The organism is Nonomuraea rubra, assembly GCF_014207985.1.
Classification (GTDB): Bacteria; Actinomycetota; Actinomycetes; order Streptosporangiales; family Streptosporangiaceae; genus Nonomuraea; species Nonomuraea rubra.
In genome coordinates this window covers 7225288-7281829 of record NZ_JACHMI010000001.1, presented here as the reverse complement: position 1 = coordinate 7281829, position 56542 = coordinate 7225288, and the positions used below count along the sequence as shown (strand labels likewise).

The 56542-nt window shown below is 70.9% G+C and carries 53 protein-coding genes (2 of these 53 running past the window's edge); 26 read left to right on the top strand and 27 right to left on the bottom strand.

What is annotated here, in order from left to right; translation table 11 throughout:
- A protein-coding gene (locus tag HD593_RS33180) for a sensor histidine kinase (RefSeq protein ID WP_185105896.1) crosses the window boundary here: on the bottom strand, positions 1–739 show its 5' portion. 782 nt of this gene lie to the left of the window's left edge; the window shows 739 of its 1521 coding nt (coding positions 1–739); the start codon lies at positions 737–739; the stop codon falls past the left edge of the window.
- Between the two features lie 143 nt (positions 740–882).
- Here HD593_RS33180 and HD593_RS33175 point away from each other — a divergent pair, with 143 nt between their 5' ends.
- A complete protein-coding gene (locus HD593_RS33175) occupies positions 883–1446 on the top strand; it encodes a ClpP family protease (protein ID WP_185105895.1) in 564 nt (187 codons plus the stop codon).
- Between the two features lies 1 nt (position 1447).
- Positions 1448–2065, top strand: coding sequence for an ATP-dependent Clp protease proteolytic subunit (locus HD593_RS33170; protein WP_185105894.1), 618 nt, complete (start codon positions 1448–1450; stop codon positions 2063–2065).
- A gap of 350 nt (positions 2066–2415) precedes the next feature.
- Here HD593_RS33170 and HD593_RS33165 read toward each other — a convergent pair whose 3' ends face one another.
- Positions 2416–3987: a pectate lyase family protein gene (locus tag HD593_RS33165; RefSeq protein ID WP_185105893.1), complete on the bottom strand. Its 1572-nt coding sequence runs from the start codon at positions 3985–3987 to the stop codon at positions 2416–2418.
- Positions 3988–4423: 436 nt separating this feature from the next.
- Between HD593_RS33165 and HD593_RS33160 the strand changes: the two genes are divergently transcribed.
- The gene (locus HD593_RS33160) at positions 4424–4900 is read left to right on the top strand and encodes a hypothetical protein (RefSeq protein ID WP_185105892.1); all 477 of its coding nucleotides are present in this window, start codon (positions 4424–4426) and stop codon (positions 4898–4900) included.
- A gap of 89 nt (positions 4901–4989) precedes the next feature.
- Here the strand turns inward: HD593_RS33160 and HD593_RS33155 are convergent, their stop codons facing one another.
- The gene (locus tag HD593_RS33155) at positions 4990–5871 is read right to left on the bottom strand and encodes an MFS transporter (protein WP_185105891.1); all 882 of its coding nucleotides are present in this window, start codon (positions 5869–5871) and stop codon (positions 4990–4992) included.
- On the opposite strand from HD593_RS33155, the gene HD593_RS33150 reads away from it, so the two are divergent.
- Positions 5857–6516, top strand: coding sequence for a M56 family metallopeptidase (locus HD593_RS33150; protein ID WP_185105890.1), 660 nt, complete (start codon positions 5857–5859; stop codon positions 6514–6516). The genes HD593_RS33155 and HD593_RS33150 overlap by 15 nt on opposite strands.
- 45 nt (positions 6517–6561) lie before the next feature.
- Here the strand turns inward: HD593_RS33150 and HD593_RS33145 are convergent, their stop codons facing one another.
- From HD593_RS33145 to HD593_RS33135, 3 genes are all read right to left on the bottom strand, one after another.
- On the bottom strand, positions 6562–7326 hold the full coding sequence (locus HD593_RS33145) for an SDR family oxidoreductase (RefSeq protein ID WP_185105889.1): 765 nt from the start codon (positions 7324–7326) through the stop codon (positions 6562–6564).
- 272 nt (positions 7327–7598) lie between these two features.
- Positions 7599–8054, bottom strand: a complete 456-nt coding sequence (locus tag HD593_RS33140; protein WP_185105888.1) for a hypothetical protein — start codon at positions 8052–8054, stop codon at positions 7599–7601.
- Between the two features lie 4 nt (positions 8055–8058).
- The gene (locus HD593_RS33135; protein ID WP_185105887.1) at positions 8059–8838 is read right to left on the bottom strand and encodes a hypothetical protein; all 780 of its coding nucleotides are present in this window, start codon (positions 8836–8838) and stop codon (positions 8059–8061) included.
- Positions 8839–9292: 454 nt separating this feature from the next.
- On the opposite strand from HD593_RS33135, the gene HD593_RS33130 reads away from it, so the two are divergent.
- Positions 9293–9523, top strand: coding sequence for a hypothetical protein (locus HD593_RS33130; RefSeq protein WP_221525119.1), 231 nt, complete (start codon positions 9293–9295; stop codon positions 9521–9523).
- Positions 9524–9789: 266 nt separating this feature from the next.
- Here the strand turns inward: HD593_RS33130 and HD593_RS33125 are convergent, their stop codons facing one another.
- The gene (locus HD593_RS33125; protein WP_246546832.1) at positions 9790–12963 is read right to left on the bottom strand and encodes an AfsR/SARP family transcriptional regulator; all 3174 of its coding nucleotides are present in this window, start codon (positions 12961–12963) and stop codon (positions 9790–9792) included.
- Positions 12964–13820: 857 nt separating this feature from the next.
- Positions 13821–14732, bottom strand: coding sequence for an FG-GAP repeat domain-containing protein (locus HD593_RS33120; RefSeq protein WP_185105885.1), 912 nt, complete (start codon positions 14730–14732; stop codon positions 13821–13823).
- Between the two features lie 769 nt (positions 14733–15501).
- Here HD593_RS33120 and HD593_RS33115 point away from each other — a divergent pair.
- Complete coding sequence (locus HD593_RS33115) at positions 15502–15750, top strand: hypothetical protein (protein WP_185105884.1); 249 nt, start codon at positions 15502–15504, stop codon at positions 15748–15750.
- 141 nt (positions 15751–15891) lie between these two features.
- Positions 15892–16329, top strand: a complete 438-nt coding sequence (locus HD593_RS33110) for a hypothetical protein (RefSeq protein WP_185105883.1) — start codon at positions 15892–15894, stop codon at positions 16327–16329.
- Between the two features lie 200 nt (positions 16330–16529).
- On the opposite strand, the gene HD593_RS33105 is transcribed toward HD593_RS33110, so the two are convergent.
- From HD593_RS33105 to metX, 3 genes are read right to left on the bottom strand one after another with little or no spacing between them, the layout of a single operon-like run.
- A complete protein-coding gene (locus tag HD593_RS33105; RefSeq protein WP_185105882.1) occupies positions 16530–17012 on the bottom strand; it encodes a CoA-binding protein in 483 nt (160 codons plus the stop codon).
- Positions 17009–18331, bottom strand: a complete 1323-nt coding sequence (locus HD593_RS33100; protein WP_185105881.1) for an O-acetylhomoserine aminocarboxypropyltransferase/cysteine synthase family protein — start codon at positions 18329–18331, stop codon at positions 17009–17011. Before HD593_RS33100 ends, HD593_RS33105 begins: the two co-directional genes overlap by 4 nt.
- A 9-nt stretch (positions 18332–18340) precedes the next feature.
- The gene (metX, locus tag HD593_RS33095; RefSeq protein ID WP_185105880.1) at positions 18341–19537 is read right to left on the bottom strand and encodes a homoserine O-acetyltransferase MetX; all 1197 of its coding nucleotides are present in this window, start codon (positions 19535–19537) and stop codon (positions 18341–18343) included.
- A 111-nt stretch (positions 19538–19648) separates the two neighbouring features.
- On the opposite strand from metX, the gene HD593_RS62125 reads away from it, so the two are divergent.
- Both HD593_RS62125 and HD593_RS33085 read left to right on the top strand, forming a co-directional pair.
- Positions 19649–19960: a hypothetical protein gene (locus HD593_RS62125; RefSeq protein ID WP_246546829.1), complete on the top strand. Its 312-nt coding sequence runs from the start codon at positions 19649–19651 to the stop codon at positions 19958–19960.
- Positions 19961–20183: 223 nt separating this feature from the next.
- Positions 20184–21125: an alpha/beta hydrolase gene (locus tag HD593_RS33085; protein ID WP_185105879.1), complete on the top strand. Its 942-nt coding sequence runs from the start codon at positions 20184–20186 to the stop codon at positions 21123–21125.
- A gap of 602 nt (positions 21126–21727) precedes the next feature.
- On the opposite strand, the gene HD593_RS33080 is transcribed toward HD593_RS33085, so the two are convergent.
- Complete coding sequence (locus HD593_RS33080; protein WP_185105878.1) at positions 21728–21958, bottom strand: MarR family winged helix-turn-helix transcriptional regulator; 231 nt, start codon at positions 21956–21958, stop codon at positions 21728–21730.
- A 366-nt stretch (positions 21959–22324) separates the two neighbouring features.
- Positions 22325–23407 carry an aldo/keto reductase gene (locus HD593_RS33075; protein ID WP_185105877.1) on the bottom strand — a complete coding sequence of 361 codons (1083 nt, stop codon included), beginning with the start codon at positions 23405–23407 and terminating at the stop codon, positions 22325–22327.
- 152 nt (positions 23408–23559) lie between these two features.
- Here HD593_RS33075 and HD593_RS33070 point away from each other — a divergent pair, with 152 nt between their 5' ends.
- The gene (locus tag HD593_RS33070; RefSeq protein ID WP_312903871.1) at positions 23560–24477 is read left to right on the top strand and encodes an AraC family transcriptional regulator; all 918 of its coding nucleotides are present in this window, start codon (positions 23560–23562) and stop codon (positions 24475–24477) included.
- A gap of 80 nt (positions 24478–24557) precedes the next feature.
- Here the strand turns inward: HD593_RS33070 and HD593_RS33065 are convergent, their stop codons facing one another.
- Positions 24558–25154: a TetR/AcrR family transcriptional regulator gene (locus HD593_RS33065; RefSeq protein ID WP_185105875.1), complete on the bottom strand. Its 597-nt coding sequence runs from the start codon at positions 25152–25154 to the stop codon at positions 24558–24560.
- 87 nt (positions 25155–25241) lie between these two features.
- Here HD593_RS33065 and HD593_RS33060 point away from each other — a divergent pair, with 87 nt between their 5' ends.
- From HD593_RS33060 to HD593_RS33045, 4 genes are all read left to right on the top strand, one after another.
- Complete coding sequence (locus HD593_RS33060) at positions 25242–25955, top strand: SDR family oxidoreductase (protein ID WP_185105874.1); 714 nt, start codon at positions 25242–25244, stop codon at positions 25953–25955.
- Between the two features lie 254 nt (positions 25956–26209).
- Positions 26210–27640, top strand: a complete 1431-nt coding sequence (locus HD593_RS33055; RefSeq protein ID WP_185105873.1) for an FAD-dependent monooxygenase — start codon at positions 26210–26212, stop codon at positions 27638–27640.
- Complete coding sequence (locus HD593_RS33050; protein WP_185105872.1) at positions 27627–28196, top strand: TetR/AcrR family transcriptional regulator; 570 nt, start codon at positions 27627–27629, stop codon at positions 28194–28196. Before HD593_RS33055 ends, HD593_RS33050 begins: the two co-directional genes overlap by 14 nt.
- A gap of 95 nt (positions 28197–28291) precedes the next feature.
- Positions 28292–29599, top strand: a complete 1308-nt coding sequence (locus tag HD593_RS33045) for a M50 family metallopeptidase (RefSeq protein WP_185105871.1) — start codon at positions 28292–28294, stop codon at positions 29597–29599.
- Positions 29600–29635: 36 nt separating this feature from the next.
- On the opposite strand, the gene HD593_RS33040 is transcribed toward HD593_RS33045, so the two are convergent.
- On the bottom strand, positions 29636–30070 hold the full coding sequence (locus HD593_RS33040; RefSeq protein WP_185105870.1) for a hypothetical protein: 435 nt from the start codon (positions 30068–30070) through the stop codon (positions 29636–29638).
- A 182-nt stretch (positions 30071–30252) separates the two neighbouring features.
- Between HD593_RS33040 and HD593_RS33035 the strand changes: the two genes are divergently transcribed.
- The 3 genes from HD593_RS33035 (at position 30253) to HD593_RS33025 (ending at position 36428) form a co-directional block, all read left to right on the top strand.
- Complete coding sequence (locus HD593_RS33035) at positions 30253–30585, top strand: CU044_2847 family protein (RefSeq protein WP_185105869.1); 333 nt, start codon at positions 30253–30255, stop codon at positions 30583–30585.
- 31 nt (positions 30586–30616) lie between these two features.
- Positions 30617–34735: an nSTAND1 domain-containing NTPase gene (locus HD593_RS33030; protein WP_185105868.1), complete on the top strand. Its 4119-nt coding sequence runs from the start codon at positions 30617–30619 to the stop codon at positions 34733–34735.
- A 229-nt stretch (positions 34736–34964) separates the two neighbouring features.
- Positions 34965–36428, top strand: a complete 1464-nt coding sequence (locus HD593_RS33025; RefSeq protein WP_185105867.1) for an RICIN domain-containing protein — start codon at positions 34965–34967, stop codon at positions 36426–36428.
- Positions 36429–36522: 94 nt separating this feature from the next.
- On the opposite strand, the gene HD593_RS33020 is transcribed toward HD593_RS33025, so the two are convergent.
- Positions 36523–36843 (bottom strand): SH3 domain-containing protein, encoded by a 321-nt coding sequence (locus tag HD593_RS33020; protein ID WP_185105866.1) that lies wholly within the window; start codon positions 36841–36843, stop codon positions 36523–36525.
- A 75-nt stretch (positions 36844–36918) separates the two neighbouring features.
- Positions 36919–37281: a hypothetical protein gene (locus HD593_RS33015; protein ID WP_185105865.1), complete on the bottom strand. Its 363-nt coding sequence runs from the start codon at positions 37279–37281 to the stop codon at positions 36919–36921.
- 593 nt (positions 37282–37874) lie between these two features.
- Here HD593_RS33015 and HD593_RS63695 point away from each other — a divergent pair.
- Together HD593_RS63695 and HD593_RS33010 are read left to right on the top strand one after the other, a co-directional pair.
- Positions 37875–38000: a hypothetical protein gene (locus HD593_RS63695; RefSeq protein WP_281402487.1), complete on the top strand. Its 126-nt coding sequence runs from the start codon at positions 37875–37877 to the stop codon at positions 37998–38000.
- 74 nt (positions 38001–38074) lie between these two features.
- Entirely contained in the window at positions 38075–38473 is a 399-nt protein-coding gene (locus HD593_RS33010) for a MerR family DNA-binding protein (RefSeq protein ID WP_185105864.1), read from the top strand.
- A 273-nt stretch (positions 38474–38746) separates the two neighbouring features.
- Here HD593_RS33010 and HD593_RS33005 read toward each other — a convergent pair whose 3' ends face one another.
- The 3 genes from HD593_RS33005 to HD593_RS32995 all read right to left on the bottom strand — a co-directional run bounded on the left by HD593_RS33005 (position 38747) and on the right by HD593_RS32995 (position 42108).
- Entirely contained in the window at positions 38747–39493 is a 747-nt protein-coding gene (locus HD593_RS33005; RefSeq protein ID WP_185105863.1) for a methyltransferase domain-containing protein, read from the bottom strand.
- 17 nt (positions 39494–39510) lie between these two features.
- Positions 39511–40620, bottom strand: coding sequence for a ribosome small subunit-dependent GTPase A (gene rsgA, locus HD593_RS33000; protein WP_185105862.1), 1110 nt, complete (start codon positions 40618–40620; stop codon positions 39511–39513).
- Between the two features lie 594 nt (positions 40621–41214).
- Positions 41215–42108: an SDR family oxidoreductase gene (locus HD593_RS32995; protein ID WP_185105861.1), complete on the bottom strand. Its 894-nt coding sequence runs from the start codon at positions 42106–42108 to the stop codon at positions 41215–41217.
- Between the two features lie 131 nt (positions 42109–42239).
- On the opposite strand from HD593_RS32995, the gene HD593_RS32990 reads away from it, so the two are divergent.
- Both HD593_RS32990 and HD593_RS32985 read left to right on the top strand, forming a co-directional pair.
- On the top strand, positions 42240–42815 hold the full coding sequence (locus HD593_RS32990) for a TetR family transcriptional regulator (protein ID WP_185105860.1): 576 nt from the start codon (positions 42240–42242) through the stop codon (positions 42813–42815).
- Entirely contained in the window at positions 42725–44389 is a 1665-nt protein-coding gene (locus tag HD593_RS32985; protein WP_341850706.1) for an MATE family efflux transporter, read from the top strand. Before HD593_RS32990 ends, HD593_RS32985 begins: the two co-directional genes overlap by 91 nt.
- A gap of 92 nt (positions 44390–44481) precedes the next feature.
- Here the strand turns inward: HD593_RS32985 and HD593_RS32980 are convergent, their stop codons facing one another.
- The 6 genes from HD593_RS32980 to HD593_RS32955 all read right to left on the bottom strand — a co-directional run bounded on the left by HD593_RS32980 (position 44482) and on the right by HD593_RS32955 (position 50426).
- Complete coding sequence (locus HD593_RS32980; protein ID WP_185105858.1) at positions 44482–44883, bottom strand: hypothetical protein; 402 nt, start codon at positions 44881–44883, stop codon at positions 44482–44484.
- Positions 44884–44964: 81 nt separating this feature from the next.
- Positions 44965–45381 (bottom strand): NUDIX domain-containing protein, encoded by a 417-nt coding sequence (locus tag HD593_RS32975; protein WP_185105857.1) that lies wholly within the window; start codon positions 45379–45381, stop codon positions 44965–44967.
- A gap of 112 nt (positions 45382–45493) precedes the next feature.
- Complete coding sequence (locus HD593_RS32970) at positions 45494–46438, bottom strand: NADP-dependent oxidoreductase (RefSeq protein WP_185105856.1); 945 nt, start codon at positions 46436–46438, stop codon at positions 45494–45496.
- Between the two features lie 91 nt (positions 46439–46529).
- Positions 46530–47129: a TetR/AcrR family transcriptional regulator gene (locus HD593_RS32965; protein ID WP_185105855.1), complete on the bottom strand. Its 600-nt coding sequence runs from the start codon at positions 47127–47129 to the stop codon at positions 46530–46532.
- Positions 47129–47467 carry a hypothetical protein gene (locus HD593_RS32960; RefSeq protein WP_185105854.1) on the bottom strand — a complete coding sequence of 113 codons (339 nt, stop codon included), beginning with the start codon at positions 47465–47467 and terminating at the stop codon, positions 47129–47131. The genes HD593_RS32965 and HD593_RS32960 overlap by 1 nt, the downstream gene beginning before the upstream one ends.
- 76 nt (positions 47468–47543) lie before the next feature.
- Positions 47544–50426, bottom strand: coding sequence for a tetratricopeptide repeat protein (locus HD593_RS32955; RefSeq protein ID WP_185105853.1), 2883 nt, complete (start codon positions 50424–50426; stop codon positions 47544–47546).
- 357 nt (positions 50427–50783) lie between these two features.
- On the opposite strand from HD593_RS32955, the gene rpmF reads away from it, so the two are divergent.
- From rpmF to HD593_RS32930, 5 genes are all read left to right on the top strand, one after another.
- Positions 50784–51083 (top strand): 50S ribosomal protein L32, encoded by a 300-nt coding sequence (gene rpmF / locus HD593_RS65295; RefSeq protein ID WP_379478840.1) that lies wholly within the window; start codon positions 50784–50786, stop codon positions 51081–51083.
- A 136-nt stretch (positions 51084–51219) separates the two neighbouring features.
- On the top strand, positions 51220–52842 hold the full coding sequence (locus HD593_RS32945) for an ABC-F family ATP-binding cassette domain-containing protein (protein WP_185105851.1): 1623 nt from the start codon (positions 51220–51222) through the stop codon (positions 52840–52842).
- A gap of 128 nt (positions 52843–52970) precedes the next feature.
- A complete protein-coding gene (locus tag HD593_RS32940) occupies positions 52971–53396 on the top strand; it encodes a serine/threonine protein kinase (RefSeq protein WP_185105850.1) in 426 nt (141 codons plus the stop codon).
- A gap of 179 nt (positions 53397–53575) precedes the next feature.
- A complete protein-coding gene (locus tag HD593_RS32935) occupies positions 53576–55099 on the top strand; it encodes an MDR family MFS transporter (protein WP_185105849.1) in 1524 nt (507 codons plus the stop codon).
- 326 nt (positions 55100–55425) lie between these two features.
- A complete protein-coding gene (locus HD593_RS32930) occupies positions 55426–56316 on the top strand; it encodes a hypothetical protein (protein WP_185105848.1) in 891 nt (296 codons plus the stop codon).
- A 57-nt stretch (positions 56317–56373) separates the two neighbouring features.
- Here the strand turns inward: HD593_RS32930 and HD593_RS32925 are convergent, their stop codons facing one another.
- Positions 56374–56542: the 3' portion of an STAS domain-containing protein gene (locus tag HD593_RS32925; RefSeq protein ID WP_185105847.1), read on the bottom strand. Its footprint extends 155 nt past the window's final position; only the last 169 of its 324 coding nucleotides appear in the window; its start codon lies beyond the right edge, outside the window — the gene reads right to left on this strand; it ends in the stop codon at positions 56374–56376.

Sequence of the window (56542 nt, the reverse complement as noted above, 5' to 3'; positions counted from 1 at the left end):
CGATCGCGGCGAGTGCGGTCCTGGCCGTGGCGGGGTCGCGGTCGAGGACCCGGGCGGCCGCGGCGGCCTGGAGGGTGACGACGCTGAGCGCGTGGCCGACCGAGTCGTGCAGCTCGCGGGCCAGCCGGTTCCGTTCGGCCAGCGTACGGGCGTGCTCCTCGGCGGCGGCCAGCCGTTCGGCGGGGGTGGGGCCGAGCAGGACGGGAGCGAGCCGCGCCAGCAGCTCACCCGCGCCGGCGGCCATGGCGACCAGCGCCGCCAGCAGCGCGAGCCCGCCCGCCGCCCACGCCACGGCGTTCCACCCGGGGGTGACGAGGAAGCCGAGCACCGGCGTGGACCGCCCCGTGACCGGCAGCACGAGCGTGAACATCGTGAACGGCACGATCGCCAGCGTGAACCCGCTGGCCACGCCGCCGACGGCCAGATGCAACGTGAACCAGGCGGCCGTCCGCCGCCGCTCCTGCCAGGACCGCCCGGCCTGCCGCGGCGGCGTCACCACCCGCGCCCCGAGCAGCCCCTGCGCCGCGTTCACCGACAGCCCGCGCACCGGCAGGAACAGCCCGGTCACGGCCACCACGGGCAGCACTGCGGCGAACACCCCGACCTGGGCGGGCAGCAGCAGGTTGGCCGACTCGCCGTGCACCAGGCCGGAGATCAGCACGCCGACCATCATGTACGGCATCAGCAGCGCCCCGCCCAGGACGAGGCACGCCCACCGGCGGGGAAGGGTCCTTCTCACATCCGCGATTGTATGTCGATGGAAATTCGCTGTCGGAGTAATGCGCTTTAAGAGAAATGCGCCGCCAGCGAAAACTTTCTTTGTTTCACGCGGCCCGGACTAGCGTTTTCGCAGAAAGGCACGCATGGAAAGGAGCGCCCGTCATGACGGAGACCCAGCGCGCAGCCTGGCCTGACCAGCTCAGCCAGCGCCTGCTCAAGGAGCGGATCGTCGTTCTCGGTCAGGAGGTCGACGACGAGATTTGCAACCGGCTCTGCGGGGAGTTGCTTTTGCTTGCGGCCGAGGACCCGCGGCGCGACATAACGCTTTACATCAATTCACCGGGCGGCTCCGTGCAGGCCGGGCTGGCGCTCTACGACATGATGCAGTTCATTCCGTGCGACGTGCAGACGGTGGCGATGGGCTTCGCCGCGTCGATGGGCCAGGTGCTGCTCACGGCCGGGACGAAGGGCAAGCGGTACGCCCTGCCCAACGCCCGCATCGTGATGCACCAGCCGCTCGGCGGCATCGGAGGCTCGGCCACCGACATCCAGATCCAGGCCGAGAACATGCTCTACACCAAGCGGCGGATGGCCGAGATCATCGCCCACCACACGGGCCAGCCGCTGGAGCGCATCCAGGCCGACTCCGACCGCGACCGCTGGTTCACGGCGCAGGAGGCCCTGGAGTACGGGATCGTCGACCACATCGCCGAAGGGATGAACTGACATGAGCGGTCGTTACGTGCTGCCCTCGTTCAGCGAACGCACCTCGTACGGCATGAGGGAGATGAATCCCTACAACAAGCTGTTCGAGGACCGCGTGGTGTTCCTGGCGGCGCCGATCGACGACACCGTCGCCAACGACGTGATGGCGCAGATCCTGACGCTGGAGTCGCTCGATCCCGACCAGGACATCAGCCTCTACATCAACTCGCCGGGCGGGTCGTTCACCGCGATGACGGCCATCTACGACACGATGCAGTACGTCCGCCCGGAGATCCACACCGTCTGCATCGGCGAGGCGGCCTCGGCGGCGGCGGTCCTGCTGGCGGCCGGCACGCCCGGCAAGCGCGCAGCCCTGCCGCACGCGCGGGTGCTGCTGCACCAGCCGCACACCGAGGGCGGGCGCGGCCAGGGCAGCGACCTGGAGATCCACGCCAGGGAGATCCTGCGGATGCGCGACCAGCAGGAGGAGATCCTCGCCCGGCACACCGGCAGGGGAGTGCTGGAGATCAGGAAGGACATCGAGCGGGATCGCATCTTCACGGCGGAGCAGGCCCGGACGTACGGGCTGGTCGACGACATCTACGCCTCCAGGAAGCGGACACCGGCGGCGGCCCGCTGACTGCCCCTCGACCGTACGTACGGGGCCCCGGCTCTGCTCCGGGCCTGCCGGACCAGCGGACGGTCCCGTCGGCGGGCGGGGCAGCGGGCCAGCGAGCCGGTGCGCCGGTGGGTCGGTGGGTCGGTGGCCAGCAGGCGGGCTGGCGGGCCGGCGGTCAGAGGGTCAGCGAGCCCGACAGGGCAGCGGACGGGCGGGCCGGTCAGGGGGCGGGCCGGCGGTCGGTGGGCTGGCGGGCGGACTCGTCGGCTGGCTGGTTGGCCGGCGAGGCGGCGCTTTGTTCGCGAGGAGCCGGGGCGGGAGGCCGCCGGACTGGCAGCCTCCCGCCCCGGCGCCTGAGGACGAGCCGGGCGCTAGCCGGCGTAGGTCTCGAACTCGGCGACCTTCGGCGTGCCCGTCGAGCCGGTGATCCTGAAGGTGATCTTGCTCAGCGAGGCCGGGGTGAAGGTGATGGTGCCCGCCCCGGTGCCCGACTTCAGCACGGCTCCGGTGCCGGCGTTGAGGAGCTGCCAGGCGCCGATGCCACCCTCGGAGCCCGGCGCCTCACGGATGACGACCCTGGAGACCGTCGTGGCGGAGCCCCACTTGATCGAGATGTCGCCGGTCGAGCCCGCCGGCGACCAGTAGGTGCTCAGGTTGCCGTCCCGCACGTTGCCGTAGCTCGTCCCGCTGGCCTTGCTGGAGCCGTCGGAGCCGGCGCCGAGGCTGAGGTTGGGCCCGCCGGGCGTGGGGGTGACGGTCGGCGTCACGGTGGGGGTGACGGTGGGGGTGACGGTGGGGGTGACGGTGGGAGTGGCTGTCGGCGTCTGCGGTGTGCAGTTGCCGTTCGACTCCTGCAGCCCCTTGTTGGCGCCGGCCGTCTGCCGGACGATGTCCGGCACGCAGCTCGCCCCGTCGAGCGTGTACGAGTACGGAACGCTCACCGTGGTGTTGGACCGCGGGTCGGGCCCGGCCGGGTTGTTGTCGCTGCCCGGGGCGGACCAGGTCACGTTGTCGAAGATGTTGCCGGCGACCTGCCAGTAGCCGGGCTCGCTGGTGTAGAAGGTGCCCAGGACGTCCTTGGAGTCCTTGAAGTAGTTGTTCTCCACCTTGGCGCGGCCCCCGGCGCGGGAGTTGATGCCTGATTCGTTGAGGTTCGTGTAGGAGTTGTTGTAGATGTGCGCGACGCCGCCGCGCAGCAGGGGTGTGCGGGAGTCGAGGTTCTCGTACAGGTTGTGGTGGAAGGTGACGTAACCGTTGGAGAGGTCGCTCTCGCTGGATCCGATGAGCCCGCCCCGGCCGGAGTTGCGCAGGATGCTGTAGGACAGGGTCACGTACTGGGTGTTGTCCTTCATGTCGAACAGGCCGTCGAAGCCCTCCGACTCCCCGCCCGAGGCCTCCAGGGTGACGTGATCGACCCAAACGTTGCGGACGTCGCTCTCCATGCCGATGGCGTCACCGCCGTTGGACGTGGGCGAGCCCGACTTCTTGACGTTGCGGACGGTCACGTTGCGGATGATGATGTTGCTGGCCTCGCGGATGTGGATGCCCAGCTGGTCGAAGACGGCCCCGCCGCCGACCCCGATGATCGTGACGTTGCTGATCTGCTTGAGTTCGATCACGCCGGCGGCGGTGTTGCAGCTCTCGCCCGACACCTTGGCGGTGTTGCCGTGGTTGATGGTCCCCTCGACCTCGATGGTGATCGGGGTGCTGCTGCTGGCCCGGCCGCACAGCGCCGCGTGGATCGCGGTCCCCGTGGTGGCCCGTACCGTCTGCCCGCCCGCACCGCCGGTCGTCCCGCCGTTGCCGGTCGCGTAGCCGGTGGCGCTGCCTGCCGCCGCCGACGCCTGCGTCACCGGCAGGGCCACGGCGACCGCGCCGACCGCGGCCGCGGTGGCCACCGCGGCCAGCACCGCGTGGAGTCGGGACGCGACTGCTCGTCTCATTCCTGGTTCACCTGCTCCTTCGAACAACGGATGGCGTACTGCTCCGCACGGTCGCTGCCGCCACGACCCTCCAGCGCTCTGGACCTCCCTCGGCGCACGCACCGCCCGGGTGAGCGGACACGTCCGTGCCGGCGGACAGCGACACCGTAGGAAAGCGCTTTCCCGATGTCAACGAGCCATGAAACTTTCATTTCACCGCCTCGATGAGGGCGAAGAGCAGGCGCTGCGCGGGAGGCACGAGCCGCCGCCGCGCCTGCACTCCGGGCCGGCGCCGTGGTGCGGAAGCGGCACGGGAGCGGTGTCCGGGGCCGCCGGTAGGATCCAGGTCACGTTCGTTCGTGTCACAGCGTGCCGTGCTGTCCGGTCCCATGGGTGTGACACCGTCGACGGCAAGGAGTGCACCGTTGAGCTCTCGCGGAACCGGCCCGGACGCCTGATGCAAGCGTTGCTGCACACGGTGGCGGCCGGTGCAGGCTGCGTGCTGGCGCTCGCCCCGGCCCTGCTGCCCTCAGGGCGGGCCGGCAGGAGGTGGCCGCACGTCGTCATGGCGTTCGGCATGGCGGCCGGGCACCTGGGCGGGCCATTTCTCGCCGCCGGGGTGCTCGTGCTGCTGGCCGCCGGCTGGATCTGCGGCTCGCCCGCCCGCCGCGCGGAGATCGGTCACCACCTCCAGGACTTCGTGATCATGTCCGTCCTGCTGGTGCTGGCGGCGCTCGGCGGCACCCCGTCCGGGCACTCGCACGGAGGCGGGTCGCTGGCCTCGGTGGCCCTGATCATCGGGCTGGGCTGGACCTGCGCCCGGCTCATCAGCGTCTGTCCGGGACGGAGCGGCGATCGGGCGACGCTCGGCAGGGACGCGTGCTCGGCCGGCATGGCCGCCAGCATGGCGTTCATGGCCGCGCTGGCCCTCTGACCCCGACGGGCGCCCGCCCGCCTCGCGGCGTGATGACGCACAGGCGCGCGCCACCATGACGGACGGGCGGGCGCGCCTTGGGGTCTGCCTCACGCCCCCTGTGTCGCGGGCCGCATCCGGAACGCGACGGCCAGCGCCAGGACGGTGACCGCGGCCATGGCCAGGAAGACGTCCGAGTAGGCGGCGCCCGCGTGGCCGGCGTACAGGGGGTTCACGGCGTCACCGCCGCTCTGCTGCCGCGCGGTCACCAGCACCCCGAACAGGGCGGGCCCGGTGCCGGCGCCTAGGAACTGCGCTCCCTGAAGGATCCCGATCCCCGCCCCGGCCTGCCCGTCCGGCAGCGCGCCCGCCGCGGCGCTGATCAGCGGCGTCAGGACGAAGATGAACCCGACGCTCAACCCGAAGATCCCCGCCCCCGCCGGGACCACCGAGCCGCCGCCCGTGAAGGTGGACAGGAACAGGGCGAACACCCCGACGACCGCGAGGCCCGCGAGCACCAGGGGCCGGGTGCCGATGCGGTCGGCCAGGCGGCCGATCAGCGGCGAGACGAGGGCGACGGCGATCCCGGCCGGGATCATGACCAGGGCGCCCGCCCCAGGGGTGAGGCCGTTGACGTCCACGACCAGCAGCGGCACGAACACCAGCCCGCCGAGGTTGACCACCATGGCCAGGAACGCGACGGCGACCGCGCTCCGGTAGGCCCGGTTGGCGAACAGCGCGGGCGGTACGAACGGGTGCGCGACCCGTACCGTACGCCACCCGAACAGCGCGACGGCCACGACCGCCACCACCAGGCTGCCCCAGCACGAGGGCGCCGCCAGGCCGGCGACCTGCGCCTGCGTGATCCCGAACAGCGCCAGCCCGGCCCCGAGCCCCAGCAGCACGCCGCCGGTCAGGTCGAACCTCGCCTCGCCCGCTTCTGCGCCGACGCGGCGCGCGGGAGCCTGCCTGCGGGGATGACGGCGGGGCACGTGCTCGCGATCGCCTTCGGGGCAGGGCTGGCGGTGTGGACGCTGGGCGCGTTCGCGGTGACCTGCCGGGCGCTGGCGGGGCTGCGGCGGCGGCAGCGCATGCTGCTCGGGCTGGTGGCCCGGCAGGACCCGGCGGTGCGGGAGGCGCTGGTCGTCGAGCATCCCGCGGTGGCCGCGTACTGCGTGCCGGGCAGGCGGGCGGCGATCGTGGTCAGCACCGGCACGCTCGGCCTGCTGCGCGCCGGCGAACTGGCCGCCGTGCTCGCCCACGAGCGCGCCCACGTCGCGGAACGGCACGACCTGGCGCTGCTGCCGTTCACCGTGCTGGAGCGGGCGTTCCCGTGGAGCCGGGCGGCGCGGGTGATGCGGCGGCGGGTGGCGGCGCTGGTGGAGATGCGCGCCGACGACCGGGCCGCCCGCCTGCACGGCCGCGCCGGCCTCGCGTCGGCGTTGCGCCGCTTCCGCGCCTGCGACCGGCTGCCCGCCCCCGCGGGCACGCTGGGCGGGGCCGACGGGGACATCGACGCCCGCCTCGACCGGCTCGCCACCCCGGCCACGGCCTCGCTCCCGCTGCGCGTCCTGCTGCTGTCGATCGCGGTCACCGTGGTCAGCACGCCGCTGAGCCTGTTCCTGCTGCCCATGTGACGCTCGGCGGTTTCCGGGCACCCGCACCGCTCGACCCGGGCAGGCCTACTTCCCGTGCGGGTCGGCGGCGTTGAGCGTCGCGACGACCTGGTCGTAGTCGCCGCGCGCCTCGCCGTACCGCAGGAACTTCACCCGCTCGACCTGGATCTCCTTCGCGTCCGGCCGGGACTCCAGCAGCGCGACGGCCTCCGCCACGAACTCCTCCAGCGGCATCGCGAACTCGCTCGTCTCCTGCCCGGGCAGCAGCGCGGTCCGGACGGACGGCGGCTCCAGCTCCACGACCTTCACACTGGTGCCGGCGAGCTGCAGCCGGATCGACTCGCTGAGCATGTGGATCGCCGCCTTGGAGGCGTTGTAACTCGGCGTCGCCTTGAGCGGCGCGAACGCCAGCCCCGAGGAGACGGTGACGATCGTGGAGTCCGGCTGCGCCTGCAGGTGCTCGACGAACGCGGCGATGAGCCGGATCGGGCCGAGCACGTTCGTCGTCACCACGTCCTCGGCGGAGGCCAGGAACGACTCGGGCCGGCGCCAGTCCTCGACGCGCATGATGCCGGCCATGGTGATCAGCACGTTCAGGCCGGGGTGCCGGGCCAGCACCTGCTTGGCGGCGGCGCCGATGCTCGCCGCGTCCGTCGTGTCGATCTGCACGGTGTCGATGCCGGGGTTCTCGGCGGCGATCTTCTCCAGCAGTTCGGTACGGCGGCCGCCGATGATGACGGTGTTGCCCCTGGACTGGAGGGCCAGGGCGAGCGCGAGACCGATGCCGCTGGTGGCGCCGGGGATGAAGACGGTGTTACCGGAAATGTTCATGTATCGAGAGTGGCGCGTCCGGCGGCGCTGTTGCAGAGAGCGGTTGTCGGGGGATCGCCGATCCCCCGATACCGCGGCTGAACTCCGCTGACCAGGTGCCTGCCATGGCCCTGACCTCCTGTTTTTCCTCTGGTGGATGGGATGGCTCTTGTGGGGGAGACCGCGGGTCGCCGACAGGTCCCTCAGGGAGGCCGTGCGGGGTACCAGAGCGGCGCTGGCCTCCGCCGCCGCGTGTGCCACCTCGGGCAGTTCGGCGGTGTAGAGGTCGGAGGTCATGGCGAGACTGGAGTGCCGCAGCATCGCGGAGGTGATCCCGCGGGTAGGTTCACCAGGGCAGCGGCGTTGAAGGTGACCAGGTGTTCGCGCATGGCGTCGGCCAGCACGCTCCTGATCGTGGCCTTGATGCGGTGTTTGGTCACCGGCCCGGTCGGGCGTTTGCCGCGTACCGATGCGCGGATCTCGGGGTCGTCGGACCGGCGGGCGGCGAGGATCTCGGCGTTCTTCTCCTCGATGCCGGAGAAGACCCGTTCGATGGTGGGCACGAAGATGCGGTCCAGCGGGACCTCGTCGAGGACTGCGCCGAAGTGCACGTCATGGTGGGTGATGTAGTGGGTCGGCGTGGACTTGCAGACGTCCTTGAGCCGCCGTCGGCGCTCCACCCACCTGCTCCAGTGCTCGCCGAAGGTCAGCGACCGCAGCGGTTGGCCAGTCTGGAACTTGCGCCGCACCTCGTCATGGTCCGGCAGGGGCGCCTTCTTCCGGTGCGCCGCTTTGATCATGGCGAGGGACACCCTGGTGCCGCAGTCCGATGCGGGCGGCCAGGCTTTCCAGGTAGTCGATCCGGTCGTGCGGTTTCCGGTCGGCGATCTCCTGCAGTCGGCGGTTGATCTCGGCGACGACGTCGTCGGCAGGGTGCGGGATGCCGCGGGCGTAGGAGTCGATGACCGGGACGGCGGCCTGGAGCATCCCGGTGCGGACCAGGAGGTCGGCGAAGTGGTAGATGAGGTCCGGGACCACCCTGGCCGGGGTGCCGGGGATCCTCGTGGTGAACAGGTCGCGCAGTCGCAGGAGGTCGGGCACCCTGCTGGAGCGCTCGCGGATGTCCTGGGTAGGCGGGGTCAGGTCGTGGCCGGTGCCCATGGCTTGCAGGGTGTGGTGCAGGGTGTCGTAGGCGGTGGTGGCGTGCTGCCAGGAGGTCGGGTCGAGCCAGAAGGTGATGGCGTGCCGGGCGGTGCCGGCGTCGATCTTGCGTGCGGTCAGGAAGTCCTCGTAAGCGGTGCGGCTGTCGTCGCTGGACAGGCGGTGGCGCAGGCGGGCCCAGGCGAGCAGGTACTGGGCGTACTGGTGGGTGGCGTTACGGCCCTCGCGGGTGATGGTCCGGGTGAGGTCGTGCAGGTCGCGTCCCTCGCCGCTTTCGGGTGGGAGTGGGAGTTCTTCCAGGGGGATGCCGAAGACGCGGGCCATGGCGATGGCTTCGTCGACGCCGATGGTGCGGCGGTTGCCGTCGGGCACGTGGTGACGCTCACCCCAACCCCCTTCCACGGGACACTGCATGGACGCCGTCATGGCGGTCACACCTGCCAAGGAGACGCCGCATCTCGCGCGCTCGAGCGCTGCGCGCCCACCAACCAGCCGCAGCCGCTTGGACCGGCCGCCCCGCGGCCCGGTGCTGTGCTGGAGGTCATGGCTACATGATCGCTGCGGTGGATACTCGTTCTCGCCCTGCTCATGTTATGAAGAAACTTCAGTCCCATCTGTCTCACCTGAGCCTGGCGTAGAGGGACGCGCACCTGCTCAGTACCGTCGGCTGACGAGGCGGCGGGTGGTGCGGACGCATATCGCCGCTACCCCGTTCGCACGCCGCCCGTCGTCTGTCATCGGTCAGCGGTCATCCCGCCGCATTGGTCACGTCAGGACTTGACTCTCAGAAACGCTCGATTCCCGGAGAAGATCACCGGAGGGCGTGGTGATCACGGACGACATGCTGCACACCGTGCTGCGCCGCAGAGCCGCCGGGGAACGTGTCCACGACATCCGTAAGGACCTGATCATCCCCACCGGGAAACGCAAGGGCGGCAACCCTTCGCCGGCCAGCATCTACCGGGCGCTCGCCGGGTACGAAAAGTCGCAGGCCTACCCCGAGTCGGCCGAGGCGGCACGCGCCGAGTTCGCAGAGCTGCGCCTGGCCACCGGCTGAACACATCCCGCGTCGGCCAGGAGGTAAGGCGGTCCATGCCCCGGGCATCGGCGCCTGCCCGGCTTGGTCCACCGGTCACAGGTCAGCGTTTCGCTGGTCAGCCAAATCTGTTGGATGTTCGGCGAATACTCCGGTCACCCCGAGGGTTGGCGGTGCACTGCGGAGCCGCTGCTGGGCCGTCTCCCCGGGCTCGGCCGGGCCTGCGGGCACTCCTGCACGGCGCAGGTGGGTTCGTGCCGCTGTACGCCGCCGGTGCAGGTGCCGCCTCAGTGTGCGTGACCTGCGCAGGAACATGGGCCCGTCACGGATTGCGCCTCGCCTGCGACGCCGTTGGTCTGCCCATAGATTTCGGCGGGGTTGAGCGTGAGGCCTCGGGCGAACCCGGCGGTGAACGCTTGTTCGCCGATGGCGGCCCGGATCGTGGCGGTGATCCGATCGACGTCGCCGCGTTCGGCGCGCGGTAGCGGAGCGCCCACCGAGTCCCGGCAGGCGGACGCCGCGCCGAGCAGTGCGGCCGCCTGCTCATGCCGCCCGTTGAGAGCATGCGCTCCTGCCAGCCCCTCGATGGCCAGAGCGACCGCGCGCAGGTCGCCGTTGCGGCGTGCGATGGCCAGGCTCTCCAGGTGCAGAGCCAGGGCGGCCGCGGCGTTGCCGCGCTGTTCGGCGGTGAAGCCGAGCTCGGCCGAGATCAGTGCGGAACCGGACGCGGGCGACAGCCTGTCGTAGCGGCCCTGCACGCTGCGCAGCAGCTGCTCGGCGAGCTCGAAGTTGGCCTCACGGCGTGCCACCAGCGCCAGCCCGAGTTCGGCGTGCAGCTCCCCGTACACGTAGCCTTGTTCTGCGGCCAGGCGGCGGGCCCGCTCGTGGAACTCCCTGGAGCGGGCGTGATGCCCGGTGAGCAGGGCGATGTGGCCCAGGCCAATCAGGCGGTCGGCCACGCTGGGCCACAGGCCCAGCTCCTCGGCCAGCCGGAGCCCGTCGCCGTGCAACCGCTCAGCGCGTTCGTAGTCACCCTTGACCTCGGCTAGGGAGGCGAGCGGTTGGACGGTCTGCAGGTGTCCCCATCGGTCACCGAGGCCGCGGAAGAGCTCCAGGCTCTGGCCGCCGAAGTCGCCCGCTTCGGCCAGGTTTCCCCGGAGCATCGCCTGACCGGCCCGGATCGCGAGCGCCGCGGCGATCCCCCAGCGGTCGTCGAGAGCCCGGAATTCCTTCAGCGCCTGCCTCATGGCGTTCTCGCTGTCCGTCAGGTCGCCGCCGGGCGCGTACTGGATGAACCCGCGCAACCAGGCCGCCAGCGCTCGTACCGCCGGATCGCCGGGAGTCTCCCGCGGTACGGGCGTTACCTGGACGCGGACGCCGGTCAGTGACACGAAGCCGGAGTGCCAGACCTCCGCCTTGGCTCGGGCGTTGGTTGATTCGCCGCCTGTGATGGCCAGGGCCTTGCCCAGCGACAGCCGCGCCTCGGTGTAGCGGCCGCGCAGGAACCAATACCACGCCTGGGCGTTGACCAGCCAGAGCGCGTGCTCGGTGGCGCCGGCATCGAGCGCGAAGTCCAGCGCCGCCCGCAGGTTGGCGGCCTCGGCGTCCAGGCGTTCGAGCCAGATTCGCTGGTCATGGCCGCGCAGGTGCAGTTCGGCCCGTTCGGCGAACGCGGTGTAGTAGCGCAGATGCCTGTGCCGGACCGCCGCCGTCTCCCCCGCCTCGGTCAGACGCTCGAGGCCGTAGGCGGTCACGGATTCCAGCAGCCGATACCTTGGCGCGGTGCTCACCAGCGAGGCGTCCACCAGGCCGGCAAGCGCCTCCAGCACCTGCCCGGCCTCGACGCCATCTCCCGCGCACACCGTCTCGGCGGCCTCCAGCGTGCAGCCGTCCGCATGCACGGCGAGCCGTCGGAGCACGGCGCGTTCGGTCCCGGTCAGCTGTGCCCAGCTCCAGTCGATCATCACCCGAAGGGTGCGTTGCTGGGGCGGGGCACCCCGGTGACCGGTGCTCAGCACCGCGAAGCGGTCGTCGAGCCGGCGGGCCAGCTCCCGTACGTCGAGCGTCCGAAGGCGCGTGGCAGCCAGTTCAAGGGCCAGAGGCAGCCCGTCGAGCCGGCGGCACACCTCTGCGACGGTCCCGGCGATACTGGCATCGAGGGCGAGCCCGGGGACCGCCGCGGCCGCCCGCTCGGCGAAGAGTTCCATGGCGCTGTCCTCGTCCAGTGGCGGCACGTGCCACAGCACCTCCCCGGCGAGCCCCAGCGACCGGCGGCTGGTCGTCAGGATGCTCAGTCCGGGATCGGTCTTGAGCAGCAGCTCCGCCAGCTCGGCCGTCGGCCCGATCACATGCTCGCAGTTGTCCAGGACCAGCAGCAGACGGCGGCCGCGCAGCGCGTCGGCGAGCCGTTGCGGGGCGCTGATCGGGCCGGCCTTCGCGTCGTCCCGGACGCCGAGCGCGGCCAGCGCGGCCTCGGCCACGTCGTCGCAGGAACTGGATCCGGAGTCTGAGTTGGATCCGGAGTCGGAGCCGGAGCGCGCCGCGAGCTCGACCAGGCACGCACCGTCCGGGAACGTGCCGGCCAGCCGGTGCATCACCTCCAGCGCCAGGCGGGTCTTGCCGACGCCGCCCGGCCCCGTGAGCGTGACCAGCCGGAAGGACTGAAGCCGCGACACCACGTCGGCCAGCGCGCCGGCCCGCCCGATGAGCCCGGTGAGCGGTACCGGCAGGCTGGTGCGAGGCTCCGGCAGGGCCGGCGCCGATGGGGGCCGCAGGAGCTCCTGGTAGGCGGCCGCGAGCTCGGGCCCGGGGTCCACCCCGAGCTCGTCGGCCAGCCGGCGGCGTACGTGGTGGTAGGCCTGCAGCGCCTCGTGCTGCCTACCGGCCCGGGCGAGGGCACGCAGGTGCAGCGCTTGGAGGCGTTCCCGCAGGGGGTGCCGGGCGGTCAGGTCACCGAGCTCGCCTGCCAGGAGGGCGAGGTCGTCGGCCTGCTCACCGGCTTCGAGCCGCGCATCGGCACGGGCCTCCAGCGCGGCCAGCCGTAACTCCTCCAGCCGCCGGATCGGCGAACGGACGAACCCCAAGTCACGGAACTCGGCGAACGCCGGCCCCCGCCACAGCGCCAGGGCCTCGGCCAGCACGGCGGATCGCGCCACCATGTCCGTGACCGCCGCGGCCCGCCCCACCAAGGCGGCGAACCGGCCCATGTCCACCGCGTCCGCATCGACGCACAACGCGTACCCCGGCGCGCGGGTCTCCACCAGCCGGCCGCTGCCCGGCTCGGAGTTCTCCAGCACGCGGCGCAGCCGAGAGACCTTCGTGTGCAGGGCCGCCGATGGATTGGCGGGCAGATCGTCTCCCCACAGGATCTCGATCAGGCGGTCGGTCGCCACCGGCCGGCCCTCGCTGAGGAGCAGCGCGACGAGCAACACCCGGACCTTCGCCTCACGTACCTCTGCCAAGGTACCGTCAGCCGCTCGCAGCTCCAGCGAGCCCAAGACCCCGAAACGCACAACGCCACGCTAATGCAAGAACTGCAACCGTCGGCCAGCGAGTCTCTCCAGGCGCCGACCGTGACGTCGGTGTCGAAGGTTGCGGCGGTCCTGTTGACGTCGACCCTGGTGGCGTAGGCTCCTCCGCCTGCGGTCTTCGTGTTCAGCGGCTCAGCAGCAGCAGAGTAGAGCCGTCATGGCTGAACGCCCGGCCGCTCGGCGATCTCGGCGACGCCGAGAGCGCGCGCGCCCGGATCGTCGAACAGCACGAGCACGTCGGCCGCCCACCGTGGTTGCGATCAAGGCATGTGTGACGACACATTCATGCAGCTCATCGCCGAAGAGAGCTGAGCTGCGGGCGTGGCGCGCATCCACGGTGAACTGACCCGCGTGGACTACAAGGTCTCGGCTTCTACCGTGTGGAGCATCCTGTCACCAGGCAGGGATCGACCCTGATTCGCTGCGTAGCGAGGGTGGCATGGTGCCGACCAGTCGTCCACGCCTGGCGACCCGGCCGGTCCCTCAGCAATCGGGGCCGCGAGCCCGTCGAGAACGACGGCGAGCTGCCGTTTGAAGCTCCGGTCCCGGTCGTCGCACAGATGTCCAGCGGTTCGCCCGGCTGGACGCCGCCCGCGACAAGGACGCCGGCGGCACCGAATGGGGCCTGGCGATCGCCCGGCAGATCGCCGAGGGCGGCGGGGCACCCTGCGGATCGAGAACAGCGACCGCGGCGCCTGCTTCACACGCCTGCTTCACACTGCGCCTGCCACGCCACGGAAACTGAGGGCGGGCCCTGGACGGTGCCGAGACCCGCGCCAGGGGAACTGCTAAAGAATGTGCTGGAAGCCGGACCAGCCCACACCGATGACGGCGGGCGGGCCGCCGATCGTGTTTCCGTTATTGGCGTAGTACAACAGATTGCCGTCAGGAGCGACGGCGATCAGGTCGGCGTGTCCGTCTCCGCTCCAATCCATGGCGCGCATGAAGTTCCACGTTCCGTGGCGGAGGAATTCGGGGGTGGTGAGCCTGTTTCCGTTGTGAGGGTAGTAGAAGACCGCAGTGCCCGCCTGGCCGAGGACATCAGCGTACCCGTCGCCGCTCCAGTCAGCGGCCACCACGTGGGGGAACGAGCCGGCGAATATCCGATAATCGAGCTGCTCACTCAGGCTGGGCTGCAGGTTGTTGTTGGGCTGGTACCACAGGTTTCCGTTGCCGTCCACGGTTAGAAGATCGGCGCATCCGTCGCCACTCCAGTCTGCCACCATCATGTGCTGCGCATAGCTGTAACTGCCGGTGATGCCGAAGCGCTGTGGGGGGCTGAGACCGGCCCCGTTGTGGGGGAAATACATCAAATTGCCGCCCTGGTCAATGCCGAGGACGTCGGCGTAACCGTCGCAGCTCCAGTCGGCGGCCTTCAGATGTCTGAAGCTACTCCAGTTGATGTCGGGCGCGATCTGCCATGGCCCTTCAAGCCCGGCGCCCTGATGTGCGTAGTACAGCAGTTTGCCGTCTTTGACGCCGAGCACGTCGGCGAAGCCGTCCCCGCTCCAGTCCGAGACGCTGCCCGGGCGCCGGCCCAGCGCGGCGACCCCTTCCGTTACGGCGGCCTGATAAAGGGAAACGGACGAATGCGGGGCGGCCGCGGCGAGCGCAGGCGTGCTGCCCGCGATCAACGTCCCGATCAGAATGATGACCAGGGCCGACCAGCGTAAGCCGGCGCTGACGATGCTTCGTTTCATGGAGAGCCTTCCGGGAGAGAAGCGAGCATGGATGTGCCTCATCTAGGTGTGCGTTGTGCGACCGGATTTGCCGTTGCATTGACTATGGTCATCAGCGCGCCGATAACCCATCTTCTTGGTTTGTTTCATCGTTTCCCTTCCTGCTGATCAGAGTTTCCTTAGCCTTGCAGGAAACCCTGTCACGGCGCTGTCGCGCGCCTGTCGCTCACCGGCTCCCTGTTCTTGTCAGCAGCGTCTAATCACTCGGCGATCACCACACGATGCGGTCAGGTGATCGGCAGGATGCGCCGACATCGCCCCGGCAGAAGAGCCCTCGGACGACTCGGACGACTCGGACGCCATGCCGCCACATGGCCACCAGCCGATGGCCGCCGTTGGTTAGTTGCACCTGCGTGATGGTGACGGCCTCGAGAGCAAGGGCGAGCAACCCTCCCGCTCGGCCGGACTGCTCGATATCTCTCTTTATGTCGTGCTCCGCCCCCCCAGCGCGGCTGGCCCGGTCGTTAGCGGGAAATCTCGGCCCGATATGACAACACCCCTTAACGCCGCCGCACCTCCTGTCCCGCCGGCGTGACCGTCATCCGGTAGGCGCCGCACAGGACGGGCGGCCGGCGCGTAGCCAGTCCATGTAGGCGTGGGTCAGGTCAGCCCACAGGGGGCGCTCGCCGCTTTCCCGGATGCGAGTGTCCTGGCCTGCTTCGGCGGTGATGACCGCCGTCGCGGTGCCTGCCAGGTCCCGCAGCCGTATCCCCCAGACCGAGCGGCCCTCGTGTTCTTTCTGGCCGGGCGTGATGATGACGATGTCGGGTGCGTGTGCGGCGAGGTGCAGCCCGAGGCCGAGGCCGCCTTCGACGGCGTGACCGAGCTCCTGCTGCTGCACGCCGCCGGCCCGAAGGACGGCGCCGCCCAGGCGCTGGCCCGCCAACCCTCCACCACCCCGCCGTATCGGGCCTACCAGCACATGCTGCCCCAGCACCTGCACACTTATCTGGGTCCGTTTGAAGAGTCAGGCACGTAGGGCCCATGGTCCCGGCTGACCGGCCCGGGCGGCCAGGCCGGTCCAATAAGATCATCCGCATCGTAGCTTTACTGCGTTCCGCCGTCGCCCGCTACCGCTTCGGGCGTCCGGCCGTGGTCGTCGCGCTCTATCTGCGCACTGGTGACCGAATCCGTGCCGTGCTTCGCCGACCGGCTCCACCTGGACCGGCTCGAACGCCCGCTGCGCGGCGTGCGCTTCGGCGACCTGGCGGGGCTGCAACGATGGATGCACGGCTACCTCGCGGCCGACCTGGAGCGGCGGGCCGACCCCGGCTTCAGCCCCGACCTGGCGCTGATCCGCGCGCTGCTGGACGCGCGTCCCCGCATGGCGGGCGATCGGTGGTTCGAGGGGCTGTTCGGCCTGCTGGCCGGCGGCCCGTCCCTGGAGCGCCAGGCCGAGTTGCCCGCCCTGGCCAGGGCGGGAGTCGTCACCTTCATCGGGGCCGAGCCGCGCATCGAGCAGGACGCCCGAGGCTGCTGCCCTGGCGCGACCTCGCCGGGAACGGGGCGCTCGGCCTGCCGAAGGGCGCCGGCCGCGCGGACGAGGCCCCGGCCCTAACCGACCGGGTGGTCCTGCTCGGCAGTGGGCCGCCGGAGCCGGGCGCGACCGTCGTGACCGCGCTCGACGTGCCCGTTCCCCGGCCCGTCCCCGCACAAGAGGCAGCCCCGTGAAAAACGAACCACCACCGCTTCCTGCTCACCACCGCCCTGCTCGCCACCCGTCCCGGAGCGGCCCACCGGCGGAGTCGGCGGGCCGGGCTACTGGAGCCCGGCGCGGACGGAGGTGATGCGCCGGGTGTTGAAGCCGAGCCAGTGCATCCGGCCCACGTAGCGTGCGTGCTCGACCTTGAGACAGCGGTCCATGACCACGGTCACGCCGCCGTCCTCGGCGATCCGCGCGCCCTCCTCGTTGATCACGCCGAACTGGCACCAGAGCGCCCTGGCGCCGATCGCCACCGTCTCCCGCGCGATCTCCGGCAGGGCGTCCGGCGCGCGGAAGACGTTCACGAGATCGACCGGGACGGGGACGTCCGACAGGGTGGGGTAGCTGGTCTCGCCGAGGATCTCCGTCTCGCGCGGGTTCACGGGGATGACCCGGTAGCCGTGCCGCTTGAGGTAGTAGCCGACGAAGTGGCTGGCCCGCAGCTCGTTGCCGGACAGGCCGACGATCGCGATCGTGCCGGTCGTGTGCAGCACGCGCTGGATCGTCAGCGCGTCCTGGTAGCGGTCGAGTCCGGTCATGCCGTGGTCACCTCTCCGACGCGGGCGAAGCCCTGCTCCAGGTCCCAGATCAGGTCCTCGACGGACTCGGTGCCGACCGACAGCCGTACCGTGCCGGGGCCCACGCCGGCCGCCCGCAGCTCGTCGTCGCCGAGTTGCCGGTGTGTCGTGCTGGCGGGGTGGATGACCAGGCTCTTGGCGTCGCCGACGTTCGCCAGGTGGGACCAGAGCGTCAGCCCGCCGATGAGGCCCTGCCCGCCCGCACGGCCGCCGGCGCAGTCGAAGGAGAACACCGCGCCGGCGCCGCGCGGCAGGTACTTGCCCACCAGCGGCCGGTACCGGCTCTCCGGCAGGCCGGGGTAGGTCACGCCGGAGGCCAGCTCGTGCGACCGCAGGAACGCCGCGACCGCCAGCGCGTTGCCGACGTGACGGTCCATGCGCAGCGACAGCGTCTCCAGCCCCTGCAGGAACAGGAAGGCGTTGAACGGCGACAGCGCCGCGCCCAGGTCGCGCAGGGTCTCGGCGCGCAGCTTCATCAGGTAGCCGTACTCGCCGAACGTCTCGTGGAAGCGCAGCCCGTGGTAGGCCGGCGACGGATCCGCGACCACCGGGAACCGCCCGTTCGACCAGTCGAACGTGCCCGCCTCCACCACCACCCCGCCGATGCTCGTGCCGTGCCCGCCGATGAACTTGGTCGCCGAGTGGATCACGATGTCGGCGCCCCACTCGATCGGCCGGCACAGGTACGGCGTCGCGAACGTGTTGTCCACGATCAGCGGCAGCTCGTGCTCGTGCGCGACGGCCGCCACGGTCTCGATGTCCAGCACGTTCCCGGCGGGATTGCCGATCGTCTCGCCGAAGAACGCCTTCGTGTTCGACTGGACGGCCTTGCGCCAGGCGTCCGGATCGTCGGGATCGACCCAGGTCAGCTCCACGCTCATCTTGCGCAGCAGGTGCTTGAGCTGGTTCACCGTCCCGCCGTAGAGCGCCGAGGACGACACGACGTGGTCGCCCGGCTGCAGCAGCGTGAACAGCGCCGCCGCCTGCGCCGCGATCCCGCTGGCGAACGCCACCGCGCCGGCGCCGCCCTCCAGGTTCGCCACCCGCTCCTCGAACACCGCGACGGTCGGGTTCATGATGCGCGAGTAGGTGTTCCCGTACTCCTGAAGGTTGAAGTACGCCGCCGCGGACTCGGGGTCCTCGAAGACGTAGCTGGTCGTCTGGAAGATCGGCACCGCGCGGGCGCCCGTGTTCGGGTCGGGGCGTTGCCCGGCGTGCAACTGCCGGGTCTCGAACCCGAACTCGCGGGCCTGTTCCGTACGGGGGGACTGGTTGGTCACATGAACCTCTCAGGCGGGCTGGGCCAGGAACCGGCGGATGATGGGCGTCTGTCGCGCTTCCTCCAGCAGGAAGCAGTCGTGGCCGTACGGCGCCTCGATCACCTGCAGCTCCACCGGCTTGCCGAGCGCGCGCAGCGCCTGCTCGATCTCCTGCGACGCCGACGGCGGATACAGCCAGTCGGAGCTGAAGGCGATCAGCAGCGTGCGCGCCGCGACGCCGCCGAGCGCCCGCTCGAGCGACCCGCCGCCGTGCTGCCGGGCCAGGTCGAAGTACGTCAGCGCGCGCGAGGTGTAGAGGTAGGTGTTGGCGTCGAAGCGCCTGACGAACGAGTCGGCCTGGTGGCGCAGGTAGCTCTCCACCTCGAACTCCGGCTCGGTGATCGTGTAGCGGATCTCGTCGGAGTCCTGCAGCCGCCGGCCGAACTTGTCGCTCAGCGCGGGCGCCGACAGGTAGGTGACGTGGCCGACCATCCGCGCCACGCCCATGCCGGCGTCGGGGGCCTGGCCCGTGCCGTAGTAGCGCCCGCCCTGCCAGGCCGGGTCGCGCATGATCGAGTCGCGCGCGATGGCGTTCCAGGCGACCCCCTGCGGCTGCAGCGCGTGCGTGCTGGCGATCGGGATGACGGCGTCGACCTGGCCGGGGAAGAGCACCGCCCACTCCAGGGCCTGCATGCCGCCGAGCGAGCCCCCGGCCACCGCCGCGAGCCGTTCGATGCCCAGGACGTCCAGGAACGCCCGCTGCGTCCGCACCATGTCCGCGACGGTGATCACCGGGAAGTCCGGCCCGTACGGCCGGCCCGTCGCCGGGTCGATCGAGGAGGGCCCGGTCGTCCCCCGGCAGCCGCCGAGCAGGTTCGTGGAGACGACGAAGTAGCGGTCGGTGTCGAACGCCTTGCCGGGGCCGATCATCCCGTCCCACCAGCCGAGCCCCTTGCCGTGCCCTTCGGCTCCGAACCCGTCGCGGGTGCTCTCCCCGGACGGCGACCTGGACAGGCCCGCCGCGTGGGCGTCTCCGCTGAGCGCATGGCACACCAGGATGACGTTGTCACGCCGGGGTGAGAGGGCGCCGTAGGTCTCGTACGCCACCCGGACCGGGTGTAAGTCACGGCCGCAGTCGAGGCGCACCGGCTCCGGCAGGTCGAGGTACCGCGTCTCCACGATGCCGACACTGCTGCCGGCCCCGAGCGTTGTGGCTGGCTGCGACATGGGTCCTATGGTAACCGCCACGGGCGGTGCCCGGCCAAATACCTACCGGAAATACAGGAAGTAGAGGAGTTCTTCGGCCTCGGCGAGGAGCGCAGCCACAAGAGGGAAGCGGTGTTCGGCGCCGACCACCCCGAGGCCTGGGTGCCCGAGCGGGCACGACTGCAGCTCGACCTGCGCGGTGGGGAGATCCGTACGATCGTGTGGGCGACCGGCTTCCGTCCCGACTACGGGTGGCTCCAGGTTCCCGTGGTCGACGAGAAGGGGCGGCTGCGCCACGACGGCGGGGTGGTGGACGGCCCCGGGCTGTACGTGCTCGGGCTACCCCTGCTGTGGCGGCGCAGATCCACGTTCATCCACGGCATCGAGTCCGACGCCCGCGAGGTGATCGACCACCTCGCCGGGTACCTGGCTGTACGCCGGTGAACGGTGTCCCGCTGGGTTGCTGGACACGCGCAATTGCCACCCCGTCCCGTCGAGTATGCCTGGGTGTTCCTGGGCCAGGATGGCAGCCCACGATCGGGGTCCCTAGGGGCGCACACCTGGCATGAAATGTCCCGCCGGCGGCCGGTCGCTGCCCTGGTATTGCTCCGCCCGATGGCCAACAATCCGAGTGGCGCTTGTCACGTCGACCTGGAGGCCGGAACCTGTGCCCGTACTTCCTGAGCTCATCCCCATGCTCGCCCGCATCGAGGAGAACCGCGCGCGGATGGCGGACGCGTCGGTGCCGGTCGCCCAGCAGCGAGCCATGATCCACCGAGGGATGGATCAACGCGCCGCCACCGTGTCCCTGCCCGCGCCCGCAGTGACGCAACAGGATCACCTGGTCCAGGTGGAGGGTGGCGAGATCACGGTTCGCAGCTACACGCCTGCTGGGATGGGGCCGCTGCCCTGTCACGTCTACATCCACGGGGGCGGCTGGTGGCTGGGTGAGCTCGCCCATCGCGACGCCGTCTGTGGCCGGCTCGCGGCCGACGCCGGCTGCGTGGTGTTCTCCGTCGCTCACCGGCTGGCCCCCGAGCACCGCTTTCCCGTGCCGCCTCTCGACTGCTACGCGGCCCTGCTGTGGGTGGCCGAGCACGCCGCCCGGCTCGGGGCCGACGCGTCACGGCTGTCGATCGGAGGCGACTCCTCGGGCGCCAACCTGGCCGCCGCCGTCGCGCTCATGGCCCGCGACCGGAGCGGGCCGCAGCTCATCGCCCAGGTCCTGGAGATCCCGGCGCTCGACCTGACGATGAGCCGGGTGACCAACGCAGCTGAGGCGCTGGTGCTGACGCCGGACGAACTGGCCGCCAACATCGACAGGTACTGCGGCCCTGAGGACCGCCGCCATCCGTACGCCTCACCACTCCTCGCCGGCGACCTGGCAGGCCTGCCACCAGCGTTGATCATGGTGGCCGAGTACGACATTCTCCGCGACGAAGGCGAAGCCTACGGCCAGGCACTGAGACGGGAGGAAGTCCCGGCCGAAGTGATCTGCTGGCCGGGACACGTCCATGGATCGCACGAGATGACCGCGGTGCTGGCCTCGGCCCGCGAGTGGCAGGCATGCGTCGCCACCTTCTTGAGAGGCATGTCTTCGAACTCCTGAACCAGCCCGGTCATGAGCTTGCAGGGGGAGGATGCGGCCACCACAGGGCGGCAACCGGACATTCATCGTCTCCCGCTGCATGCCAGCTGATGCTGATCCGGCTGCCGTGCCGCGGCGAGCCGGGTGCGGGCTACTCCGGCGTCGGCTCTTCGAGCGGCGGCTACGGCGGCACCAGTGGGACCAGCGGCGGAGGCGGCGCCTGCTGGAGCCGTCCCAGCACCAGGGATCGGTCAGAGCCATGGACCGAAGCACGCATGCCGAGACTGCGGCACGTCCGCCCGGCTCACTCCTCATGAGCCCGCCGTTGTCGGCGGGTCATTCTCACAGTGCATAAACTGCCGGACACCGCGCAGTACTCCAGCCCGGCTTGTATCCGCGCGCAGGGAACTCGCGACACCCTCCGGGGGCGTGCTCGGGCGAACTCGGCGAGCCGGCTGTCCAGGTGCACGTGGAGGTTGTCCCAGCACCACACAACCAGCGGGGCCGAAGCAGTGAGCCCTCGTGTCCCCAACTGCTCCGCCAGAGCCTGCCACGGGCACCGGTCAGGTGCCTGCGCACCATGCCTCCCCGCCCGCGAGCCCGAACCTCTTGACGGGCACGAGCTAGGAGACGGTGTCGTCGTCTTCCAGCCCTTCGAGGACGGCTTCCGAGATGTTCGCGATGATGTCCAGATGCTTCGGCGGGACGGCGTCGAGGAAGAGCTTGCGTACTTGGGCGACGTGACCGGGCACCGCGGCTCCGATCGTCGCACGCCCCTTGTCGGTCAGGGCGATCCGTACTCCGCGCGCATCTTCCTTGCACTTGATGCGGGTGACGAGGCCGCGTGAGGTCATGCGCGAGATCTGGTGGGTCAGCCGGGTCTTCTCCCAGCGGAGGGGCCTCTCGCACTTCGTGGACCCGCATCGCGTCCTGGCCCGACATCTGCAGCGTGCTGAGGACGGCGAAGTCCGAGAGCGTGATGGCCGAGTCGCGCATGAGCGCACGACTGAGGATCCGAGTTCATCGCCGACGGCGGAGACCTCCTCGGTCCCGTGATGTGATCAGCGGGTGGATGCCGGAGCAGGCACTGCCCTGCTCCGGCATCCACCCGATCGTGGCTCGCCCGGCGGCCATGTTCCCCTCGATGGGTGCCGGGAAAGGCGGCCTGGGATCCCGCCGCGCAGATGGTGGTGACGATGGCACGCGGGCGGTGCGGGTGGTCAGTAGCGGACGGTGCTCTGCGTCAGCGGCGGGTAGACGGTGGACGGCTCGCCGTCCACCGTGGCCCCGGCGAACTGCAACATCCCGCGCACCTCGCCGTTCAGCGGCGCCGGGTAGTTCAGGTCGGGGGCCGAGACTTCGTCCAGCATCCGCAGGTGCTCCGGGGTGAGGGTCACCTCCAGGGCGGTGAGGTTGTCCTGGAGGTGCGTCACGCGTCTGGCGCCGACGATGGGTACGACGGTGCCCTGCCGCGCGCGCAACCAGGCCAGCGCCACCGCCGCGGACGTGGCCCCGACCTCGTCGGCGACTTCGGCGACGGCGTCGATCACCGTGAACTCCTGCTGGCTGGGGCTGCCCACGAAGGACGAGCGGGCGGAGTCGGAGACCTCGGCGCCGCGCCGGTACTTGCCCGACAGGAACCCGTTCCGCAGCGGGCTCCACGGAACCAGTGCCATGCCCTGGTCGAGCGCCAGGGGAGCGAGTTCGCCCTCCACCGTGCGGGCCAGCAGCGAGTACTCCACCTGGAGCGCGATCAGCGGCGTCCAGCCCTTCAGCAGCGCCATGGTCTGGGCCTGGGCGGTGACCCAGCCCGGGGTGTTGGAGAACCCGAGGTAGCGGATCTTCCCGGCCCGTACGAGGTCGTCGAGGGTACGCATCGTCTCCTCGACCGGAGTGTTCCTGTCCCAGTTGTGCAGCCAGTACAGATCCAGATAGTCGGTACGCAGTCGGCGCAGCGTCTCGTCAAGCTGGGCGATGATCGATGAGCGGCCCGCGCCGCCGCCGTTGGGGTCGCCGGGGAAGAGGTTGCCGAAGAACTTCGAGGCCAGCACCACCCGCTCGCGCCGGCCGGGACGGGCGGCGAACCAGTCGCCGAGGATCTTCTCGGAATGGCCGTTGGTGTAGAAGTTGGCGGTGTCGATGAAGTTCCCGCCCAGATCGAGGTAGGTCGCCAGGATCTGCTCCGACTCCTCGACGCTGCTCCCGGCGGCCCCCGGGTCCTCCCCGAAGGTCATGGCGCCGAGCGCGAACGGGCTGACCCGCAGCCCCGACCGGCCGAGCGTGACGTAGTGATCGAGCGGCATGATCCGCCTCCTTGATGTCGTATCGGGCTTCCCATGGAAGCGCGATACGCCAGGTCAACGGTAGATCGATCCGCTCTGACTCTTGCACGATCCGATCGACCTGGCCGGGATCGGGCTTGCCGCAACCGGCGCCCGCATGCTTTCGTGAAGCCGTGCGCGCCCCACGCGAATACCTGGATGAACTTCGCGATCTCATCGCCGCCCATGCCCGGACGGACCTGCGTACACCGATCGGCACGCTGCTGTTGTCCAGGGTGGAGACGTCCGCGCCGGACTACTCCCTGACCGAGCCGCTGCTGGTCGTCATGGCCCAGGGCGCCAAGCGGCTGCTGCTCGGCGAGCGGGTCTACGAGTACCGGACGGGGCAGCTCCTCGTGGTCACCGCCGGCCTGCCCGTCAGGGGACACTTCATCGACGCCACCCCGCGGGCCCCGGCGCTGGGCATGGGGCTGGTGCTGCGCCCGGCCGCCATCGCCCCGCTGCTGCTGGAAGCGGCGGCCGGACGGTGGCCGCGCGGAACGGCGGGGCTGCCCGCGATCGCGACCGGCCAGGCCGGATCCGATCTGCTCGACGCCGCGACCCGGCTGGTGCGGCTGCTCGACCACCCCGCCGACGCGCCCGTACTTGCGCCGCTGGTCGAGCGGGAGATCCTCTGGCGGCTGCTCACCGGCCCGCACGGCGGCATGATCCGCCAGATCGGCCTGGCCGACAGCAGCCTGACCCACGTCAGCCGGGCGATCGGCTGGATCCGCGACAACTACGCCGAGCCGCTGCGGATCGAGGATCTCGCCCGGCTGGCCGGCATGAGCCCGTCCACGTTCCACCGCCACTTCCGCGTGGTCACCGGGATGAGCCCGCTGCAGTTCCAGAAACACCTACGTCTGCAGGAAGCGCGGGCGCTGCTGGTCGCCGGGTCCGGCGACGTCGCCGGCGTCGGACATCTCGTCGGCTACGACAGCCCGTCGCAGTTCAACCGCGAATACCGGCGCCTGTTCGGCGCCCCGCCCGGCCAGGACGCGGCCCGCCTGCGCGCCTCCGCCGCCCCATCCGGCCTCCGGCACCTGCCTTGAGACCCTGCGGCCCAGCCGGTTCTCATGCTGAACCCGGCTACCGTGCAGGCGGGCCGCGAGGTCATGCCACGCCGGCGGGTTCAGTCCTCGGGACGGGCGCGCAAGCCTGCGGCGTCGAGCAGGGCGGCGGCCGTGGCGACGGCGAGGCCGTCGAGGCCCCGCGCCTGCACGACCGCCTGCGCGCTCGCCCCGTCGAAGGCGACGGTGAGCTGCCGGGCCAGCAGCGCCGGGTCCGCGGCTCCGGCGCGCTCGGCCTCGCGGCGGAAGAACGCGGTCAGCGCGTCCTTGTTGCGCCGGGCGACCAGGCTGGCCGGATGCTCGGGCGACTTGACCTCGACCGCTGCCGCCACGAACGGGCAGCCGCGGAAGTCCGGCTCCGCCGCCGACTCCTCCAGGCGCTCGAACACGTGCAGGATGCGCGCGCGGGGCGGCCGGTCGTCGTCGGCGGGGGGAAGCAGGAGGGCCTGGTACGCGGGCGCCCTGCGGTCCAGGCTCGCCGCCACCACCTCGTCCTTGCTGCCGAACAGCTGGTACATCGATCGCTTGGACACCCCGGCCCTGCGGCACAGCGCGTCGATGCCCACGCCGACGCCCTCTCGGTAGAAGAGCTCCGCCGCGGCGTCGAGCAGGCGATCACGGGTCGAAACGGGATGGGTGGCCGGCGTGGGGTGCGTCATGTGCCCAGGTTACCGCTCGACTTGCACGGTGAAAACCGATCGGTTTACAGTAGCGGAAACCGATCGGTTTCCAGAAGGGAATGACTCATGAGCAGCATCAATGGCTCCGTAGCCGTCGTCACGGGCGGCAGCCGCGGCATCGGCAAGGCGCTGGTGGAGGAGCTCTATCGGCGCGGCGCCGCCAAGGTCTACGCGACCGCCCGTGACCCGCGCGCCGTCACGCACCCGGACGCGGTCCCGCTGGCGCTGGAGGTCACCGATCCCGGCTCGGTGGCGGCGGCAGCAGACCGGGCCGGGGACGCGACCATCCTGATCAACAACGCCGGCGTCCTGGTGGCCGCGTCGTTCCTCGGCTCCCCGGTCGACGACGTCCGCCGCGAGTTCGAGGTCAACTTCTTCGGGCCGCTGCTCACCACCCGTGCCTTCGTGCCGATCATCGAGCGCAACGGCGGGGGGCACATCCTCAACATGCACTCGGTCCTCTCCTGGATCACGATTCCGAGCGCGGAGGCCTACAGCGCGTCCAAGTCCGCCTTGTGGTCGCAGAGCAACGCGCTGCGCCTGGCGCTGCGGCCCCGGGGGATCAACGTCACCGGAATGCACGTCGGCTACGTCGACACCGACATGGCCGCCGGCGTCGAGGCGCCCAAGACCTCTCCGGAGAGCGTCGCGCAGCAGGCCCTGGACGGGCTCGAGGCCGACGCCCCCGAGGTGCTGGCCGATGACCTGTCGCGCCAGGTCAAGGCGGGTCTCGCCGCCGACCTCACCATGCTGTATCCGCAGCTCGCGACGACGGGCTGAGACGCTCCGGGCGGTAACTGGCTTTCGCGCCTCCCCCGGGACGAGGTCCCCTCCGATGCTGGACCTGATCGGGCAGCGCCTTCGCCGAGCCGCATGGGGTTTTCCGGGTTCGCCCGAGGCGACCTCCTGGCCGGGGAGGCGAGCGCGTCGTCAGGTTGCCCGATGAGAGATTCGGAGCTGGGGGCGAGATTGGCGCACTAGCGCGTCTATTCGCTATAAATGTAGCGATACATATGTAGCGAATGGAGGATGTCATGAACGACGTCGTCATCGTGGGAGCCGGCCCCACCGGCCTGATGGCCGCCTGCGAGCTGGCCCTGGCCGGGGTGTCCTGCGTGATCGTGGACAAGCGCGGCGCCGAGTCCAACGTCACCCGGGCCTTCGGCCTGCACGCCCGGGCCCTGGAACTGCTCGACGCCAGGGGCATGGGTGACGAACTGGTGGCGCGGGGCAACCCGCTCAGGACCGTGTACCCCGCCTACGCCTCACGCGTGGACTTCGGCCGGCTCGACACGAGATACCCGATGCTGCTGATCGTGCCTCAGAACGGCACCGAGAAGATCCTCCGGCAACGCGTCGCCGACCTGGGCGTGGAGATCCGCCGCAACGCCAACGTCGTCGGCCTGACCCAGGACGCGGAGTCCGTACGGCTCAGACTCGAAGACGGAACAGAGCTGGACACCCGGTACGTCATCGGCGCCGACGGTGCCCACAGCACCGTCCGGGACCTGGTGGACGTGGGGTTCGCCGGGGCGACGTACAGTCTGCCCATGCTCCTGGCCGACGTCCGCATCCCCACCTCCGAGCCGCCCCCCATCACGCAGGTCGGCACGGAGGGCGTGGTCGTGACCCTCCCGTTCGGTGACGGCTGGTTCCGGGTCGGCGCGTGGCTGCGTACAGAGCAGAAGGACGCGGGTTTCGCCCGGATCCGCGAGGCCTTCCGGCAGATCGCCGGCACCGACTACGACATGAGCGAGCCGCGCTGGTTCTCCCGCTTCGCCGCCGAGCGCCGGCAGGCCCGCCGCTACCGATCAGGGCGGGTCTTCCTGATCGGCGACGCCGCCCACGTGAACTCGCCCATCGGCGGCCAGGGTATGAACACCGGCATCCAGGACGCCTTCAACCTGGGCTGGAAGCTCGCCGCCGACCTGCACGGCTGGGCCCCGCCCTGGTTGCTCGACACCTACCACGCCGAGCGGCATCCCGTCGGCTCCGCGGTCCTGGCCATGGCCGATCACCTCACCGGGCTGGTGCTGAGCGGATCACGACTGCGCCTGGAGATCAACCGGCGCGTCATGGCCACCCTGCTGCACACCGGCGCCGGCCGCCGTCGCATCCTCGGAAGACTGTCCGGCCTGGAGTTCGCCTACCCGCCGGACGAGCCGGACGTCCACCCGCTGACCGGCCGCCGCGCCGCCGACGGCCCGACGGAGGCGGGCCGCCTGTACGAGGTGCTGCGCGCGGGGACGTTCGTCCTGCTGTCGGACCAGGAGGTGCCGGCCCCCTATCGGGATCGCGTACGACCGGCCAGGCCGCTTGCCGGCACCCGGCCGGAGGCGACACTGATCCGCCCGGACGGCTACGTGGCCTGGGCCGGTGATCGCGACGGCATCCCGGCGGCTCTGCTGAAATGGTGTGGCCCGGCCGACCACCACACCCTTGAAGGACACCGTGCCAGCGCCTAACCCGCAGCGCCGCGACCACCTCGCAGACGCGGCCATCGCCGTGCTGGCCGAGCAGGGGTCCCGCGGGCTGACTCACCGGGCCGTCGACACCGCCGCCGCCGTGCCGCCCGGCACCACGTCGCGCTACTTCCGCACCCGCGACGCGCTGCTCGACGGGGTCATCGAGCGGATCACCCACCGGCTCGGCGAACGCGTGGACGCCTATACCGTCCGGCCGATCTCGCCCGTCCACCTGGAGGAAGCGCTGGTCGCCGTCCTGACCACGATGCTGACCGACGGAAGGCACGACCCGCTGGCCCTGTTCGAACTGCACCTGGAAAGCACCCGCAACCCCCGCCTGCGGCACACGCTGACCGACGCTCTGCGCCGCCGCGCCGATCTCATCGTGCGGCAAGGCCGCGCCGCTGGGATCGAGCTCGGCCTGGACGACGCCATGCTCCTGGAGATGAGCGTGCTGGGCATCCTGTTCACCGCGCTGACCACCGGCGTCCCCCCATCCCCGGACGAGTCGATCCGCACCGCCGTACGCACTCTCCTGGCCGCCATCACAGGCTGACCAAGACGACCTTGGAGATCGACTACATTGGATCTTCGCACCTTTCGTCCCGTCCTTCACATGTGTCCTTGTCGCCTGCCGGGGGAGCGCCCAGGATGAACTGGCTCTACGTCGCGGGGATCATCCTCTTCCTCCTCGGGTTGCTGATCTCCATCGCGCTGCACGAACTCGGACACCTGGTGCCGGCCAAGCTCTTCGGCGTCAAGGTGACCCAGTACATGGTGGGCTTCGGCTCCACGGCGTGGTCGCGGCGCAAGGGCGAGACCGAGTACGGCATCAAGTGGATCCCGTTCGGCGGCTACATCCGCATGATCGGCATGCTGCCGCCCCGCCCGGGCGACGCGCCGGGCACGGTCAGGAGCACGGCGACCGGCCCGTGGCAGGGCCTGATCGAGTCGGCCCGCGACGCCGCCCAGGAAGAGGTACGCCCAGGCGACGAGGACCGCGTCTTCTACCGCAAGAAGTGGTGGCAGAAGGTCATCATCATGTCCGGCGGCCCGGCGATGAACTTCGTGCTCGCCTTCATCTTCTTCACCATCCTGCTGGTCGGCATCGGCCTGCCCACCGAGGCCCCGATCGTCTCGCCCACCACCCAAACGTGCGTCATCCCCGCCTCCGAGCAGCGCGCCGCCTGCAAGCCCGGCGACCAGCCCACCCCCGCCGCGCAGGCGGGCCTCAAGCCGGGCGACCACCTGGTCTCCTTCAACGGCGCCACGATCGGCTCCTGGGAGGACGCCACCCGGCTGATCCGCTCCCACGGCGCCGGCCCGGCCAAGCTCGGCATCGTCCGCGACGGCAAGCCGATGACGTTCGATGTCACGCTCATCGCCCAGGACCGGCCCAACCTCGACGACCCCGAGAAGACCGACAGGAACGTGGGCTTCCTCGGCGTGCGGCCCACCGAGGTCATGGAGCAGCAGAGCATCGGCCAGGTCATCGGCTACATGGGCGAGCTGACGGGCCGGGTGGCCGGCTCGCTGCTCAACCTGCCGGACAAGATGGTCGGCGTCTGGCACGCCGCCTTCTCCGGCGAGGAACGCGACCCCGAGGGCCCGGTGGGGATGGTCGGCGCGGGCCGCATGGGCGGCGAGATCCTGGCCTCCGAAGAGCTGTCCACCGAGCAGAAGATCGCCACCTTCGTCAACCTGCTGGCCGGCTTCAACCTGGCGATCGGCCTGTTCAACCTCATCCCGCTGCTGCCGCTCGACGGCGGGCACATCGCCGGCGGCCTGTGGGAGGGCGTCAAGCGGGCCTACGCCAAGGTCATGCGGCGGCCGAAGCCGCAGCACGTCGACATCGCCAAGGTGCTGCCGCTGACGTACGCGGCGGCAGTGCTGATGATGATCATGGCGGGCCTGCTGGTCTACGCCGACCTGGTCAACCCGCTCACCCTGACGAACTGACGGACCGGTTCGTGGCCTCATCGGCCGCGGTCGATCTCAACAATTGAGGGCGGCGGTGGTCTCGGGCCGACCCGACGCAGGGTCCAAGGCCACGGGGAATGTCCGCCCGTCGGCCACCCGGATCTCGACCGAACTCGGCCCCGTCCACTTGACCGAGTCGAAGGTGTCGTCGGGCACGTCATCGTTGAAGCAGCCGAGATCCCACTCTCTGCTGAGCAATCCGCCGTCCCTGCGGACACTGAGCCACATCACCGTGTCCGGCCCGAGACCCGCCGGCGACTGCTGGAGCCGGATCCTGTACGGATCCGGCCCGTCCACGAAGCCGGCCTCCTTGATGGAGGTGAACGAGAGGGCGACCAACCCTGCGAACAGAGCACCGATCGCGCCCAGCCCGGCAAGGACACCGATCAGGACGCGTAGCCACCTCCGCCGCAGCCCGGCGGAGGCCAGCGTGAGTGGGCGAACAGACATCACGGTTCCCATCGGTGAGGTGTCATCGAGATCATGACAGCACCGCGGTGCCGCAACTCCTGAGTGCAGGCGTCCGAGCAGGACCGGCAAGGACCTGTCCGCGGCGTTCTCAAAGAGCCGTTTCGCCGCGAACCGCCGGCTGATACCGTCTGGCCGTCGCCCGTGCCAAGCGGAGGAGGACCATGCCCGACATCGTGCAGATGCCCGTCGACGGTGGAGAACCGATCCTGGTCGAGATCGATCGCCGCACCACCCGGGTCGGGCGGGTGGAGGACCAGTTCGACACGGCGGGGGAGAGCCTCCAACGCAGCCTGTCACGGGTCCAGGAGATCGCCGGGCACGTCTTCGACAAACTCTCCGCGCTGCCCCGGAAGCCGGAGCGCATCCGGGTGGAGTTCGGCGTGAAGCTGACGGCCGACGCCAACGTCATCCTGACCCGTACGGGCGGCGAGGCCCACTTCGTCATCGAGATGGAGTGGGAGGGCGAGCGGAAGGGCGGCGATGCCGGCGCCTGATTTCACGGGGGCCGTCGCCCGAGTCTGGGGCATGGGTGCCGAGCCGGTGGGCTCGGCGTTCCTGATCGGCCCGCGTACCCTTCTGACGTGCACGCACGTGCTGGCCCACACCCGCGGCACCCGCAGGAGGCGTCCCACCCTGCCGTGCGAAGGATGGGAGGTCGAGGTCGACTTCCCCCAGGCCGGCGGCGGCCTCCTGCGGGCGCATGCCGTCGTCGTCGAGCCGGCCGACGGGCTGTACGGCGACATCTCGGTGCTGGAGCTGGCCGGCGAGACGCCGCCGGGCCTCGGCAGGCTCGTCCTCCACCCCCTGGACGACCTGCAGGGCCGCGACTGCCGCACGTTCGGCTATCCCGCGGACTTCCCCGACGGAGCGTCGGCGCACGGGCGGCTGCGAGGGGTGGTCGGCGACGGCTGGCTGGAGCTGGTCACCGAGGAGGTCGAGCCCGGTTTCAGCGGCGCGCCCGTGTGGGTGGAGGACCTCAGCGGTGTCGTCGGGATGGTCGTGGCCAGGCACGGCCCCGGACGCGCGTACGCCATCCCGGTCCGCAGCCTGTTCGACGCCCACCCGCCCTTGCGGGAGATGGCGCTACCGCCCTCTCCCTTCCGAGGGCTGCGGCCCTTCGAGCAGGGGGACGCGCGCGTGTTCGCCGGGCGTGACGATCTCGCCGAGGAGGTCGCCGGTCTGGCCCGCCGCCACGCCCTGACGGTCGTGTACGGCGCCTCCGGGGTGGGCAAGACGTCGCTCGTTCGCGGAGGGGTGCTGCCCCGGCTCTCCGCGCTCGGCTTCGCGACCTCCGCCGTCCGCCTCCATCCTCGTGTCGACCTCGCGGCCGAGATCGTCCGCGGCCTGCTGATCGGCGGCGAACCGGCCTCGGGCCAGCTGCGCGCCGAGCAGGCCGGGACGCTGGGCCCCGCGGCGCTGGCCGACCTGCTGCGGACGTCCGGAGTGACCCGCCTCGCGCTCGCTCTCGACCAGCTCGACGAGGTGCTCGCCGCCGATCCGCGGGCCGCCGCCGGGATCGACGCGTTCGTGCGCGAGCTGACCGCCGCTCGCGACGGGCCGCCCGCCGTGAGCGCCGTGGTGACCGTACGCGAGACGTTCCGGGACCTGGCGGGCGCCCACACCCGTACGATCTACGAGGCGTGGGACGCGCGCGGCACGGTGGTGGGCAAGCCGACCGCCGCGCAGCTGGAACTGATGATCCGCGAACCGCTGCGCACGGTCGGATGCGTCATCGACGAGGCCCTGGTCACCCAGATCATCACCGACACCCGGGGCAGCTCGTCGGCGCTGCCGCTGGCCGAGGAGACCCTCTCGGCGCTGTACGAGCGGCAGCGGGCGGGGCGGCTCGTCATCGACGAGTACCAGGACGTCGGCGGGGTCGCCGGAGCCCTGACCAAGCGCGCCGACGAGGTCGTCGCCCGCTCCGAGTCGCTGGGGTACGACCCCCGCGGCCTGCTGGTGCAGCTCGTACGGCCGGACGACCCGGCCGGGCAGCGCGAGCCGCAGGACGTCCGCCGCGTCGCCGGTCGTGAGGACCTGGACGAGCGGCAGTGGGCCACGGCCGAGCACCTGGCCGAGGCGCGCCTGGTCGTCACCACCGGCGGCGACGGCCTCGCGGGGTCCGGCACGGCCGAACTGGCGCACCAGGTCCTCATCGACGCATGGCCGCGGCTGCGTGCCTGGGTGGAGGAGTCGCGCGAGTTCCGCGTCTGGCAGGAGGACCTGCGTACCGCACTCCACCGGTGGCGGACCGCCGCGCCCGGCCGCGAGCGCCGCCTGGCGCTGCTGAGCGGCACCGGACTGCGCGACGCGGTGCGCTGGTCACAGCTCAAGGGCGAGGAGCTCCCGGCGCACGAGCGCGACTTCGTCAAGGCGGCCGTGCGCCACAGGGCGGCGCGGAGACGACGGCTGGCCGCCGCGATCGGCGCCGTCGCCGTCGTCCTCGCCGTCGTCGCCGGCTTCCTGCTCGACAGGAACGCCCGGCTGAACGAGCGGCGGGAGGTCGCGGCGGCCGGCAGCCAGCTGCTGGCCAGGGCGCAACGCGAGACCAGCCCGACGCTGGCGCTGCGCCTGGGCGCGGCGGCGCTGGCCCTGCGGCCCGACAGCGCCTCCCGGTCCGCGCTGGTCTCGGCGCTGAGCAGCACGCACTACGCCGGCGGGCTGCCCGGCACCCCCTCGCGGGTGTCCGCGCTGGCCTACGCGCCGGGCGGCGGGATGCTCGCCACCAGCGGCTCCGACGGTTCGCTGATCCTCTGGGACCTCGCGAGGGCGCGGGCCGTCCGGCGGCTGTCCACGGTGAACGGCTGTGCCCCCGGCACGGAGACCAGGTCGGTGGCCTTCAGCCGGAACGGCCGCACCCTAGCCCAGCTCACCCGCCAGTCATGGGCGTGCCTCTGGGACGTACGGGACCCGGCGTCCCCCCGCCTGCTGAGCCGCGTGCCCACCTCCGCGCTGGTCCTCGCCTTCAGCCCGGACGGCGGGACCCTCGCGCTGGGAGACGGCAAGACGGTCAGACTGATGGACGTCAAGGACCCGGCCCGGCCCGTCACGCTCTCGGTCTCCCCGGGACACCGCGACGTGGTGGTCCATCTCGCGTACAGCGCCGACGGCAGCATCCTGGCCAGCGCCCGTGACGGCGTGATCCTCTGGGACGTCACCCGGCCCCGTCGCCCGGTACGCCTGGCCACCATCGACAAGCCCCTCTTCCTCGACGCGCTGGCCATCAGCCCGAAGGGAGATCGTCTCGTCGCCGCGGAGCACAGCGGCAACCTCATCGCCTGGGACATCCGCGACCCCCGCCGCCCCAAGGTGATCGCGCGCTGGACCGGGCACCACGCGATCGTCTACTCCTTGGCGTACTCCCCGGACGGCACCACCGTGGCCAGCGCGGGGCAGGACCACGCGGCCGTCCTGTGGGACGTCGCCCCGGCCACCCCGGTCAGGCGGACGACCTTCAGCACCGCAGGACGGCTCGGCGCCGTGGCGTTCAACCCGGCCGGCACGCAGATCGCCACCGGCGAGGACACCGGGGTGACGACCCTGTGGAACGTGAACGCCCCCGCCGAGCCGCGCGCCCGGGCCCACCTCCCCACGGGCATGGTCGCCACCGCCAGGCACGGCGGCCTGATGGCCGTGGCGGGCGAGCCGAGCCTGCTGTACGACCTGACCGACCCCGCCCGCCCCAGGGCCGCCGGCCACCTGCCCTCCGGCCAGGCCGACACCGCGGTCGCCGTCAGCCCCGACGGCAGCACGGTGGCGACGGCGCCGCTGCACGGACCGGTGTCGCTGTGGGACGCCGCGGACCCCGCCCGCCCGCGCCTGATCAGCACGATCCCCGGCCGGACCGGCCGGCTGGTGTTCAGCCCCGACGGCCGCACGCTGGCCGTGAACGTGGGGCTGGGGTCGGAGTTCGAGCTCTGGTCGATCGCCGACCGTGGTGCCCCCGCCTTCCTGAGCATCGTGGCCGACCCCGCCCAGGGCCGGCTCACCACGATGGCCTTCGGCCGGGACGGCAGGACGCTGGCGGTCGGCGGCCTGTACGACGTGAGCGCCCTCTGGGACATCGCCGATCCGACACGCCCTCGCCGGACATCACCGCTTCCCCCTGACCCCTCCGTACCGCCGTCCGACATCGGTCCCCCTCGCATGGCGGAGGCCATCGCCTTCAGCCCCGGCCGCGACCTCGTCGCCGTCGGGGAGAACGACGGCACCATCCTGCTGTGGGACGTCACCGACCCGGCCCGTCCCAGGCTCGCCACGAGGATCGCCGACCAGACGAGCCAGATCCTCTCGATCGATTTCAGCCCCGACGGGCGCATGCTCGCCGCGGGCGGCCACGACAGGACACTGATGGTCTGGGACCTCACCGACGTCACCGCGCCGCAGCGCCTGACGGCTGTCAGCGCCTACGACGACAACTTCCGCCAGACCGTCTTCGGCCCGGACGCCGGAACACTCGTCACCGTGAACACCGCGGGCGCCCGGCCCGCCGCCACCGTACGGGACGTCAGCGCCCTGCGCGACGCCGTGCGCGACCCGCGCGGCCTGGCCTGCGACCTGGCGGGCGAGCTCACCCCCACGGTGTGGGCCCGCATGCTGCCGGCCGTGCCGTTCCGCCACACGTGCTCGGGCCTGTCAGGGTGAGAACGGGCGCTCGGTGAACTCCCGGGGCTCTCGACTGGACTTGACAAGGCTTCTGTGAGCGCTAACACTCTGCGAAACACCACGAAACGCGGAGTGATCCGATCGCCATCCGTTCGTGCAGAGGGAAAGCGCTTTCCGTCCATCGCGGGCCCTCCGGAGGCTGGTAACACCCCTTGCGGCACATCGCACGCGAGGGCTCGAAGAATTCACATCTAGTGATGGGAGTTCCATGACACCGATCACGGCGTTACGCCGGTTACTGACCGCCCTTGTGGTGACCGCGCTCACCGCGGCGGCAAGCCTCGTCGTCTCCGCGGCGCCGGCCCATGCCGCCACCAGCCAGTTCCGAGGCATGAACTGGGCCGTACTGGGTGACAACTTCAGCACCGGCACGCTCGTCCTGCACGGCCTGAGCCAGTCCGACAGCAACGCGACCGTACGCGCCAAGGCCGGCGCCCTCTACGACGACATGGCCTCCACCATGGGCGTCAACACCGTCCGGCTGCCCATCAACACGCACACGGTGGCCAACACCACCTGGTGGAACGCCTACCGCGGCGCCATCGACGCCGCCACCGCCCGCGGATTCAAGGTCATCCTCGCCTACTGGGAGGACGGCGCCGCCTCCGGCGGCAGGATCACGAACCTCGCCGCGTGGAACACGATGTGGTCCAGCGTCACCAGCACCTACGGCTCGAACGGCAACGTCTACTTCGAGCCGATGAACGAGCCGCACGGCTACAGCTCGGCCGAATGGCGCGACGTCGCCGCCGCCTGGCTCGCCCACCACTACTCGGCCCCGGCGAACCGGGTGCTCATCGGCGGCACCGGCTACAGCCAGGACCTGCGCGACATCTGCAACGACAGCCGCTTCAACGCGACCCTGCTGTCCTTCCACCACTACGCCTTCTTCTACAGCGCGATGACCTACGACGCCTTCCGGAACCACATCCAGACGCGGCTGGGCACCTGCGCCTCCCGCGCGATCGCGACCGAGTTCGGCGCGCCGATGTCCACCGGCCTCAACTACGGCGACGCCAACAGCACCGACAACTTCGTGCGCCACATCCGCGCCATGGCCCAGGTCATGCGGGACAACCAGATGGGCGGCACCTACTGGCCCGCCCTCGGCGGCAAACCAGGCGACATCGGCTACGACTGGTACTCGATGTACGCCCTGAGCGGCAGCGGCACCGATCTCCACCTGACCGTCCGCAACCCCTCCGGCGCCGACCGGATCCGGTACGCCTGGGGCGACACCATCGGCGGCGGCGACCCCACCTACAGGATCAACGCGCGCCACAGCGGCAAGGCCATGGACGTCCAGCAACCGAACACCGACAACGGAGCCCGCGTCGGCCAATACACCTACAACGGCAACGCATGGCAGCAGTGGCAGTTCCAGGACGCCGGCAGCGGCTACTGGCGCATCATCAGCCGCCACAGCGGAAGGTGCCTCGACGTGGTGAGCGCTTCGACCGCCGACGGCGCCGAGCTCATCCAGTACACCTGCGGCACCGGCACCAACCAGCAGTTCCAGCTGGTCGCCAACGGCGGCTACTTCCAGCTCCGGGCACGACACAGCGGCAAATGCGTGGACGTACCGTCCGCATCGACCGCGGACGGCGCGATCCTCAAGCAGTACCCGTGCAACACCGGCACCAACCAGCAGTGGTCGCGCACGGCCGTCTGACGCTCGTCTCGACATGACCGCGGTACGGCCTTCACGGGTGAATGACCCCGGCACGTGGCACCGCAACCGCAACTCCGATCATGGAGTGGGTTCGCTACGGGTCGGGCCGGACCACTGGTGAGAGCAGGCTGCGCTGGAGCCAGCCGCCGGCGAAGCTTCCGTTGTCGATCTGCACCCAGTCGCCGGAGCAGCCGGCGACGATCGCGTACCCCGAGGCTCCGGCGATCCAGCCGAGGGTGGGGTACGACGCACCCGGTCCCGCCTGCACCCGGACGGGATCGTCGCCTGCCGTCCAGTAGCGGCACTGGGCGGCAGGCGCCAGCGCCCGGGTGCCCGGATCGGCGACGGCGGCGCCGGCGCAGCTTGTCCAGGTCAGGGCCAGGGTGGTGCAGGTGATGAGGAGACCGTTTCGCATCGCGTCCTCCTGAAGGTGAAATGGACGTGCGGGCGGCCGATGGCGGCCGGCCGGCCGGCGGGCGGTCCTGGTCGGTCAGGTGACGGTGATCGTCATCCCGTCGGTCGCGGTGTAGCCGGCGGTGTCGGGGTCGTCCTCGCAGTAGCCCATGACCAGGTGATCGCCCTTGGGCGTGGTGGCGGGAACCGTGCGGGTGACCGTGGCCGCGCCGTTGGTCAGCGCGACCTCGCCACCGCCGAAGGAGGTCGGCCCGTCGATGATCCCCTTGCCGGTCGTGGACGCGCACGTCAAGGTGATCGTCACAGACTGCCCCGCCTTGACGCCGAGGGGCTCCACGTCGATCTCGCCTTGCGCGTGCGCGACCGGCGAACCGGCCGCAGCCGCAAGGACGCCTGCGCCCAGCGCCGTCACCAGTATCGTGATCACTCGCGTGTTCATCGGACCTCCTTCGTTCCCCGCCGGGCGTGGTGCGATGCCGTAGCGCGGCCTCGGCGGTGGCCTTGACGGCCCCGGCGCGCCGCCGTCCGGCGGACCGGGGTCGTTCCCGCGGTTGGAGACGTCATGAGTTCAGCCGGACCTGTTCCAGGCGGCATCGGTCGCGCTGCCGGTGGTCGAGGCGCAGACGAGGGCCAGGGCGAGAACTGGTCCGCTGCATGAGCGCGCCCTCCGAACGCGCACGGCCCGGGGGCAGGTGCCTGTCATCACCGGCCGCTCATCACCGGCCGTTCATCACCGGCCGCGAACGAACGACAGAAGACGGCGTCCATGTGAACACCTCCGAGCGTGCGGACTCTTCTCGTCTGTTCAGGATGACCACACCGGCCAGGGACGCGGGCAATGACGACGCGAGAACCTGTCCAAGGAGCCTTTGACAGTGACCGGCAACGGCGATCCAAACCACTCCTGCGATCAGGGCAGGCATGCGAAGAGCCTCCAGGGAGGACCGGATTTCGGCGCCACGCCAATCAGGGGCCTGCACCCTCTACCTAGGTACAGGTTCACCGTCAAGGCATGACCAACGAACATTGCCCTTGACCTGGGTTGGGCCCTCCGCCTGCACCCTGCCGACCGTCGAGCAGCCGCTTCGCGTGGCCGAGTTCGACGCCTTGTTCGCCGGCGCGGTGCAGGGCGTGGCGCCGCCCGGGCCGCGGAACTGACGGCCCGGAAGAACGGCTGCCGCTCCTTCTTCACCTTCACCCTCACCATCGCCGACGGCAGCCTGGCGCTGGAAGTGACGGTGCCGGCGACCGCGACCGCGCAGTTGGCGGAGGCCCCGCCGGCCGGCGCCTTCACCGCCGAGCACATCCCGGGCGCCCGCAACGTGCCCGGCCAGGAGACAGGACATCGTGCTGCGGGGGTCGAGCGGGCCATACCTGCGCGGAAGGCGGCGCAGCGGCTCGGGTTCACGCTGGAGGAGATCGCCGAGCTGCTCGACACCGGACGGCGCGGCCACCCCACCCCGGACCTGCGAGCCCGCGCCCAGGCGAAGATCGCCGACCTGACCACCATCCGCGCCGCGCCGACCGAGGTGGTCTCCGCGGGCTGGGACAGCCTGACGAACTGCACCTGTCCGGACTGCCCGCTGCCCTTCGCCGACCTGGCCGAAGGCCGCCTCCCGAAGGAGAACTGACCGGGGAGGGCGCCGCCCTCGCCGAACAGACTCTCCTGGCGGTAGCGGGCCTGCTGCTGGCCGCGGCTGGAGGCACGCGGTGGCTGCACCGCCGCAAGAGCGCGCGAGGCACCCCGCCCGGGGCGAGCACGTGCGGCCCGTCGGCGTACGGCTGCGGCGGCTGCTGACCCCCATCACCGCCCAGGCCGGCTCCTCGCCCCTCCAAGCCAAGGTCCCCTCACGACTGCGGGGCCCGGTCCTTGTGACTTCCGGGCCCCGCACGGGACAGGAGGATCAGCGCTTCATGAGGGCGAAGACTCCCCAGCCGAGGTACTCACGCCCGTAGCGCACGTACCGGGCGGGCTCTGTGGTGAGCTCTTCCCGGACCTCGGGGGCCAGTTCGTCGTCGGGGTTCTGGTCGAGCCAGCGGCGCATGCTGAGCCACTGGGCCGCCGCGTACCGGTCCCAGCTGTCCTGGTCGGACAGCATCATCTCCACGACGTCGTAGCCGAGGTCGCCGAATTGCCCGATCAGGCCGTGCAGGGGCAGGAAGTCGGCCACGCCGGTGGCGTGGCAGGCCATGGCGGTCTCCTCGTCCGGAGGGGTCCGCCGCCAGTACGGCTCGCCGATCAGCATCAGGCCGCCGGGGCGGAGGCTGCGGCTGAGCAGCTCGGCCGTTCCGGCGACGCCGTCGCCGATCCAGGTGGCGCCGACGCAGCAGGCCAGGTCGACCGGCTCGTCGGAGACGTGGCCTGCTGCGTCGCCGTGGACGAACTCGACCCGGTCGGCGACGCCGAGCTCGATGGCGCGGGCCCGGGCCTGCTCGGTGAACAGGGTGCTGATGTCCACGCCGGTGCCGGTGAAGCCCAGGTCGCGTGCCCAGGTGCACAGCATCTCGCCCGAGCCGCTGGCCAGGTCGAGGACTCGCGTGCCGGGAGTGAGGCGGAGCGCCTCGCCGAGGGCGGCGAGCTTTTCGGGGGTCAGCGGGTCGTGGATGCGGTGGCCGCTTTCGCGGATGGTGAAGATGCGGGGAAGGTCCATGACCAGATTCCTTTCCGTCAGACCTTGAAGTCCGGGGACTGCTTGAGGGCGCGCACCAGGCGCGCGATTTCCTTCTTGGGCCGTTCCAGCTCGGCGCGCAGCCTCGCGTCGGTGCGGGAGACGGCATGGGCGTTCTCGCGCTGCAGCCGGTGGTAGCTGTCCAGGCGCCTCTGGGTGAGGTGGCCGTCCTCGACGGCGGCCAGGACGGCGCAACCCGGCTCGGTGGCGTGGGCACAGTCGCTGAAGTGGCAGTCCTCGGCCAGCTCGACGATCTCCGCGAAGGCCCGGTCCAGGCCCCGGTCGGCATCGTGCAGGCCCACACCGCGCAGACCTGGCGTGTCCAGCAGGACCCCGCCGTGGGGCAACGGCAGCAACTCCCGCCACGCGGTCGTGTGCCGGCCCTTGCCGTCGCCGTCGCGCACCGCGCCGGTGGCCAGGAGGTCCTCGCCCAGCAGCCGGTTGCCGAGAGTGGACTTGCCCGCGCCCGAGGGACCGAGCAGAACGATCGTGCCCGACAGGACGGCGACGAGGACGTCCATGCCCTCGCCGGTGGCGGCGCTGGTGACCAGCACCTCCACACCCGGTGCGACCTCGGCCACCTCGTCTGTTGCCCGCTGCGCGTCCGCGCACCGGTCGGCCTTGGTGAGCACCACCACAGGAGTGGCGCCGCTCTCCCAGACCAGCGCGAGCATCCGCTCGACCCGCCCGGGCTTGACCGGATCGGCGAGGGAGACGGCCACCGCCACGGTGTCGACGTTCGCGGCCAGTACCTGGCCACACGACGTACGCGAGGAGGAGGAGCGGACCACGGCGGTCCGGCGCTCCAGCACCTCCACGACCGTGTCGGAGCCGGCCGCGGTGGCCGGGCGGACGGCCACCCAGTCACCGGTGCACGGCGTCAGCCGGTCACCGGCCGCCGGAGGAAGCACCGCGCGGACGAACCCGTTCTCGGCGGCGACGTCGCACAGACCGCGCTCGGCCCGCACGACCCGGCCCGGAACCAGCCCGTCGGCCCGCGACGGGGCGAAGGAACGCTCACGTTCGGCGTCCCAGCCGTAGTCGGCGAGCGTCAGAACGCGCGCGGAGGAGAAGAAGGAAGATTGCTGAGAAGTGTGTTGATGAAACAAGGTGGAGACCCTTGACAAGGGGCCCCGCCGGACGGCAGGCGTGCCAGTGCTACTCCAGCGAAGGAGGAAGGCAGGCGAAGGTCAGGACGAGGCCCGGGAAGTGAGGATGGTCCGGGCACCGCGCACAGCGGTGGTCTCCACGACAGTCATCAACTCACCTCCATCAGTCTCCACGAGCGAACCGGGCGTCGCTACAGCAACCACTGTAGAGCATGTTCGTGGATACCTGCGCCGCCTCATCGCCGAGTTCGCCGGCCGTCCCGAACCCCGCCTGCGGCGGCGCGGCGAGTTGGCGGGTGTCACTGCGCGAGAACGCGGCGCCTCGCATCAGGTCCGGGCGATTCGATCGTGCTGACCTCCGGGATCACCGGCGTTCGCCCGACGCCCGGCGCGGCGCTCGTGGCTGACTCCGTCACCGCTCTCGAAGGCTTGGCCGGTGGCCTGGCCGTCTATCTGCCTCCGTTCCGCGTCGAGTGCGGCGGAATCCGCGGCGACGCGTACCGCGTGGCCGGGAGCGCACCGAGCCGGCGGCCGGGCTCGACTCGCGCGGCGAAGGCTGGGCCCTGCACCGGCTCCGGCCCGGCGCCGTCACCGTCAGGTCGCGTACGCGCCACCGTCGAGGTCTTCGACGAGGGCCGGGCCGGTGGGCGTCCAGCCAAGGAGGTTCTGCGTCGCGGTGCTGGTCGCCGCGAGGTCCATGCCGAAGAAGGTGCCGATCCACCCGAAGTGGTCCGGTACGTCTCCGGGGGCGATCGAGGCGACGGGAAGGTCGAACGCGCGGCCGATCGCCTCCGCGATCACGCGGGTCGGGACCCCCTCCTCGGCGACGGCATGCAGGCGTGCGCCCGCCGGCGCCTTGTCGAGGCCGAGGCTGACCAGGCGGGCGGCGTCGCGCACGTGCACGGCGGCCCAGCGGTTGGCGCCGTCGCCCGGGTAACCCGAAACGCCCTTCTGGCGGGCGATCGCGGCGAGGACCGCGATGAACCCGTGGTCACCGGTGCCGTGCACGGTCGGCGCGAAACGCAGGCTCACGCTGTGCACGCCGCGGCCGGCGAACTCCAGCGCGAGGTTTTCGCTCCCGCCCCGGGGCGAGTCGGGGCCGTGGAACGGGGACGCGTCGTCCTCGGTGGCGGGCCGGCCCCGGACGAGGCCGGCGATCCCCGAGGCGATCAGGAACGGGCGGCCGGTTCCCGCCAGCGACTCGCCGATGGCCTGCACGGCGGCTCGTTCGGCCGCCGCCGTGCCGGCCGGGTCGGACCAGTCGTGCTTGTTCGCGAGATGGATGACGGCCTCGGCGTCCTGGGCGCCGAGGCGGATGCCGTCGAGATCGTCGAGGTCGCCGCGGCGGACACGGGCTCCTCTGCCCTCCAGTGCGGCGGCGGACTTGTCGGACCTGGCCAGCCCGGTGACCTCGTGACCGCCGGCGAGGAGCTCGTCGGTCACGGCGGAGCCGATCCATCCGGAGGCTCCAGTGACGAAAACGCGCATGAGGGATCTCCTTCGGCGCACCGCCAACAGGGCGGGGCGGTTCTCCTAGGGGTGATGTCTGTGACTGACGTCAGCCACAGACATCACCGTACTCCTTCATGTCGGTCACTGTCATCACTAGACTCGACCGCATGACGCGTTGGGAGCCCGGGGCCGCGGAACGGCTGCAGGAGGCCGCGCTCGAACTGTTCGCGACCCGCGGGTTCGAGCAGACGACCGCCACGGAGATCGCACAGTCCGTCGGCCTGACAGAGCGCACGTTCTTCCGCCACTTCAGCGACAAGCGCGAGGTCCTCTTCCACGGGCAGCACCTGCTCACCCAGGCGTTCCTCGCCGGCGTGGAGAACGCGCCGCCGGACGCGTCCCCCATGGAGATCGTCGCCTCCGCGTTGCGGTCCGCGACGACCTCCTTCTTCCCGGACGAGCGCCGCCACCGTTCGCGAAGCCGGCAGTCCGTGATCGATCAGAACCCCGCGCTGCAGGAGCGCGAGCGGCACAAGCTCGCGAGCCTCGCCGCAGCGGTCGCGGGCGCCCTGCGTGCGCGAGGCGTGGACGACCTCGCGGCCACCCTGGCGGCGGAGTCGGGCGTCACCGTGTTCAGGATCGCGTTCGCTCAATGGCTTCGCGAGGACGAACCGCGCTCCCTGGCCGACCTCACGGCGGAAGTGCTGCGCGAACTGCTGGCCCTGACCCGCGACCGGGCCTGAGAATCCCGCCCGCAGCCGATCCGCCGATGAGGCCCATGATCGGCGTGGTGGCCCGGCCGGCGGGGGCCGATGACGATCTCGGGCGTCGTCCAGGACGTCCTGGCCTCCATCGAAACCGTCGCCCGCTACCAGCCAGGCCCGCATGGACATTCGTCGATGAATGTCACTATCGTCCCGCAGGCCCTTCGCGTCCGAGCCGTTGCGTCCCGGAGGTCCGCATGTTCCCCTTAGCCGCTCATGAAAGAAGCGGGGTGTGGCGAACCATCTCCGGCCTCGCTGTTCCCCTTTTCGTGGCAGGGTCCCTCAATTTCGCTGCCCAGCTCGGAATTATCGCCATTCTGGGGCATATGGGGGGAGAGGTCATTTATGTACGTTCCCTGTATCAGCCTGTCAGCCTCATCGTCCTCGCCCTGAGTGTGGGCTTCGCGGTCTGTAACCAGGTCGCCGCCGCGATCAGCAAGGGGGCCGGGCGCCCCCAGGACGTCATGTCGAACGCCGCCAGCCTGGCCAGGGTATGGCTTGGGCTCGGTGTGGCCCTGTACCTGGTCCTCGCGGTCGCGGCTCCCTCCCTGACCGGTCTCCTCCATGTGGACGCCGGACTGCGGGACACGTTCGCCTCCTTCCTGCGCTGGACCAGCGCCGCCGGCCTGCTGGTCGTGGGGGAGGAGCTGTGCGCGTCCAGCCTGCGCGGCTATGGGTACGTGCGACAGGCCACCGTTCTGGTCATCTGTACGGCGAGCGTGAGGATCGGCCTCGTGGCTGGCCTCGGGCTCGGTGCCGGCATCGGGATCGCGGCGGTGCCCATCGCGGAGGCGGCAGCGGGTCTGACCGGGCTGACCCTGGGCCTGGTGTTGCTGCGCCGCACCGAGTTGTGGCATCCGCCGGCCGCCCGGATCTGGCGGCGCGAGGTGTTCGGCGACCTGCGCCGCATCGGTGTGCCCATCGCCATGTCCTTTCTCGTGCTCTCCGCGTACAACCTCGCGGTCATCGGCATCCTCGGGAACTACGGGGAGAACGAGGTGGCCGGGTTCACGGTCGTTTCCACCCTGCAGAACGTCGTGCTGCTGCCTGGCATGGTCCTGGGTACAGCCACAGCGATCACCATCAACCAGCAACGCGGCGCGGGCGAATGGCGGCGAATACGTGCATCGATGCGCGGTGGCATCGAGGTCACCGTCGTGGCCTACGTGGTGATCGCGGCGCTGGTCTGGTCACTGCATGACCCGCTGGCGCGGCTGATGGGCGGCGACGCCGGGGTGGCCGCGGCCGCGGGCGGTTACCTGGGCGCCGTGGCGCTCACCTACGCCGTTCAGGGACCCGTGGTCGCCTCGCTGACCGTCATGGAGGAGACCGGCGGCGGCTTCCGGGCCATCGTGCTCAACGCCGTCTACTTCGGCCTGATCGTCGCGGTCAGCGCGGTGGCGGCACACGCCGCCGGCAGCGCGGACGGCTTCTACGCCGCGGTGGCGTACTGCAACCTGATCGGCGTGACGGTGCCGCTCATCGCCATCCGGCACGTACGAAGGCTGTCGGCCAGGGGCAGCGCCGCCCAAGCAGCCGCCGCGACCGGCTGAGCAGGGCCCGAGCGGGCGTCAGCGCGGCGCCCCACGTGTTGACCGGGCTGACACGCACCTCGTACTCGGTGTTCGGCTTCAGCCCGGAGAGCTCACGGCCACGGGGTCCTGGGCATGGGCACGAGGTAGTACGGGAACCGGTGTTCCGGGTCCTCGACCGCCTTCGCGACATCCCACGTCCACGTCTGGTCGATCCACCTGCCGGCCCGCAGGTCGTAGTTCCGGATCGTGACGACGCTGCCGCGGACCTGCACGACGGCGGTCTGCGCGTTGTCGCCCGCGTCGTTCGGCGTGCTGTCGCCGCCGACCCCGCTCTCCATCTCGAAGTACGTGAGCGGCGGGGCGTTGACCGTGGTGGAGCCGCCGTCCTGCCGGACCGAGGTGGAGAGGTTGTTGGGCGTGTGGAGGTGCGCCAGCACGAAGACGGGGCGGTCGGGATGCTCGGCCGTGTCGGCGGCCGGCCGGCGATACCGCGAACGTGTGCTGGAACCCATTGCTCTCCGGGACGCGCGCCGGCGCCCGTTCATCGTGCACGGATCTGCCGATGAGCGGGCACCCCAGCCTCCGGAGCGACGTCACGTGGCGAGCACGGCGGTGAGCATCGAGAGATACGGCTCATGGGCGAGACGCAGGCCGTCAAGGCCGGGCCTCTCGAACCACGCCACTGCGTCGTGCTCGTCCGGCGCGGCGTTGACCGGTGTTCCGGTCCAGCTGCCGACCAGCCAGATCTGCATGTAGAACGTCGCGGTCCGGATCTCGTGCATCGGCGGGCCGGACGGCTTCGACGCCCTGATTCCCAGCTCCTCCCGAAGCTCGCGGACGAGGCTCTCCCTCGGATCCTCCCCCTCCTCGACATGGCCGCCCGGCAGGTCCCACACGTCCGGATACCAACGGCGTCCGGCGCTTCGATGACACAGCAACACCCGATCGCCGTCGCGAAGGACGGCCGTCACGATCCGGACAGGACCGGAGTCGTCAGCGGAGATCGTCATCGGCACATTCTGACCCATGCGTCCCGCCCCCACCGAGGGGTGGCGCCCAAAGTCACGAACATCGAGGCCGGCGGGATTCCGCTGGTGCCGGAACTCCGCTACCTCATCACCGTCAGCCGAACCGCAGGACGAACCGCCCGCGGACGCCGTGCCGTTCGAGTGAGTGATGCGCGTCGGCGGCTCGGGAGGCGGGCAGTTCGCCGGCCACGCGGACGGTGAGCCGTTCCGCGCCGGCGAGCTCGGCGAGGCGGTCGAGCTCGGCCGCGGCCTCGACGTAGTCGCGGACGAAGATGGGCGCGACGCGGACCCGGCCGGTCCCGTCACCCCGGTAACCGCGGACGGTGACGACGGTGCCGCCGTCCTTGACGGCAGGGAGCACGGCGGCATCCAGCACGGCGGCGTCGACGAGCCCGTCGACGCCCTCCGGGTGGTGGCGGCGGACCGTTGCGGCGAAATCGTCCCCCCGCGGCACGACCTCGTCGGCGCCGCACTCGCGGACGAAGGTCTCGTCCTGCCGGGCGGCGTCGGCGATGACGCCCAGCCCTGCCAGCTTGGCGAGCTGGACGACGTACCCGCCGACGGTGCCGGCGGCGCCGGTGACGGCGACCGTCGCGCCGGCAGGGAGCGCCAGCGTGTCGAGTGCGAGCCGGGCGGTGAGCCCGTTCATCGGGAGGGTGGCGGCCTGGACGTCCGAGAGCCCGGCCGGGATCTTCGCGGCCGAACGGGCCGGAACGACGACGTCTGCCCGGTAGCCGCCGTGCTCACCCGAGGGCACCACGATGGCCATGACGGCGTCCCCGATCGCGAGCGGGCGGTCGACGGCCGGGCCGATCTCGGTGATCACGCCGGCCACCTCCATGCCCGGCACTCGCACCGCGTCCGCCGCGTCCGCCGCGTCCTGTCGTGGACGAGAACGGATCAGCGCGTCCGTCGGGTTCACCGTGGCGCTGCTCACCCGGATCCTGACCTGACCGGGACCGATCGGTTCGGCCGCCAGGTCGAGCTCGCCGAGAGCGTCCGGCCCGCCTGGGTGCGTCACTCCGATTGCCTGAACCATGGTCGTGCGTCACTCCTCATTCGTTTGGTGGCGATGGGCAGGGCCGGCCGCGCTCGCTGACGAGTCGCGGCGGGTGGTCGGCCCGGTTCGGCTACGGCGATGCGGGGGCGTGCAGGCCATCGAGCAGCAGGCTGCACACCTCGTCGAGCTCGGCGCCGATGCCGGGGTCCTGCCATTCGGCCGCGTGGGCGAGGTGGTGGAACTTGGCGGTGGCGTTGAAGACCACGCGGGCGGTGGCCTCCGCGTCCTCGGCCCGAAAGCTGCCGTCGGCGGCGCCGTCGGCGATGATGGCCGTCAGCTGGCCCAGGAGGTCGGCGACGTGGTCGGTGGCGACGCTGCTGTGCGCGGCCGCGAGGATTCCGTAGGCGGCGAACAGCTCCGGGTCCTCGCGAATCTTGGCCTGCTTCCCGGCCAGGACGGCGTGCAGCCAGCTACGCAGCCGCTGCGCCGGCGGGACCGCGCTGTCGGCGGCGATGACGGCGAGGGCATCGCGGTTGCGGTCGAGCCAGCGCCGGGTCACGGCCTCGCGCAGCGCCTGCTTGGAGGGGAAGTGCTTGTAGACGGCGGCGTGGCTGACCCCGAGCGCCCGGGCGACGTCGACGACGGTCGCCTTGTCCGGCCCGTGGCGGCGCAGGATCTCCTCGGTGGCCGCCAGGATCGCGTTCTCGTCCAGCGGGGTCCGGGCGGGCATCAGGGCCTGCCGCCCGTTCGCTCGCTGTCCAGGAGCGAGAGCAGGGCGGGGGCGTCGCGTTCGCCCGCGGCCTGCTCGACCGTGTCCAGGTCGGCCTCGATCGGCCGCAGACCGGCGGCGTCCACCGCCTCGGTGATGCGGTGCGGCCGGCCGGCCCCGGCCAGCGCGACGATGTCGCGCCCCTGCGCGAGCCCCCACACGATCGCGAGCTGCGCGACCGCGTCGCCGCGGGAGGTGCTCGGTTCGGCGGCGCTGGGTCCGTACGCGCCGGACATGCCTGCACAACCGAGCCCGACCGCCCCCACACAGACGTCGGCGCCGAATGTTCCCTGCTCCATGCGAGAAACGCTAAGGGGGATCGGTAACAGATGTCAAAATTTGTAACTTGATACCCTGTGAGCTCTCCGACGGCGCTCACTCCAGCAGCAGTGCCAGCAGGCGTCTCATCCTGCGGACATACGGGAACTCCTCGCCGCCCGCCTCGGCCTGGCTCACGGTGTCCCTGGCCGCGGCGACGCAGGCGGCCTTCGCGGCGTCGTAGTCGGGCTGCCGCCTGGCCGACGCGTGCACCCGCTCCATCTCCTCCTCCGGCCCCGCGTACGCGTACGCCTTGGCCAGTTCGAGCAGCTCGGCGGCGGCGCCGGCACGTCCCGTGACGACCCGCCGTTCCTTCCTGAGCAGGTCCGCGCGCATGACGCCCAGCAGATACTCGGGATCTTCCGCCAACGCCATCGCGCACATCACCTCGAGCGCGCTCGGCAGCCCCATGTGATAGAGCCGGTACGCCCAGTCGAACTCGGACGCCTCCTCATCGGGCCGCCCGCCGTCGAACTGGGCCGCCCGCCTGAGGCCGAGCGCCCACCGGCTGTCCGGTTCGACGCTCAGGACCCGGTCGAGATCCGTCAGCACCGCCTGGTAGCGGCCGGCCGCGCGGTGCAGCAGCGCCCGGGAGGCCAGGGCGAGGACATCGCCGGGGTCCTCCGCGATTGCCCGGTCCAGCTCTTCGAACTCCTTCGCGCGGACGTCCTCGTCCCCGGCGATCCGCCAGAGGCTCGCCCAGCCGTCCAGCGCCTCGACGAACTCCTCCGGATCCTCGCTCGCACGCGACCACGTGCCTGCCATCAGGGAATGCGCGAACAACGTGAACATCTCCGCGGGGTCGAGCAGCGCCACGGCCAGGTGGTCGCGCAGCTCCTCGACGTGGTCGAGGTCGGGGTCGAGTTCGAGCGCCCGGTCGAAGTCCGCCAGCGCCTCCTCGTAGCGGTGCAGGTCGAGGTGGGCCATGCCGCGGGAGACCAGGGCGTGCACATGGCCGGGATCCGACCCGAGCACGTGGTCGAAGTCGGCTATCGCCGCCTCGTGCCGCTGCATCGACGCCTGGCTCCGGCCCCGCGCCACGCGCCCCGGGACGGTGTCGGCGCCGAGTTCGATGGCCCTGGACAGGTCCGCGACCGCCTCCTCGTGCCGGTCCAGCATCGAGTGGGTGAACCCGCGGCTGTACAGGGCGAGGGCGTTGTCCGGGTCGAGCTCGATCGCCACGTCCTGGTCCCTCAGCGCCTCCTCGTAGCGGCCGAGATAGTAGTAGACGTCTCCCCGCTCGGTGTAGGCCAGGCTTTGCATGGGGTCGAGAGCCAGCGCTCGGTCGAGGTCGGCCAGCGCCTCCGCATAGCGGTCCATGTCCTTCAGCACGCTGCCCCGCAGCAGGATGTGGTCGGCGTCGTCACCTTCGCGGGCGATCGCCTTGTCCAGCGCCGACAGCGCCTCCTCGTTGCGGTCCAGGTAGTACAGGGCCTTGCCGCGCAGAAAGTGCGCGGTCGCCCGCCCGGGATCGAGTTCGAGCGCCCGGTCCAGGTCGGCTATCGCCTCCTCGTACGCTCCCAGGCTCAGGTGGACGTCAGCGCGGGCCTTGAAGGCGTACGCGTTCGCGGAGTCGAGCTCGATCGCCGTGGTCAGGTCCGCCCGTGCCTGCTCATGGCGTCCCATCGTGTCCAGCAGGACGCCGCGGCTGGCGTGATGCCAGTAGTCGTCCGGTTCCAGCTCGATGGCCCGGGTGAAGTCCGCCACCGCCTCCTCGGGGCGGGTCGCCCACGAGACCTCCCCGCGATAGGCGTAGGCGTCGGCGTCGTCCGGGTCGAGCTCGATGGCGCGGGTCAGATCCGCCAGTGCCTGCTCGGTACGGTCCAGCCGGTCGTGGAGGTGGCCGCGCTCGCGATAACCGGCGCAGTCGCCCGGGAAGCGCGCGATGTAGTGGTCGTAGTCGGCCATGGCCTCGTCGTGGCGATCCAGGCCACGGTAGATGTCGCCACGGTAGAGGTAGGACTTGCCGAAGTCGGTGCCGAGCTCGATGGCGCGGGTCAGGTCGGCGATCGCCTTCTCGGATTCCTCCTCGGCCTGGTAGCAGAGGGAGCGTTCGACATAGGCCGTGGGATCGTCCGGATCGAGCTCGATCGCCCGGGTCAGATCCGTGATCGCCTCCGCGTACCTGCCGATCCTGGTGTAGGCCCGCGACCGTTCGAGGTGTGCTCCGACGTGTTCGTGGTCACGGCGGATCGCCCGGGTGAAGTCGGCCAGCGCCTCCTCCACGTTGCCCATGCGGCGGTGGACACGACCGCGCGCCACCATGGCGGACACGTAGCCGGGATCCAGTTCGAGGGCGCGGCCGAAGTCGGCCAGCGCCGGCTCGTACCGCTCGGCGAACGCGTGCATCCTGCCCCGGTCGTAGTAGGCCCGCTCCTCCTCGTCGTCGAGCTCGATGGCGCGGGTGAGCAGGGCGAGCGCCTCGTCGTCACGGTCCAGCAACCAGCAGGCCAGCCCGCGGTAGCGCAGGGTGAAGGGCTGCTCGCCGCCGAGTTCGAGCGCCTTGTCCAGATCCGCGAGCGCGGCCTGGTAGTCGTCCATCCTGTAGCGCACGGCCCCGCGGTCGGCCCAGGCCTCCCAGAAGCCGGGATCGACCTCGATCGCGCGGGTCAGGACCTCCAGGGCCTCCCCGTAACGACCGGTCTCGCGGGCGATCAGCGCCCGTTCGATGCTCGGCCAGCCGAGTTCCGGGTCGAGCTCGATGGCGCGGTCGAGGTCCGCCAGCGCCTCCGCCTCACGCTCCAGAGCCCAGTACGCCTGGCCGCGCGAACCCCAGGCGTAGGCGTAGCCTGGCGCGAGCTCGATGGCGCGTGTGAAGTGGTCGATCGCTTCGGCGTGGCGTCCTTCGAGGCGGTGAGCCTCGCCCTGCTCCGCCAGCGCCTCCGCCCCCATCTTTCCGGAGAACATCACATCACCCCCGTCGTGCAGAACGAGCGCCACCGCGAAATCGTCCCCGCCGTGGTGCCGTACGCCGCGGTCGCGCGACCGTCCGGGTTCGGCCCACGAGAGATCCTTGTTACGATGAGTGCCATGGAGATCGAGGTCGACAGAATCTAGCCACCGAACTGCCGGTGGCTTTCGTCCGCGTGGGTAAGGCCCACGCCGGTGAATGACCGTTCCTCCAGCGCAGCAGCGTGAGTCCGCCCGTCCGAGGCGTTGACACCTCTGCGTTGAGCCTGCCGGCACGTTCGCACCGCGCCGACCCCGGTCCCTGGTTGTGCCTGCGAACGCGCGACTTCGATCCCCCGTGCCCATCCATCGCCCGGCACCCGGGCAGCGGCCCAGTGCCGCCCGCAGATGGTGTCCCCGGCAACCCCTGATCGAATCTCCTGCCGCAGTGACTCACGGCCCGTGGTCGGTTGTCCCGCCGGTTCCCTGGCGTTCGCAACCCTTCACGAAAGGCCCATGGCCATGCAGCACCGCACGTCACGTTCCCGCGCCCGCCACCGTCGCGCTCAGTGGAAGGCGAGCGTCCCGGCGCTCACCACCTGCGCGAATCCCGCCTGCGGCAAGCCCACCCCGCCGCACCGCGCGTGCCGGCACTGCGGCGTCTACCGGGGCCGTCAGGTCCTGCCTCCGGCGGGTGATGCCACGTGAGCACTGTCCTGACCACCTGCTTCATGCGGGCTCCCGGCCGGAGCTGTTCCGCGTCAGCGTCATCCGCCGTCAACACCGAACCGGTCCTCGTCGCCTCCCCGCGCGGCTGACGGGAAGAAGGAAGACAACACCACCCATGTCCACGAAGTCCGCCATCACCTTCCACGATCTGACCTTCGAATGGCCGGACGGCACCGTGGCGCTCTCGGGCGTCAACGGCACGTTCAGCACCGGCCGTACCGGCTTGATCGGCCGCAACGGCGCAGGGAAGTCGACGCTGCTGCGGCTGATCGCGGGCCTCCTGCAGCCGACCGCCGGCCAGATCGACACCATCGGCGAGGTCGGCTACCTGCCTCAGACGCTCACGCTCCGGCGAGAAGCCACGATCGCCGAGCTCCTCGGGATCGATCAGATCATCGCCGCGATGCGGGCCATCGAGTCCGGCGACGTCGACCAGCGCCACTTCGACACGATCGGCGATGACTGGGACATCGAGTCCCGCGCCGACCAGGCCCTGCACCAGATCGGATTCTCCGCCGGAGACCTCGGCCGCCGCGTGGCCGAGGTCTCCGGCGGAGAGGCGATGCTCATCGCCATCACCGGGCTGCGCATCCGCCGCACTCCCATCACCCTGCTCGACGAGCCCACGAACAACCTCGACCGGCCCACCCGCGCCAAGCTCGCCGACTTCGTCGACCAGTGGCCGGGCACCCTCGTCGTGGTCAGCCACGACCTCGAACTGCTGGAGCACATGGACAACACCACCGAGCTGTACGGCGGCACCCTCGACACCTTCGGCGGCCCGTACAGCGCCTGGAAGGAGCACCAGGAGCAGGAGCAGGCGGCGGCGGTCCAGGCCGCGCGGTCGGCCCAGCAGGCGCTCAAGGTCGAGAAGCGGCAGCGTGTCGAGGCGGAGACGAAGCTGGCGCGCAGGGAGCGCACCGCGAAGAAGACCCAGAAGGACGGCGGCATCCCGAAGATCCTCGCGGGCAACCGCGCCAGCAAGGCCCAGGCGTCCGCGGGCTCGTTGCGCTCCACACTCGACGACAAGGTCCAGGCGGCGCAGGCCGCACTGGACGCAGCGGACGCCCGCGTACGCGAAGAGGAGCACATCAGCCTCGTCCTGCCCGACCCGGACGTCCCGCGCGGAAGGCGCCTGGCGAACCTGCATGACCAGGACCGCACGTTCGTGATCCAGGGGCCGGAGCGGGTCGCGCTCGTCGGGGCGAACGGCACCGGGAAGTCGACCCTGATCGAGCAGCTCGTCCGCGGTACGGCTCCCACGCCCGGCCGGCCGCACGGGCAGCTCCTGACCGAGCTCGCCGGCTACCTCCCGCAGCGTCTCGACGGGCTCGACGACGATGCGAGCGCGATGGCGAACGTGCAGTCGGTCGCCCCCGGGACGCCGGCGGGCACGATCCGCAACCAGCTCGCGCGGCTTCTCCTGCGGGGCGACAGCGCCGATCGTCCGGTGCGTACGCTCTCCGGCGGCGAGCGGTTCCGCGTCTCCCTCGCGCGGCTCCTCCTGTCGGAGCCCCCGCTTCAGCTGCTGGTCCTGGACGAGCCCACCAACAACCTCGACATCGCCAGCGTCGAGCAGCTCGCCGAGGCCCTCGACGCGTACCGCGGGGCCCTGGTCGTCGTCAGCCACGATTTCGCGTTCCTCGAGCGGATCGGCGTCGACACGGTCATCGAGCTCGGCAGCGACGGCCGCATGCGTCAACGCCGGGACCTCGGCTTCTCAGCCCTGACGGGCTGAGCCTGCGGCTTCCTCACCGCGCACCGGAGGTGGCGATGTGTGAACCGTCACATTGAGCACCAGTCCCGAGTGGTGGCCGTGAGCCGGTGGTACTCATGATCACAACACTGGTGATCGAAAGGAAATTCGTGCGGACACGCAAGCTGACGACCCTCCTGGCCGGCGCGGCCCTGGTCTCCACCACCACGCTGGTCGCAGGCGCCACCCCGGCCGGCGCGGCCGGGCCCTGTGGCAGCAGCTACAGCCGGGTCGGCGTCTACAACATCGGCATCGAGAAGTACGGGTACCGTACGGGCATTCTGGAGGTGTACTACAGCTCCAGCACCGGCAAGAACTGTGCCCTCACCTATGGTGACGGCCCGTACGCCAACACCACGAGCTGGAAGGGTGTCGTGCTCTCACGAGGCGATGGCAGCGGGAGAGTCTCCGACGCCGGTGACTACAAGTACTACGCCGGTCCGGTGTACGTCTCAGCGCCCGGCCAGTGCATCGACGTAGAGGGAATCTCGCCGTCGTGGACGAGCGTCAAGCTCAACAACGTGCACTGCGGCTGACCCTGCCGTGATCAGGCGGTGCGCCCTCCAGAGGTGAGGTGGAGGGCGCACCGCGCAGGCCGCAAGGTGGGAGGCGCGCATCATGCTGGCAGACGACTGCCCACAAAGTGCTACATTGATGTGACAGTTATCTCTGATACTGCCAACCTGTTGCGGCCAATTTTGGAAGGGCAAGATCGATGAAGGCACAGCGATCCACATCACCCGGTGTGGCCGCCGCCATGTGCGCGCTGATACTGGCGGTTCTCCTGGCGGCTCTGGACCAGACGATCGTCTCGACGGCGTTGCCGCGGATAGCGGAGGATCTGAACGGGTTCGACGACATCGCGTGGGTCAGCGCCGCCTACCTCCTCGCCTCGACGGCGGTGACTCCGCTGTGGGGCAAACTCGGCGACATGTACGGCCGCAAGCGCCTGTACCTGGCCTCGACCACGATCTTCCTGATCGCCTCGGTGGCCTGCGGCCTGGTACAGAACCTGCCCGAGCTGATCGGCAGCCGGGTGCTGCAGGGCGTGGGCGGCGGCGGCATGATCGTGCTGACCTTCGCCCTGGTCGGTGACATCGCGGCCCCGAGCCAACGGGGCCGCTACCAGGCCATGTTCGGTTCCGTCTACGGCGTCGCCAGCATCGTCGGTCCCCTGCTGGGCGGCGTCTTCACCGACCAGCTGTCCTGGCGGTGGGCCTTTCTGATCAATCTCCCCATCGGTGCCGTCGCCCTCGTCATCGCCGCGCGGGCACTGCCCGCGGTCGCCAGGCAGACCACAGCGCGCATCGACTACCTGGGCGCCTCGATGCTGGCCGCGATCGCCACCGGCCTGATCCTCATCACGTCGTTCGGAGCCCGCTGGGGCTGGGGCTCGCCGGCCATCCTCGGCCTGATCGCGGCCACCGTCGCGCTGGCCGTGCTGCTGGTGCCCGTCGAGCGCCACGCCGCCGCCCCGGTCCTTCCTCCGGCCATGTTCGCCTCCTGGACCGTGGTCGGACCATCGCTGATCGCGTTCGTCGCCAACGCGGCGATGTTCAGCGTCCTGGTCTACCTGCCCACCTACCTCCAGATCGTCCACGGGGTCTCGGCCACGCTCTCAGGCATCTCCATGCTGCCCCTGGTCGCCGGTCTGGTCGCCAGCCAGTCCCTGGCCGGACGATGGGCCGCGAACGCCGGTCGGCTGCGCCGCATCCTGCTCGCGGGCCTGCTCGTCAACCTCGCCGGCCTGCTGCTGCTGAGCACGATCGGAGCCGCCACCAACGCCCTCGTCCTGAGCAGCTACTTCCTCATCACCGGAGTGGGCATCGGCATGGTGCCCATGGTCGTGATGACGACCGTCCAGAACAGCGTGCCCCCCGCCGATCTCGGCGCCGCCAGCGCCGTGGTCACCTTCGCCCGCTCCATCGGCGCGGCCTTCGGCGTCGCCGTCTTCGCCACCCTGCTCAACACCGGCTTCGCCGGCCGCACCCGCGGCCTGCCGGCACTCGGAGGCTTCGACGCCGGCCGCCCCGACACCATCGCTCAGCTCCCTGCCGCCTCGCGCGACGTCGCGCTGGAGGCCTTCGCCCACGCCACGGCCACCGGCTACCTCTGGATGGCGCCCACCCTCGCCATCGGCATCCTGCTCGCCCTCTTCCTCAGGCCGGCCCGCAGGACCGAAGGGACAAGCGGTGTCCCCGGCCTCGCCACCCGCAAGGACACCGTCCCGACCGCCTGATCTGCCAAGGCGGCCACGATGGTGCTGGCTCGTGGTTCGACGGGGTCCGTCCCCGCAGACGAGATCGCATCTCGTCTGCGGATGCGGAGATCATGGTGTTGCGTCACGAGGCGGCGGTATTGCGGCGTCAGGTCGGACGGTCTGAGCCGGGCTGGGCCGATCGGCCCGTTCTCGCGGCGTTGGAGCGGCGGTGCCGTGCGCTCATCGGCTGCGGTCGCTGCGGGGGTTCCACGGGCTGTGCGGAACGTCCGGTCGGGCCCGTTCGTCGTCATTGCGTGACCCTCTTCCCGGAGCTTGACCAACGGCTACGTGAGGCAGCCGCCAGGATGCACCGCGCCGAACACGTCCGGAGCCTGCGCGAGACCACCGCGCAACAGATCGAGGACGTCCGTGGCACTCTGAAGGATCTGGAGTCCGAGCTGGCCAAGGAGGAGCGTGACGTCGCCCGGCTGGAAGGGGGGCTGTCCGCCGTTCTGGCCCGCATGCTGGGCAACCGCGAGGAGCGGCTGGAGCGCGAGCGCGCCGAGGTGGTTGCGGCCATGGAACGCGTGGACGGTCACCGGGCCCGGCTCGCGCAGCTCGAAGCCGACGCGGCGGCCGCCGCCGCCGAGCTGGCCGTGCTCGATCCCGCGTCCCGGGAGTATGCCCGGTTGCTGGCCGAGAAGGAGCAGCAGATCATCCGGAGCGGCGATCCGCGCGCGCGAGTGCTGGCCGACCTCGGCGCCGCGCTCGACCGGGTGAGCGCCGAGCTGCGCGAGTGTGAGGAGGCCCGCCGGGCGGGTCAGGCCGCGCACGAGGCGCTCGGCGTCGTGCTGCGCTTCCTCGACTCCGCCAGGAACGCCTCCACCTTCGACGTCTTCGGGGGCGGCCTGCTCGCCGACGCCTTCGAGCACGACAGGCTGACCAGTGCCGACAAGGCCGCCTGGCATGCCCAGCGGGCTCTGGACGTCTTCGCCCGCGAGCTGGCCGACACCGGCATCGCGGCCCGGCCGGTGATGCCCAAGGTGGACACGCGGTGGTTCGTGGACGCCTTCTTCGACAACATCGTCAGCGATGTGCTCAAGCACCAGCGCATCGAGAAGACCAGGACCGAGGTGAAGAACCTGGCGCAGTGGGTGCGCGAGACCAGGACGAACCTGAAGGGGCGCCAGACCCAGTTGCTGGCCGAGCGCACCCAACTGCTGACCAGGCGCAAGGAGCTGCTGCGCCCCGCATAGCCACTGTTCGAGCGGCCTGTTCGAGCGGCCTGTTCAAGCGGCCTGGGCGCACGTGCCTCACACCACCATCGGCAGCCCTCGGTCCAGGCCGGTGACGCGCAGCAGCCGGGACATGGACGCGTCGGGCCCCCTCAGAGCGACGGTGATGCCCATCGAACGTGCGCGGTGCTGGATGCCGACCAGCACGGCCAGCCCGCCGGTGTCGCAGAACGACACCTGCGACAGG

Excerpts from the sequence above, each read along its gene's own strand:
- HD593_RS33175 (WP_185105895.1), top strand. The coding sequence starts at position 883 with ATGACGGAGACCCAGCGCGCAGCCTGGCCTGACCAGCTCAGCCAGCGC.
- HD593_RS33170 (WP_185105894.1), top strand. The coding sequence starts at position 1,448 with ATGAGCGGTCGTTACGTGCTGCCCTCGTTCAGCGAACGCACCTCGTAC.
- HD593_RS33165 (WP_185105893.1), bottom strand. The coding sequence starts at position 3,987 with ATGAGACGAGCAGTCGCGTCCCGACTCCACGCGGTGCTGGCCGCGGTG.
- HD593_RS33160 (WP_185105892.1), top strand. The coding sequence starts at position 4,424 with ATGCAAGCGTTGCTGCACACGGTGGCGGCCGGTGCAGGCTGCGTGCTG.
- HD593_RS33150 (WP_185105890.1), top strand. The coding sequence starts at position 5,857 with ATGACGGCGGGGCACGTGCTCGCGATCGCCTTCGGGGCAGGGCTGGCG.
- HD593_RS33145 (WP_185105889.1), bottom strand. The coding sequence starts at position 7,326 with ATGAACATTTCCGGTAACACCGTCTTCATCCCCGGCGCCACCAGCGGC.
- HD593_RS33120 (WP_185105885.1), bottom strand. The coding sequence starts at position 14,732 with ATGAAACGAAGCATCGTCAGCGCCGGCTTACGCTGGTCGGCCCTGGTC.
- HD593_RS33105 (WP_185105882.1), bottom strand. The coding sequence starts at position 17,012 with ATGACCGGACTCGACCGCTACCAGGACGCGCTGACGATCCAGCGCGTG.
- metX (WP_185105880.1), bottom strand. The coding sequence starts at position 19,537 with ATGTCGCAGCCAGCCACAACGCTCGGGGCCGGCAGCAGTGTCGGCATC.
- HD593_RS33080 (WP_185105878.1), bottom strand. The coding sequence starts at position 21,958 with ATGACCTCACGCGGCCTCGTCACCCGCATCAAGTGCAAGGAAGATGCG.
- HD593_RS33075 (WP_185105877.1), bottom strand. The coding sequence starts at position 23,407 with ATGCCGCTCGATCACTACGTCACGCTCGGCCGGTCGGGGCTGCGGGTC.
- HD593_RS33065 (WP_185105875.1), bottom strand. The coding sequence starts at position 25,154 with ATGACGCACCCCACGCCGGCCACCCATCCCGTTTCGACCCGTGATCGC.
- HD593_RS33060 (WP_185105874.1), top strand. The coding sequence starts at position 25,242 with ATGAGCAGCATCAATGGCTCCGTAGCCGTCGTCACGGGCGGCAGCCGC.
- HD593_RS33055 (WP_185105873.1), top strand. The coding sequence starts at position 26,210 with ATGAACGACGTCGTCATCGTGGGAGCCGGCCCCACCGGCCTGATGGCC.
- HD593_RS33045 (WP_185105871.1), top strand. The coding sequence starts at position 28,292 with ATGAACTGGCTCTACGTCGCGGGGATCATCCTCTTCCTCCTCGGGTTG.
- HD593_RS33040 (WP_185105870.1), bottom strand. The coding sequence starts at position 30,070 with ATGTCTGTTCGCCCACTCACGCTGGCCTCCGCCGGGCTGCGGCGGAGG.
- HD593_RS33035 (WP_185105869.1), top strand. The coding sequence starts at position 30,253 with ATGCCCGACATCGTGCAGATGCCCGTCGACGGTGGAGAACCGATCCTG.
- HD593_RS33030 (WP_185105868.1), top strand. The coding sequence starts at position 30,617 with ATGGGTGCCGAGCCGGTGGGCTCGGCGTTCCTGATCGGCCCGCGTACC.
- HD593_RS33025 (WP_185105867.1), top strand. The coding sequence starts at position 34,965 with ATGACACCGATCACGGCGTTACGCCGGTTACTGACCGCCCTTGTGGTG.
- HD593_RS33020 (WP_185105866.1), bottom strand. The coding sequence starts at position 36,843 with ATGCGAAACGGTCTCCTCATCACCTGCACCACCCTGGCCCTGACCTGG.
- HD593_RS33015 (WP_185105865.1), bottom strand. The coding sequence starts at position 37,281 with ATGAACACGCGAGTGATCACGATACTGGTGACGGCGCTGGGCGCAGGC.
- HD593_RS33005 (WP_185105863.1), bottom strand. The coding sequence starts at position 39,493 with ATGGACCTTCCCCGCATCTTCACCATCCGCGAAAGCGGCCACCGCATC.
- HD593_RS32995 (WP_185105861.1), bottom strand. The coding sequence starts at position 42,108 with ATGCGCGTTTTCGTCACTGGAGCCTCCGGATGGATCGGCTCCGCCGTG.
- HD593_RS32990 (WP_185105860.1), top strand. The coding sequence starts at position 42,240 with ATGACGCGTTGGGAGCCCGGGGCCGCGGAACGGCTGCAGGAGGCCGCG.
- HD593_RS32985 (WP_341850706.1), top strand. The coding sequence starts at position 42,725 with ATGGCTTCGCGAGGACGAACCGCGCTCCCTGGCCGACCTCACGGCGGA.
- HD593_RS32980 (WP_185105858.1), bottom strand. The coding sequence starts at position 44,883 with ATGGGTTCCAGCACACGTTCGCGGTATCGCCGGCCGGCCGCCGACACG.
- HD593_RS32975 (WP_185105857.1), bottom strand. The coding sequence starts at position 45,381 with ATGACGATCTCCGCTGACGACTCCGGTCCTGTCCGGATCGTGACGGCC.
- HD593_RS32970 (WP_185105856.1), bottom strand. The coding sequence starts at position 46,438 with ATGGTTCAGGCAATCGGAGTGACGCACCCAGGCGGGCCGGACGCTCTC.
- HD593_RS32965 (WP_185105855.1), bottom strand. The coding sequence starts at position 47,129 with ATGCCCGCCCGGACCCCGCTGGACGAGAACGCGATCCTGGCGGCCACC.
- HD593_RS32960 (WP_185105854.1), bottom strand. The coding sequence starts at position 47,467 with ATGGAGCAGGGAACATTCGGCGCCGACGTCTGTGTGGGGGCGGTCGGG.
- rpmF (WP_379478840.1), top strand. The coding sequence starts at position 50,784 with ATGGTGTCCCCGGCAACCCCTGATCGAATCTCCTGCCGCAGTGACTCA.
- HD593_RS32945 (WP_185105851.1), top strand. The coding sequence starts at position 51,220 with ATGTCCACGAAGTCCGCCATCACCTTCCACGATCTGACCTTCGAATGG.
- HD593_RS32935 (WP_185105849.1), top strand. The coding sequence starts at position 53,576 with ATGAAGGCACAGCGATCCACATCACCCGGTGTGGCCGCCGCCATGTGC.
- HD593_RS32930 (WP_185105848.1), top strand. The coding sequence starts at position 55,426 with ATGCACCGCGCCGAACACGTCCGGAGCCTGCGCGAGACCACCGCGCAA.